Origin of the sequence: Variovorax sp. E3 (assembly GCF_016082275.1) — a bacterium.
GTDB lineage: Bacteria > Pseudomonadota > Gammaproteobacteria > Burkholderiales > Burkholderiaceae_C > Variovorax.
Genome location: NZ_MOWM01000012.1, coordinates 56,966 through 100,217, shown reverse-complemented (window position 1 = coordinate 100,217; position 43,252 = coordinate 56,966). Strand labels below are relative to the sequence as shown.

Genomic DNA, 43,252 nt, shown 5'->3' with positions numbered 1-43,252 from the left:
GCACCGGCCCCTCGGCGGCCGCCAGGCCCGCGGCCCCGGCGCCCTACGGCGCCAGCATCCGGCCCGAGCGGCTGTCGCCGCGCGAGTTCGAGGTGCTCGACCTGGTCTCTCGTGGTTTCACCTATGTCGAAGTCGGCACGCAGATGGGAGTCTCCGCATCCACGGTCCAAACCCATATCCGCAATATCTACGGCAAGCTGGATGTGCACAACAAATCGGAAGCGGTGTTCGAGGCCCGCAATCTCGGCTGGCTTCCCTAGCCTGATCGCCCGGAGGGTGCGCCGGTGGCTGCTGGCGCTGCTGTGGCTGCCGATGCTGGCCATGGGCCCCCTCGCGCATGCGGCGCCCGAGGCCATGGACGTGGCCTTCGCCGAAGCGACGCTGGAACCCGACGGCCTGCCGCCCGAGGTTCGCCGCGTGCAGTTGCCTTTTCGCTGGGACCACGAGTTTCCCGGCCGGGGCGGCAAGGCCAGCTACCGCATCGACCTGCCTGCGTCGGCGGTGCCGGCGGGCGCGCCTTCGGTGCTGCTGATGTCGGGCGTGGGCAACCAGGTCGCCGTGCTCTTCAACGACGCGCTGGTGGCCAGCTTCGGCACGCTGGGCGACTCCGGCTACGACGCCGCCAAGGGCAACGAGCTGGTGCATGTGGCGGCCGCGCTGCATCACGAAGGCCGGCCGCAGGTGCTGCTCGTGCGCACCACCATCCAGCGGCAGCGCGGGGCCGGGCTGGCGAGCGTGCAGTACGGCACCGAGGCCTCGCTGGCGCCCATCTACCGCTCGCAGCAGAACTGGCGCAACACCTCGGCCATCGTCTATGCCGTGAGCCTGCTGCTGATGGGCGGCATGGCCGGCGGTCTGTGGCTGCGGCAGCGCGACGCGCTCTACGGCTGCTTCGCGCTGGCCGCGCTTTCCGGCATTGCGCGCAACCTCGACCGCGTGTGGCCCGAGGTGCCGGTGCCCTGGCCGCTGTGGGGCGCGGTGGTGGCGGTCTGCTATGCGGGCCACATCGGGCTGATCGCGCGCTTCGTGCTGCTGGTGCTGGAGCGCAACCCGCCGTGGCTGGTGCGCTCGATCTACGCCGCGCTGGCGACGTCGGTCACGCTGGCCTGTGCCTCCTTCGCCTTCGCGCTGCCGAAGCTGTGGACCAGCGGACTCGTCATCCTGCAGTTCACGAGCATCATCTGCCTGCCTACGTGATCCACGGCGCGCTGGTGGCGCGCCGCCGCATCGCGGGGGTGCTGATGGCGGCGGGCACGCTCGCCATCCTGGCCGGCGCGCACGACCTGCTGCTGGTGCGCATGGGCCTGTTCGGCGGCGCCTACTACACGCTGACCGCGCACGCGATGTTCTTCTTCGTGATGATCCTGGCCGGCCTGGTGGTCGAGCGCTACAGCCGCACGGTGGCCGACTACAGCGCGCTCAACGCCAGCCTGGCGGCCCGCATCGACGAGCGCGAGACGCAACTGCGCGGCGCCTTCGAAACCGTGCGCCAGCAGCAGCAGGAACAGGCCGTGCTGCTGGAGCGCCAGCGCATCATGCGGGAGATTCACGACGGCGTGGGCTCGCAGCTGGTGGGCCTGCTCAACGTCGTGACCCAGCCCGCGCCCGACCGCGTCGTGGTCGAGGAACACGTGAAGCTCGCGCTCGACGAAATGCGCATGGCCGTCGATTCGCTGCAGCCCACGCACGACGACCTGCCCACCGTGCTGGCCACCTTGCGCTACCGGCTGCAGCCGCGCCTGGACGCGGCCGGCATCGAGCTGGTGTGGGACGTGGCCGTGATTCCGCCGATGGCGCCCTTCGCCGCGCAGGCGGCGCTGCAGTTGCAGCGCATCCTGCTCGAGGCCTTCACCAACGTGCTGAAGCACGCGTCGGCCACGCGCATCGTGATGCACGCGAACTGGCATGGCGAAGAGACGCCGCCGCTGGTGCGCATCGTGCTTACCGACAACGGCCGGGGACTGCCCGCCGTGCCCGACACGGCCCGACCGCCTGGACACGGCATTTCGAACATGCGGGCGCGCGCGCAATCGATCGGCGCGAAGCTGCGAATCGAAACCGCGAATGAACAAACAGGCGGCACGCGCGTGCTGCTCGACTGGCCCTGCGTGCTGGCCTGACGAAACGCGCCGCGCGGCTCAGCGCAGCGCGAACGCCAGCGTGACGGCGCCCAGCGCCAGCAGCGCCAGGCCGGCGATGAAGACCGCCTCGCCCCAGCGCTCCAGCCGCGCGCCCGACCGGCGTGAGCGCATCGAGATGAAAGACAGCAACGCGCTGGCCAGGAAGACCAGCGCGTCCACGGCCAGCAGGCGGTCGATGAGCAAGCGCATGTCGTCGCGCGGCCCGAGGTGCCCGATCGACATCACGGTCATGCACACGCCGATCATGGTGGCCGACGTGGGCAGGATGTGGGCCGAAAGGCCGCCGCCCGGCACGCGCTCCCGGCTCGGGTCTTGAGGCGACTGGCCGGGTTGCTTCATCCGGCTGCCGCCTCGTTCTTCGCCGGGTCGGTCAGCCGATGCGCACCGGCACGAAGATCTTGTCTTCGCCGCGCTGGATCAAGAGCGCCACCGACTTGTTGGTCGCCTTGGCCACCACCTCGCGCACCTGCTCCACGCTTTGCGCCGGCGTGCCGTTGATGGCCAGCAGCACGTCGCCGGCCTGCACACCCGCCTGGGCCGAGGGCCCCGCGGCGTCCTCGATCAAGAGCCCGGTGTCGATCGAGGTCTCGCGCTTTTCCTGCGGCTGCAGGGGGCGCAGCGCCAGGCCCAGCTTGCCCTGCCCTGCGTCGGCGTCGGCCTTGGCCACCTTGGCCGGCTTGTCGCTTGCGTCGCCGAGCTTGGCCTCCAGCTCCTGGCGCGCACCCTGGCGCCACACTTCGAGCGTGACCTTCTTGCCCGGCGCCTGCTGGCCGATCACCGCGGGCAGGTCGCCCGACGAAACGATCGGCTGGCCGTCGACCTTGCGGATCACGTCGCCCGCCTTCAGGCCGGCCTTGTCGCCGGGGCCGCCCTTCTCGATGTTCGAGACCAGCGCGCCTTCGGGCTTGTCGAGCTTGAACGACTCGGCAAAGGCCTGGTTCACCTCCTGCACCGCCACGCCCAGCCGGCCGTGCGTGGCCTTGCCGGTGGCGACGATCTGGTCCTTCACCTGGATCGCCACGTCGATCGGGATCGCGAACGACAGGCCCTGGTAGCCGCCGCTGCGGCTGTAGATCTGCGAGTTGATGCCCACCACCTCGCCGCGCGTGTTGAGCAGCGGGCCGCCGGAGTTGCCGGGGTTCACGGCCACGTCGGTCTGGATGAACGGCACGTAGCTGTCGTCGGGCAGCGAGCGGCCCTTGGCGCTCACCACGCCGGCCGTCACGGTGTTCTCGAAGCCGAAGGGCGAGCCGATGGCCAGCACCCATTCGCCGACCTTCAGGTCCTTGGTGCTGCCCAGCGCGAGCACGGGCAGGTTCTTCGCGTCGATCTTCAGCACCGCAATGTCGGTCTTGGCGTCGGCGCCCAGCACCTTGGCGCGGAACTCGCGGCGGTCGGTCAGCTTGACGGTGACTTCCTTGGCGTCCTTCACGACGTGGGCGTTGGTGATGATGATGCCGCTCGGGTCGACGATGAAGCCCGAGCCCTGGGCGCGCACCGGCACGTCGCGCGGCTGCTGGTGCTGGCCGCGCGGGTTCATCTGGCCCTGGAAGCGGCGGAAGAACTGGAACATCGGGTCGTCGGGGTCGATGCCCTGGACCTCGGCGGCGGCCTCGTCGTCCGACGCCTTCATGGTGCCGGTGACGCTGATGTTGACCACGGCCGCGCCGTCGCGCTGGGTGATGGTCGAGAAGTCGGGCAGCGTGACCATGGCCGCGGGCGCGGAGCTGGTCACGTTGGTGGTCGGCGCACCCACGGCACGGGCACTGGTGTAGGCACCGGCACCGACGGCACCGATCACACCCGCGCTCGCCAGGGCAATCACCAGGGCGCGGGGCGAAGTCAGACGGGAGTTCATTTGTCGGTTCCTTTCAAGGCGTATGGACGCAAACACGATGAAAGGAATGTCGTCTCGCTGACTTAAGCACCGCTTAAACGGCGCTGCCCCTGGCCAGGGGGCTCAGGCGCGGGCCGGAAAGCGCACGCGCACGCGCAGGCCGCCCAGGCTCGGCGAGGCATCGAGCGCCAGCGTGGCACCGTGCAGATCGGCGATCGACTTCACGATGGCCAGGCCCAGGCCGCTGCCGGGCGCCTGGGTTTCGCCCGAGCGGTAGAAGCGGTCGAGCACGCGCTCGCGCTCTGCTTCAGGCAGGCCGGGGCCGCTGTCGTCGACGCTGAGCTCGACCGCGTCGTCGCGCTTGTCGATGGCGATGTCGACGCGGCCCTCGACGGGCGTGTACTTCACCGCGTTCTCGAGCAGGTTGCGCAGCAGCATGCGCAGCGCCTCCGACTGACCGCTGACGATCGCCGCGTCGGCGTGCGTGATGCCGATGTCGATGCCGCGCGCCTGCGCCGCGGCCACCGCGTCGGACACCGCGAGCCGCGCCACCTCCGACAGGTCGACCGGCTCGGGCGTGGCGCCCGCGGCCATGCTGGCCTCGTGGCGGGCCAGCGCGAGCATCTGCTCGACGAGGCGCGTGGCGCGGTCGATGCCCGCGACCAGCCGGCCCACGGCGATGTCGCGCGAGGCATCGTCGGGCGCTCGCTGCAGGCCCTGCACCTGCAGCTTCAACGCGGCCAGCGGCGAGCGCAGTTCGTGCGCGGCATCGGCGACGAAGTGCCTTTGCGCGTCGAAGGCATGGCGCACCCGGTCGAACAGCAGGTTGAGTTCCTGTACCAGCGGGCGCACTTCTTCCGGCAGGTTTTCTTCGCTCACCGGCGACAGGTCGTCGGCCTGCCGCGACGCCACCTGCTTGCGCACGCGCGCCACCGGCGCGAGCGAGCGGCTCACGACCCACCACACGACCAGCATCAGCAGCGGCGCCATCAGCGCCACCGGTGCAATGGTGCGCAGCGCCAGCGTGCCGGCCATGTGGCGCCGCGCCGCCATGTCCTGCGCGACCTGGATCACGAGGCCGCGCGTCTGCATCGAGAACACGCGGTAGGTGGTGCCGCGCGCATGCACGTCGGCAAAGCCCAGCACGGCCAGTTGGGGTAGCGCCGCCTCTTCGGCCGATTCGAAGATGCGCACGCCGTCGGCAGTCCACACCTGCACGACGAAATCGAAGTTCTGCTCGCCGGTGCCGATGCCGCCCACCGCCGCGCTCGGCGGCAGGCCGGCGCGCAGCGACAGCGCCATCTGCTGCATGTGGTAGTCGAAGATGTCGTCGGCCTCGGCGAGCACGGTGCGGTAGGCCACGAGCGCCTGCGCACCGGCGGCCAGCACGATGGCCGCGAGCAGAAACCACAGCAGCCGGGCGCGCAGCGACCCGGTCAGGCTGTTGCGCCTCATACCTTCGGCACCATGTAGCCGACGCCGCGCACGTTGCGGATCAGCTCGGCGCCGAGCTTCTTGCGCAGGCCGTGCACGTAGACCTCGACGGCGTTGCTGCTGATTTCGTCTTTCCAGCTGTAGAGCTTTTCCTCGAGCTGGGCGCGCGACAGCACCATGCCGGGCCGCGCGAGCAAAGGCTCCAGCACGGCCCATTCGCGCGCCGACAGCACCACGGGCTGGCCGGCCACCGAGACTTCGCGCGTGGCGGGGTTGATGCTCACGCCCATGTGTTCGTACACCGGCTCGGCGCGCCCGGCCGCGCGGCGCAGCAAGGCGCGGATGCGGGCGAGCAGTTCGTCGAGGTCGTAGGGCTTGAGCATGTAGTCGTCGGCGCCGGCATCGAGGCCTTCGATGCGCTGCTGCACGGAGTCGCGCGCGGTGGCGATGAGCACGGGCATGCGTTGCTTGCGCGCGCGCAAGTTGCGCAGCACTTCGAGGCCGTCGCGGCGCGGCACGCCCAGGTCGAGCATCACCAGGTCGTACTGCTGGGTACGCAGGGCCGACTCGGCGGCCTCGCCGTCTTTGACCCAGTCCACGGCGTACTGCTCGGCACGCAGCAGGTCGAGCACGGCCTCGCCGATCATCACGTCGTCTTCGAGAAGGAGGAGTCGCATGGTTGTGTCCGTTTCGGGGATTCGAGATGCGGGGCGGGGCTAAAGTTCAGCTGCGGCCGGCGGCGATTCGAAGAGCAGCCTTGCATTTCAGAGCAGCGAGCGCACTTCGCGCGCGGCCTCGAACAGGAGAGGCAGCATGTCGCGCTGCAACGCCTCTTCCTGGTAGCGCGTGCCCGACAGCACCACGTTGAGCGCGGCCACCGTGTGACCCTGCATGTCGCGCAACGGCACCGCCAGCGCCTGCACGCCCAACTCGTGTTCTTCGCTGGCAAAGCAGTAGTCGTCCTTGCGTGCGCGGGCAACCAGCTGCCGCAGGCCGCGCGCCTGCGTCACCGTTTGGGGCGTAAGGCGCGCCAGGTGACGGCCCTTGAGCCACTGCGTGAACGCAGTGGGCGCCATCGCGGCCAGCAGCACGCGACCGGTCGAGGTCGCATGCGCCGGCAGCCGCGCGCCGAGGTGCAGACCGTAGGCCAGCACGCGCGTGGGCGTGCCGTAGCTGCCGCTGCGCGCAACGATCACCACCTCTTCCCCGTCGAGCACCACCGCCGAGTACGACTCGCCGGTCTGCGCCGCCAGCCGGTTCAGCGTGGGCTGCAGCGCGCGCGGCAGGCGCGACGACGCCAGGTAGCTGCCCGAGAAGCGCAGCACCTTCGGCGCCATCCAGAAATAGCTGCCGTCGGTTTCCAGGTAGCCCAGGTGGGCCAGTGTCAGCAGGTGGCGGCGGGCCGCCGCGCGCGTGAGGCCGGCGCGCTCGGCGGCCAGGGTGGCGTTGAGCCGCTGGCGCTCGGTGTCGAAGCTTTCGAGCACCGCCATTCCCTTGGCGATGCCCTCGATGAAGTCGGCTTTGGCGATGGTCATTCGGTCGTCGGATCGTCGTTCGGGTCGAAGTGTTGCGCGATCATCGCGCACGCGTTCGCATGATCGCACAGAGCATCGCGCCCCGGCACCACAGACGGCCGGGCGCGCCCTACGCTCCACGAAACACCTCTCGGAGACATACGAACATGCGCACCCAGGTCGCGATCATCGGCGCCGGCCCCGCCGGACTTCTGCTCGGTCAACTGCTGCACAAGGCGGGCATCGACAACGTCATCGTCGAGCGCCAGAGCGGCGACTACGTGCTGGGACGCATCCGCGCCGGCGTGCTCGAACAGGTCACCATGGACCTGCTGGCACGCGCCGGCGTCGACGTGCGCGCCAAGGCCGAAGGGCTGCCGCACGAAGGCATCGAGCTGCTGTTCAAGGGCGCGCGCCACCGCATCGACATGCACAGCCTCACGGGCGGCAAGCAGGTCACGGTGTACGGCCAGACCGAAGTCACGCGCGACCTGATGGAAGCACGCGAAGCCGAAGGCCTGACCACGATCTACAGCGCGGCCAATGTCAGCCTGCACGACTTCGATTCGGCCAAGCCGCGCGTGCGCTATGAGAAGGACGGCCAGACGCACGAGATCGAATGCGACTTCATCGCCGGCTGCGACGGCTACCACGGCGTGAGCCGCGCGAGCGTGCCGGCCGACGCGATCCAGACCTACGAGAAGGTCTACCCCTTCGGCTGGCTCGGCGTGCTGGCCGACGTGCCGCCGGTGTCGCACGAACTCATCTACGCCAACACCGGGCGCGGCTTTGCGCTGTGCAGCATGCGCAGCGCCACGCGCAGCCGCTACTACGTGCAGGTGCCGACCGAGGAGCGCGTGGAGAACTGGAGCGACGAGGCCTTCTGGAACGAGCTGCGCGCGCGGCTCGACCCCGAGGCGCGCGAGCGGCTGGTGACGGGCCCGTCGATCGAGAAGAGCATTGCGCCGCTGCGCAGCTTCGTGGCCGAGCCGATGCGCTTCGGCTCGCTGTTCCTGGCGGGCGACGCGGCACACATCGTGCCGCCGACCGGCGCCAAGGGGCTGAACCTCGCAACCGCCGACGTGGGCTACCTCTCGCGCGCGTTCGAGATCTTCTACGGCGAGAAATCGGCCTCGGCGCTCGACCGCTATTCGGACCTGTGCCTGCGCCGCGTGTGGAAGGCCGAGCGCTTCTCGTGGTGGTTCACCTCGCTGATGCACCGCTTTCCGGAAACGGGCGCCTTCGGCCAGAAGATCCAGGAAGCCGAGCTCGACTACCTGGTGCACTCGCACGCGGCCTCGACCTCGCTGGCCGAGAACTACGTCGGCCTGCCGCTCGAAGACTTCTAGGCGGCGAATCTAGGCAGCCGGCACCGGGCGCCCTTCGAGCGCCGCCTTCATCGCCACGCCGCCCTGCACCATCATCGGCTCGATGTACGCAGCCATGGCGTCGGGCAGCACGTCGGTGATCCAGACGAAGCGCGAGCGGCCCGGCCCTTCGGCGAACACCTGCGCCGACGCATGATGGTGGCTGGCCTTGCCGCCGGTGACGGTGTAGGCCAGGCGGCGATGCGCGTCGTCGATGCCCACCAACGCCTCGCGCGCGACGAGGCCGTTGGCGAAGGTGAGCACGCGGCCGCCCTCGGCGTCGATCGTGCAGGCGGTGAGAAAGCCCGGTGCGAGCCGGGTGTGCACCGCGTTGAAATCGCGCAGCGCGTCCCACACGTGGGCGGCGTCCGCCTCGACGATGAATTCCTTGTAGATGGTGGCCATGGCGGTTCCTTGGCGTCAGAGGCAGACCGCATGGAAGCGGCGGCTCGCGGCGAGGTCTTCGGCTGTCAGTCCGGTGGGGGCGTACATGATGGTTTCCTGCTCGATGAATGGATCAGGCGGTCATCATGAAAGAGCGTGGCCAGGCGGTCTTGGAAAATCTTGCGATCGCCCCGGGCCGCCTTGCGGAAACCGCCGGGCGACACCCCGGCCGCGCGGTGGAAGGTGCGCACGAAGTTGCTGAGGTCGGCAAAGCCGACGTCGAGCGCGACCTCGGTCACGGGGCGGCTGTCGTCGTCGGCCAGCAGGCGCGCGGCATGGCGCAGGCGCGAGCGCACGAGGTACTGGTGCGGCGTGACGCCCAGCACCTGCGAGAACAAGCGCAAGAAATGAAAGGCGCTCAGGCCCGCCTCGGCGGCAGCGCCGTCGAGCCCGATGTCGTGCTGCGAGTGCGCGTCGATCCACATCGCGGCATCGACCGCGCGGCGGCGGTCGCGCGGCAAGGCGGCGGGCGCCGGCCTGGGCTTGGCGCGGCCGGACACGACGTCGACGAAGCGGCTCGCGAACCACATGCCCAGCTCGTCCAGGCCCGCGTCGCCCTGCCCGTCGGCCGCGGCCTGCGCGAGTTCGCCGATGACCACGAGCTCGGCCAGCGGCGGCAGGCCGCCAGTGCGCCAGGCCTTGCGGTCGCCGCCGATCAGCTCGACGAAGCCTGGCGACAGGTGGAACGCGAGGCACTCGTCGCCGCACACGTGGTTGTCGTGCGTGCAGACGTATTCGTCGCCGGGGCATCCCACGAGCACCGAGCCGGCCACGAGTTCATAGGCCCGGCCGCGCGTGCGGTAGCCGAAGCTGCCCTTGCGCACGTACGAGACCGAGTAGCCCTCGTGCAGCTCGGTGAAGGGCTGCGCATCGGGGCCCGCGTCGCAGCGGTAGCTGGCGACGCGGATGAGGTCGGTCTGGCGTTCGGTGGTGACGAGCATGGCGTGCCGCGCCTTTCGACGCCCGGTGCGTGGCGCTCAGTCGACCGTCTGCATCGCCTGCCACACGCGCGCGGGGCTCAGCGGCATGTGCAGTCGCGGCGCGCGCGTGGCAAGGCCGTTGCGCGCGAAGGCGTCGGCCACCGCGTTCACGATGGCCGGCGTGGCGCCGATGGTGCCGAGCTCGCCCACGCCCTTCACGCCCAGCGGGTTGTTCTTGCACGGCGTGGACTCGTCCATTTCCATGTTGAACATGGTGCTCACGATGTCGGCGCGCGGCGCGGCGTAGTCCATCAGGCTGCCGGTGACGGGCTGGCCGGTTTCGTGGTCGTACACCACCTGCTCGTACAGCGCCTGCCCGATGCCCTGCACGGCGCCGCCCTCGAGCTGGCCGCGCACGATCATCGGATTGATCACGCGGCCCACGTCGTTGACGGAGCTGTAGGCGACCACGCTGATTTCGCCGGTGGGCGGGTCGATCTCGATCTCGCAGATGTGGCAGCCGTTGGGCCAGGTCGGGCCGGCCACGGTGCTGGTCGAGTCGACGAAGATCTCGCGCTCGGGCTGCTTGCCCGCGAGCGTGAACAGGTCGAGCTCGAGGTCGGTGCCGGCCACCGAGAAGACGCCGCGCGTGTAGGTGATGTCGTCGACGGCGGCCTCGAATTCTTGCGCCGCGAGTTCGCGCGCCTTGTCGATGGTGCGTTCCGCGCCGATGCGCACGGCCGAGCCGCCGGTGAACAGCGAACGCGAACCGGCGCTGCCGAAGCCGTCGCCGCGGTCGGTGTCGCCGAGCACCACGCGCACCTTGTCGATGGGCACGCCGAAAGCGTCCACGGCCAGTTGCGCGAGCGAGGTGGCAATGCCCTGCCCCATGGCGTTGACGGCCGAGAACACCTCGATCACGCCGTCGGCCTGCACCGAGACCGTGACGCGCTCCTCGAACACGTTGCCGCCCGTCCATTCGAGGAACGTGGCGATGCCCAGGCCGCGGTGCCTGCCCTGGCTGGCCGATTCGGCGGCGCGGCCCTCGAAGCCCTGCCAGTCGGCCAGCGCCAGCGCCTGGTCCATGACCGACTCGAAGTTGCCCGTGTCGTAGGTCTGCGCCATCGGGTTCTTGTACGGCATCTGCTCGGGGCGGATGAAGTTGCGCCGGCGCAGCACGATGCGGTCGATGCCGGTTTGCCGCGCGGCCTCGTCCATCAAGCGCTCGATGGTGAAGATGGCCTCGGCCGGCCCGCGCCACGGTAGGCGCCGGTGGGGGCGGTGTTGGTCAGCACCGCCTTGAAATGGAAGTCGATGGTCTGGATGTCGTAGACGCTGGTCTGCACCCAGGGGCCGATCAGCAGCTGGATCGCCACGCCGGTGCCGGTGGCGTAGGCGCCGACGTTGGCCAGCGTCTTGATGCGCAGTGCAAGGATCTTGCCGTTGGCGTCGAGCGCCATTTCAGCGCGGGCCTCGATGTCGCGCCCGTGCGCGCTCGACAGGAATTCCTCGCTGCGGTCGGCCACCCACTTGACCGGGCGATGCACCTGCAGCGCCGCGAAGGCGACCGCGATGTCTTCGGGATAAGCGCCTGTCTTCATGCCGAAGCCGCCGCCGACATCGCCCACCACCACGCGCACTTTTTCTTTCGGCAGGCCGATGGCCGCGCACACGGAATCGCGCACGCCCGAAGGCATCTGCGTACTCATGCGGATCGTGAGGCGGCCGCTCTCGGCGTCTTGCACCGCGAGCACCGAACGCGGCTCGATGGTGAGCGCGACCACGCGCTGGTTGTTCACGTCGAGCGCCACCACGTGGCTGGCCTTGGCGAAGGCGGCCGTGGCGGCCTCGCTGCTGCCGTGGCGCATTTCGGCGGCGATGTTGCCGGAGGCTCGTCGCACAGTTGCGGCGCGCCGTCGGCGGTGGCGCTGGGGAGGTCGACCACCATCGGCAGGTCGTCGTAGTCGACCATGATGGCTTCGCACGCATCGCGCGCCTGCTGCACCGTGTCGGCCACCACCGCCGCCACCGCTTCGCGACGAAGCGCGCGCGCTCGTGCGCCATGGCGTAGCGCGGCGGGCTGGCGCTGTCGCTGCCGTCCGCGCGCTTGAACCCGGCGGCGCCCGGCATGGGCTTGACGCCGGCCTCGGCCATTTCCGCCCCCGTGATCACGCGCAACACGCCGGGCATGGCGGCTGCCGTGCTGGTGTCGATCGAGCGGATCCGCGCGTGCGGATAGGAAGACCGGAGGAAAACAAGATGCGCCTGGTCGGGCAGCGTGACGTCGTCGGTATAGCGTCCGGCCCCTGCCAGCAGGCTCTCGTCCTCGAGGCGGCGTACCGCCTGGCCGCTGCCGAAGCGGGTGGGATTGGGTTCAGTGGTCAACGTGGTCCTCTTGTGCTGATCCCCGGCGCGAAATGCCTGCCTGCCGGGTCCGCTGTGGGTACTGCGAATGCGAGCTGAGCACTATATGGCCTTCGACGGGTCTTGTGGGTATGCCGTGCCAACGGATGCAACGCCAGAGCGGCTGCCTGATAGACAAGACAAGACCCCGGACGTACGCGATTTTCCCTCAACTGGATTCAGTTTTAGCGAAGCCGTGTATACCTACGGCCATGCAACAACTGCCCTGGCTCGAACCCGGAGACACCCTGCCCGACCCCGCGTCGGCATGGGGCATTGCCGACCCCGTGCCCGGCCTGCTCGCGGCCGGCGGCGCGCTCGATGTCGATACTCTGATGCAGGCCTACAGCAACTGCGTCTTCCCGTGGTTCAGCGAGGACCAGCCGATCCTGTGGTGGAGCCCCGACCCGCGCATGGTGCTGCAGGTGGCGGACTTCAAGCTGCACCGCTCGCTGCGCAAGACGCTGGCGCGCTTTGCCGAAACGCCCGGCTGCGAGGTGCGCATCGACCACGACTTTCCGGCCGTGATTTCCGCCTGCTCGCGCTCGCCGCGCGTGGGCCAGTCGGGTACGTGGATCGTGCCCGACATGGTGAAGGCCTATACGAATTTGCACAAAGCCGGCCACGCCCACAGCGTCGAGACCTGGATCGACGGCAAGCTGGCCGGCGGCCTCTACTGCGTGGCGCTGGGCCGCGCGGTGTTCGGCGAATCGATGTTCACGCGCCAGCCCGACGCCTCGAAGATCGCGCTGGCGGCGCTGGTGTCGCTGTGCCGGCACGCCGGCGTGCGCATGATCGACTGCCAGCAGAACACCGCCCACCTGGCCAGCCTGGGCGCCCACGAAATGCCGCGCAAGCGCTTCGTCGCCCATGTGGCCGAGGCCCGGCGGCAGGAGGGGCCACAGTGGCGATTCGAGCCCGTATACTGGAATGAACTCCTTTCCGCGCGACCTCCTCTTTCGACGTGACGCACCTCAAGGATCTTCCGCTTCACACGCTGCAGTTCTATGCGACGGCGCCCTATCCCTGCAGCTATCTGCCGGATCGCCAGGCACGGTCGCAGGTGGCCACGCCCAGCCACCTGATCCACAACGACGCCTACTCCGACCTGGTGCTCAGCGGCTTCCGGCGCAGCGGCATGTTCACCTACCGGCCCTACTGCGACGGCTGCCGCGCGTGCATTCCGCTGCGGGTGCTGGCCAACAGCTTCCAGCCGACGCGCAGCCAGCGGCGCGCGATGAAACAACATTCCGATCTGCAGGCGCGGGTGCTCAAGCTGTGCTTCGTGCCGGAGCACTACCAGCTCTACCTGCGCTACCAGAACGGCCGCCACGCCGGCGGCGGCATGGACCACGACAGCATCGACCAATACACCCAGTTCCTGCTGCAAAGCCGGGTCAACTCACGGCTGGTGGAGTTTCGCGAGACCCTGCCCGACGGCAGCGCGGGCGCGCTGAAGATGGTGTCGATCCTCGACGTGCTGAACGACGGCATCTCGGCCGTCTACACCTTCTACGAGCCCGATACCAGCGCCGGCTATGGCACTTACAGCGTGCTCTGGCAGATCGAGCAGGCGCGCAAGCTGGGCCTGCCGCACGTCTACCTGGGCTACTGGATCGAGCACAGCCCGAAGATGAACTACAAGGCGCGCTTTTCCCCGCACGAAGTGCTGGTCGACGGACGGTGGCAAGCGCCTGACGATTTCACAAGGTAAAATGGCGCTGGGTCATCACCGCAGAGCGCCATGAGAAAAAACCAATCAGACATTCCCGCTGTTCCCGTGATCCAGGTGATCGAGCGCATGTTCGCGCTGATCGATGTCCTGGCATCGCGCGAAGAGGCGATTTCGCTGAAGGAGATCAGCGAAAAGACCGGGCTTCACCCGTCGACCACGCACCGCATCCTCAACGACCTGGCCGTCGGCCGCTTCGTCGACCGGCCCGAAGCGGGCAGCTACCGCCTGGGCATGCGCCTGCTGGAGCTGGGCAACCTGGTCAAGGGCCGGCTCAACGTGCGCGACGCGGCGCTGGGCCCGATGCGCGAACTGCACAAGCTGACGCAGCAGCCGGTCAACCTGAGCATGCGCCAGGGCGACGAGATCGTGTACATCGAGCGCTCCTACAGCGAGCGCTCGGGCATGCAGGTGGTGCGCGCCATCGGCGGCCGCGCCGCCCTGCACCTGACCTCGACCGGCAAGCTGTTCCTGGCGGCCGACGACCCGCAGCGCGTGCGCAGCTACGCCACGCGCACCGGCCTGGCCGGCCACACGCGCAACAGCATCACCCAGCTGCCCGCGCTCGAGCGCGAGCTGTCGAAGGCGCGCCAGTACGGCATTGCCCGCGACAACGAAGAGCTGGAACTGGGCGTGCGCTGCATGGCCGCCGGCATCTACGACGACCAGGGCAAGCTGGTGGCGGGTTTGTCGATCTCGGCGCCGGCCGACCGCCTCGACGAAGGCTGGCTGCCCAAGCTGCAGGCCACGGCCAATGAAATCTCGGGCGCGCTGGGCTTCAAGGACGGCATGGCCGCCACGCCAGCCGCTGCTGCTGCGGCGAACGCCGGCCCCTCCACGGGCGCCTGACGGCACTCCACGGCACTCCCAGAGTGCCTGCAGCGCCCTGCAACGCCCAAAAGCAAACAGGCCCTGAAAAGGGCCTGTTTTCGTTGGGGACCGGGGAATCAGCCCGCGACCTGGAAGCCCACGTTGCGCGAAGACGCGGCGGGCGAACCCGAGATCGAATGCGTGGCCTCGACCCAGCGGCGAACGCGCTCGGCGTCGGCGATACGGCTGAACTTGCCGGCCGAATCCAGGAACACCATGATCAGCTTGCGCCCTGCTACCTTGGCCTGCATCACGAGGCACTGGCCGGCTTCGGAGATGTAACCGGTCTTCTGCACGCCGATTTCCCAATCGGGGCTCTTCACGAGGCGGTTGGTGGTGTTGAACTGCAGCACGCGGTTGCCGACTTCGACCTGGTATTCAGGCGAGGTCGACAGCGAGCGCACGGTGGCGTCGGAATAGGCTGCATTGACCAGCAGCGCCAGGTCTTGCGCGCTCGACTGGTTGCGGCTGGACAGGCCCGTGGGCTCGACGTAGCGCGTGTCCTTCATGCCGAGCATCTTGGCCTTTGCATTCATGATGCTCACGAAGGTCGACAGGCCACCCGGGTAGGTGCGGCCCAGCGCGTGCGCGGCGCGGTTTTCGCTGGACATCAGCGCCAGGTGCAGCAGTTCGCCGCGCGACAGCGTGGTGCCGACCGTCAGGCGCGAGCTGCTGCGCTTTTCGGTGTCGACGTCGTCCTGCGTGATGGTGATCAGCTCTTCATTGGGCAGGTGCGCCTCGCTGATGAGCAGGCCGGTCATGAGCTTGGTGAGCGACGCGATCGGCAGCACGGCGTGGTCGTTCTTGCTGAACAGCACTTCGTGGGTGTCCTGGTCGATCACCAGCGCCACGCTCGACTTCAGGTCGAGCACGTCTTCGGTACCGTGCAGGCCGGCCATCTGGCCGAAGGACTGGCGCGCGGGCGCTTCGACGCGGACCACCGAGCGGCGCTGGACGGCCACCACGGTCTTGCCGTTCTTCTTGTGGATGGTGGCAACGACATTGCGGCCTCCACGAACGACCTTTTCTGCTTTTTCGGCCCGGGCGCCGCGCGCCGCTGTCTTGGACGACGCGGTGCGCTTCACCTCGACAGGCACCGGCCCCTTCGCCTTCTTGGCGACGGCGGTCTTGGCTGCGGTGGGCTTTTCTTTCTTCGCGGCCTGGGCGCCAGGCAGCAAAAACGCCGTGGCGCAGAACGCGACGGCGATGAATTTGAGTGCGGGTAGAAACCGCTGGCTGGAAACTCGGCGGAGACGGGCTTCAGGCATTAATAAATCTCCAGCGGCGACAAACGAGGACCGCAGTGTATCGAAATCAAAAAAAGGCACGCAATATCAGTTACTTGCATCCTCTTCTTCAATCGAATACCAAGGAACGCCTGAAAACCTAACCTTGTGCCGCAACTCTCTCAGCTTGGCTCTGTAACTTGTTGAGCGCACTCAAATAAGCCTTTGCCGAAGCGACCACGATGTCCGGGTCTGCACCCACACCGTTGACCACCCGCCCTGCGTTTTGTAACCGGACTGTAACTTCCCCCTGGCTTTCCGTCGAGCCGCTGATGGCGTTTACAGAGTAAAGAACCATCTCGGCGCCGCTCTTGACGTGGGACTCGATGGCCTTCAGAGAAGCATCCACCGGGCCGTTGCCATCGGATTCGCCGGTGACTTCCTTGCCCTGGACGGTAAAGACGACCTTGGCCTGGGGGCGCTCGCCGGTTTCGCTGTGCTGGGAGAGAGAAACGAAAGCAAACTGCTCACCAACGTTCGACACCTCTTCCGCGCTGACGAGCGCCAGGATGTCTTCGTCGAAAATTTCGGACTTGCGGTCGGCCAGCTCCTTGAAGCGCAGGAAGGCGGCGTTGATGTCGCCCTCGCTGGCCATGGTCACGCCCAGTTCCTGCAGGCGCTGCTTGAAGGCATTGCGGCCGCTGAGCTTGCCCAGCACGATCTTGTTGGCGGTCCAGCCCACGTCTTCGGCGCGCATGATCTCGTAGGTGTCGCGGGCCTTGAGCACGCCGTCCTGGTGAATGCCGGAGGCATGCGCGAAGGCATTGGCGCCCACCACGGCCTTGTTCGGCTGCACCACGAAACCGGTGGTCTGGCTGACCATGCGGCTCGCGGCCACGATGTGCTGGGTGTCGATGCGCAGGTCCAGCCCGAAATAGTCCTTGCGGGTCTTCACCGCCATGACCACTTCCTCGAGCGAGCAGTTGCCCGCGCGCTCGCCCAGGCCGTTGATGGTGCATTCGACCTGGCGCGCGCCGCCGATCTTCACGCCGGCCAGCGAGTTGGCCACGGCCATGCCCAGGTCGTTGTGGCAGTGCACCGACCAGATCGCCTTGTCGCTGTTGGGAATGCGCTCGCGCAGCATCTTGATGAAGTTGCCGTAGAGCTCGGGGATGGCGTAGCCGACGGTGTCGGGCACGTTGATGGTGGTGGCGCCTTCGTTGATGACGGTTTCGAGCACGCGGCACAGGAAGTCCGGGTCGCTGCGGTAGCCGTCTTCAGGGCTGAACTCGACGTCGCCGATCTGGTTGCGCGCAAAACGCACGGCCAGCTTGGCCTGCTCGTGCACTTCGTCGGGCGACATGCGCAGCTTCTTTTCCATGTGAAGCGGCGAGGTCGCGATGAAGGTGTGGATGCGTCCGCGGGCCGCGCCCTTCAGGGCCTCTGCGGCGCGGGCGATGTCGCGGTCGTTGGCGCGCGAGAGGCCGCACACCGTCGCGTCCTTGATCGCGTTGGCAATGGCCTTCACGGCCTCGAAATCGCCGTTCGAGCTGGCGGGAAAGCCCGCTTCGATGACATCGACCTTCAGCCGCTCCAGCAGCTTGGCGATGCGCATCTTCTCGTCGCGCGTCATCGAGGCGCCGGGCGACTGCTCGCCGTCGCGCAAGGTGGTGTCGAAAATTATGAGTTGGTCGGTCATCGTGGAGCTCCTTTGTTCGTTCCCACCTTGCGCATGCGGCGCGGTATCAGCGCGTTGGCAGCGTCAGGCGACTTCAACCGCCGATTGTGCGCTGTGCGCGCCCTTGCCCCGTGCGCGCTGCACGCCCGAGACGATCGCCTTGAGCGACGCCGAGATCACGTTGGCGTCGATGCCCACGCCGAACAGCGTCTGGCTTTCGTCGACGCGCAGTTCCAGGTAGGCCACCGACTTGGCATCGGCACCGGCGCCGATGGCGTGCTGGTGGTAGTCCATCACGCGCACCGTGTGGCCGGTGGCCTTGCTCAGCGCCTGCGTGAACGCGTCGATGGGGCCGTTGCCTCGGCCTTCGATGGCGCGGACTTCGCCGTCCCACGGCAGGTCGCCGCGCAGCACCACGGAGGCGCTGGCGCCCTCGCCTTCTTCCTCGATCACGCGGTGCTGCAGCGACTGCGCGGTCTCCACGCCGTACTCGCGCACGAACAGGTCCCAGAGGTCGCTGGCGGTGAGTTCCTTGCCGGCCACGTCCATCACGCGCTGCACGACCTGCATGAACTCCATCTGCAGGCGGCGCGGCATCTCGATGCCGTACTCGCTCTCGAGCAGGTAGGCCATGCCGCCCTTGCCCGACTGGCTGTTGACGCGGATCACGGCCTCGTAGCTGCGGCCCACGTCCTTCGGGTCGATCGGGAGGTAGGGCATGTCCCAGATGTCGCCTTCCTTGCGCGCGGCGAAAGCTTCTTGATCGCGTCCTGGTGCGAGCCCGAGAACGAGGTGTAGACGAGGTCGCCGACATACGGGTGGCGCGGGTGCACGGGAATCTGGTTGCAGTGCTCGACCGTGGCGCGGATCTCGTCGATGTTCGAGAAGTCGAGTTCGGGCGAAACGCCTTGCGTGTAGAGGTTGAGCGCCACGTTCACGAGGTCGAGGTTGCCGGTGCGCTCGCCGTTGCCGAACAGGCAGCCTTCGATGCGCTCGGCGCCGGCCATCAACGCCAGTTCGCCGGCGGCGGTGCCGGTGCCGCGGTCGTTGTGCGGGTGCACGCACAGCACGATCGAATCGCGGCGCGCGAGGTTGCGGTGCATCCACTCGATCATGTCCGCGAAGATGTTGGGCGTCGAATGCTCCACCGTGGTGGGCAGGTTGACGATGCACTTGCGCTGCGGCGTCGGCGCCCAGACCTCGGTCACCGCATCGACCACGCGCTTGGAAAACGCGACGTCGGTGCCCGAGAACATTTCGGGCGAGTACTGGAAGGTCCACTGCGTTGCGGGCTGCTTCGCGGCGAAGTCGTTGAACATGCGCGCATGGGTGCTGGCGAGTTCGACGATCTGGTCTTCGTCCATGCCGAGCACCACGCGGCGCATCACGGGGGCTACGGCGTTGTAGAGGTGCACGATGGCGCGCGGCGCGCCTTGCAAGGCCTCGAAGGTGCGTGCGATGAGGTGGTCGCGTGCCTGCGTCAGCACCTGGATCGTCACGTCGTCGGGAATGCGGTCTTCCTCGATGAGCTTGCGCACGAAGTCGAACTCCACCTGCGACGCCGAGGGAAGCCGACTTCGATTTCCTTGAAGCCGATGGCCACGAGGGTTTCGAACATGCGCATCTTGCGCGCGATGTCCATGGGCTCGACCAGCGCCTGGTTGCCATCACGCAGGTCCGTCGACAGCCAGATGGGCGCCTTGGTCAGCACGGCATCGGGCCAGGTACGGTCCTTGAGGCCGATCGGGGCGAATGCGCGGTATTTGCTTTGAGGTTGCTTGAGCATGTCGATTTCTCTGTGATGGTTGGGAATCAACCAGCAACCCCAAAACAAACGGCCCGTTGCTGGTGCGAACGGGCCGTGGTGAGGGATTAGCGCGTGCGCTACCGTCTCCGCCCGTGAGGGAGAGCTAGTAGGGCCAGCAGCGAAATCTTGGTCATGAGGGTTTCGAATGTAGCACAGCCTTCGCGGGCCTGTGAAGACCCGGTGTACCGCTCAGTTGTGCAATCCCCGCTCGTCGGGCTCTTCGGTCGAGGTGCTGATCACGCTCACCGGCTGGCCCTTGGCCTTGCGCCATCCGTAGACCACGTAGCCGCTCAGGCCGTAAATGACGAACAGGCCGAACAGCACGGTGGGCGGATGGATGTTGATGACCGCGATGCCCAGCGCGATCAGCACGATCGCGGCAAAGGGCACGCTCTTCTTCATCTGGATGTCCTTGAAGCTGTAGAACGGCGCGTTCGTGACCATGGTGAGGCCCGCATACAGCGTGAAGGCGAAGGTGACCCAGGTGATCTGCGTCCACGAGAGGTACAGCACCTCGCCGCCGCGCTTGCCCCATTCGTCCACCAGCCAGATGAAGCCCGCCACGAGTGCCGCTGCGGCCGGCGACGGCAGCCCCTGGAACCAGCGCTTGTCGACCACGCCGGTGTTCACGTTGAAGCGCGCAAGGCGCAGTGCCGCGCAGGCGCAGTACACGAAGGCCGCGATCCAGCCCCAGCGGCCCAGGCCCTTGAGCGACCACTCGTACGCGATGAGCGCCGGCGCGGCGCCGAAAGACACCATGTCGGACAGCGAATCCATCTGCTCGCCGAACGCGCTCTGCGTGTTGGTCATGCGGGCCACGCGCCCGTCGAGGCTGTCCAGGATCATCGCGGCGAACACGCCGAGCGCCGCGAGGTCGAAGCGCGCGTTCATGGCCATCACGACCGAGTAGAAACCGCCGAACAACGCCGCCAGCGTGAACAGGTTCGGCAGGATGTAGATGCCCTTGCGGCGTTTGCGCGGTTGCACCTCGTCGGGAACCGTATCGTCATGCATTGAAATTGCCTCCGTCCCTCGTGGGCACAGCACGTGCAGCTATCCAATCGATAGCATCTTGATCTGTGAGTCGCATGGCCTGCAGTGTAGTTCAGGGCACATCTTCGACCCCTTCAAACAAAAGGGCCACCGCGACGGGTGGCCCTTGGGAAAAGGCGCCGCAGCGCCTTCGAGCGGAAGATCAGTTGCGGGTCTGGTCGACCAGCTTGTTCTTCTTGATCCAGGGCATCATCGCGCGCAGCTTTTCGCCCACGACTTCGATCTGGTGCTCTGCGTTCAGGCGGCGGCGGCTGATGAGGGCCGGCTGGCCCGCGGCGGCTTCGAGCACGAAGCTCTTGGCGTATTCGCCGGTCTGGATGTCGCGCAGCACTTGCTTCATGACCTTCTTGGTCTCGTCGGTCACGATGCGCGGGCCCGTGACGTACTCGCCGTATTCGGCGTTGTTCGAGATCGAGTAGTTCATGTTGGCGATGCCGCCTTCATAGATCAGGTCGACGATCAGCTTCAGCTCGTGCAGGCATTCGAAGTACGCCATTTCGGGCGCGTAGCCGGCTTCCACCAGCGTTTCGAAACCGGCCTTGATCAGCTCGACCGTGCCGCCGCACAGAACCGCTTGTTCGCCGAACAGGTCGGTCTCGGTTTCTTCGCGGAAGTTGGTCTCGATGATGCCGGCCTTGCCGCCGCCGTTGGCGGTGGCGTAGCTCAGCGCGAGGTCACGCGCCTTGCCGGTCTTGTCCTGGTGCACGGCCACGAGGTGGGGCACGCCGCCGCCCTGGGTGTACGTGCTGCGCACGGTGTGGCCCGGGGCCTTGGGAGCGACCATCCACACGTCGAGGTCGGCGCGCGGCTGCACGAAGCCGTAGTGCACGTTGAAGCCGTGCGCGAAGACCAGCGAAGCGCCTTCCTTGATGTGCGGAGCCACGTCGTTCTTGTAGACGTTGGCGATCTGCTCGTCGGGCAGCAGGATCATGACCACGTCGGCCGACTTCACGGCGTCGGCCACTTCGGCGACCTGCAGGCCGGCCTTGCCGACCTTGTCCCACGAAGCGCCGCCCTTGCGCAGGCCGACCACGACCTTGACGCCGCTGTCGTTCAGGTTCTGCGCGTGCGCATGGCCTTGCGAGCCGTAACCGATGATGGCGACCGTCTTGCCCTTGATGAGGCTGAGGTCCGCGTCCTTGTCGTAATAAACCTTCATATGCGTCTTTCCTATTTAATCTCGGGCATCCCCACGGGCGGGGATGCGTTCACTCACAGTGGGCCGGAAGAATTCCGGGCCTTCATTTGCTGATTGATGGACACGAGGTTGTCGTGAATGCGGAACAGCAGGATCAGCAATTCGCTGTAGACGCGAACAATGATCGCGCCGAAAACCAGGACCCCGATGGCAACCAGGATGCGCCCCTGGAACAGTGCCGTGGCGGTCATCGCGAGCACGGCCAGCAGCCCCAGGAAGTACAGGATCCGGATGATGATGGGCGTCACCATCTTGTCGAAGCCCAGCAAGTCTTGCATCACGCTCTCCTCATGTGTCGATGAAACGATGAAACTGAGGGGATCTGCACCCCCTACACGCGCAGGATGCGCTCACCGCGCCCGATGCCGCTGGCACCGGTGCGGACAGTTTCAAGGATAGCGCTACGTTCGATCGCTTCCAGGAAAGCGTCGTTCTTGCCGTGGTCGCCGGTGAGTTCAATGGTGTAGCTCTTGTCGGTCACGTCGATGATGCGGCCGCGGAAAATTTCCGCCATGCGCATCATTTCCTCGCGCTCCTTGCCGACCGCGCGCACCTTCACCATCATGAGCTCGCGCTCGGTGTAGGCACCTTCGGTCAGGTCGACGACCTTGACCACTTCGATCAGGCGATTCAGGTGCTTGGTGATCTGCTCGATCACGTCGTCCGAACCGGTGGTGACGATGGTCATGCGCGAGAGGCTCGGGTCCTCGGTCGGCGCGACGGTCAGCGATTCGATGTTGTAGCCCCGGGCCGAGAACAGGCCCACCACGCGGGAAAGAGCACCCGGCTCGTTTTCCAGCAGCACTGCAATGATGTGTTTCATGTTTGCGTGACTCCTCTTTTCGCCGCCCTCCCCCGCGCACGGTAATGCGCGGGCTCGGCGGGCAATAGATTCGTCAGTAAAGAGTTGAGCGAATGTCCCGAGGATCAGAGATCTTCGGAACCCAACAGCATTTCGGTGATGCCCATGCCGGCCTTCACCATCGGGAACACGTTTTCAGTGGGGTCGGTGCGGAAGTCCATGAACACCGTGCGGTCCTTGAGCTTGCGTGCTTCGCGCAGCGCGGGCTCCACGTCTTGTGGACGCTCGATCAGCATGCCGACGTGGCCGTAGGCCTCGGCGAGCTTCACGAAGTTGGGCAGTGCATCCATGTAGCTGTGGCTGTAGCGGCCGGAGTATTCGATCTCCTGCCACTGGCGCACCATGCCCAGGTAGCGGTTGTTGAGCGAGCAGATCTTGATCGGCGTGTTGTATTGCAGGCAGGTGGAGAGTTCCTGGATGCACATCTGCACCGAGCCTTCGCCGGTGATGGTGAACACTTCCGAATCGGGCTTGGCCAGCTTGATGCCCATGGCGTAGGGAATGCCCACGCCCATGGTGCCCAGGCCGCCCGAGTTGATCCAGCGGCGCGGCTCGTCGAAGCGGTAGTACTGGGCGGCCCACATCTGGTGCTGGCCCACGTCCGACGTGATGTACGCGTCGGCGTCCTTGGTCATGTTCCAGAGGGTTTCGACCACGAACTGCGGCTTGATGACGTCGGTGTTGCCGCGGTCGTACTTGAGGCAGTCGCGCGAGCGCCAGGCCTCGATGGTCTTCCACCAGTCGGACAGCGCGCCGGCGTCGGGCTTGGCGGTGCTCTCGCGGATCATCGAGATCAGCTCGGTGAGCACGTCCTTCACGTCGCCGACGATCGGGATGTCGACCTTCACGCGCTTGGAGATGCTCGACGGGTCGATGTCGATGTGGATGATCTTGCGTTCGTTCTGCGCGAAGTGCTTCGGGTTGCCGATCACGCGGTCGTCGAAGCGCGCGCCCACGGCCAGCAGCACGTCGCAGTTCTGCATCGCGTTGTTGGCTTCGATGGTGCCGTGCATGCCCAGCATGCCCAGGAACTTGCGGTCGCTCGCCGGGTAGGCGCCCAGGCCCATCAGCGTGTTGGTGACCGGGTAGCCGAGCATGTCGACCAGCGTGCGCAGCTCGTTGGTGGCATTGCCCAGCAGCACGCCGCCGCCGGTGTAGATGTAGGGGCGCTTGGCCGCCAGCAGCAACTGCAGCGCCTTGCGGATCTGGCCGCCGTGGCCCTTGCGCACCGGGTTGTACGAGCGCATCTCGACCTTGTCGGGATAGCCGGCGTAGGGCGTCTTCTTGAACGAAACGTCCTTGGGCACGTCCACCACCACGGGGCCGGGACGGCCGCTGCGTGCGATGTGGAAGGCCTTTTTCATCGTCATGGCCAGATCCTTGGGATCCTTGACGAGGAAGTTGTGCTTGACGATGGGGCGGGTGATGCCGACCGTGTCGCATTCCTGGAAGGCGTCCAGGCCGATGGCTGCCGTTGGCACCTGGCCCGAGATGATCACCATCGGGATCGAGTCCATGTACGCGGTGGCAATACCTGTAACAGCATTGGTCAGGCCGGGGCCGGAAGTGACCAGCGCCACGCCGACTTCGCCGGTGGCGCGCGCATAGCCGTCGGCCGCATGGACGGCTGCCTGCTCGTGGCGCACCAGCACGTGCTGGATGGTGTCCTGCTTGTAGAACGCGTCGTAGATGTACAGAACCGCGCCGCCCGGGTAGCCCCAGATGTACTGGACGCCTTCGGCCTGCAGTGCCTTGACCAGCACTTCAGCGCCCATGAGTTCTTGCGTGGGGTGGCCGGCGTTCGAGGACGCAGCAGCCGCGGAGATGATTTCCGCCTTCGAGATTTCCATGATCAACCTTTGTCTATTTCGGGAACGAAATACCTTGGGTGCCCCTTGCCAACCCTTGTGAGGTCGCGCCAGGACTTGAGGCCAAAGCCATGAGCGGACTGATGTTCCGCCGGACCGTGACCCGTTTGCCTTTTGACTTGCAGCTCGGATTATGGCATTTCCCGGCGTTCAGATTCGCTTCAGCTCTTCTGTAAAGCGACAAAGGCATAATCCGCGGCGGTAAACATACGCGATCGCTAGACACCTTTTCCCCACGCGGCGCTCCCTGCGCGCCCCCTCTCGCTTGGCCACTGAACTAGAACTCTCCGACTTCCTGAAAAGCGTCGAACGGCGCGCTTTCAAGCGCTCGGTCTACCACGTGCGGGACGAAGAAGCGGCGCTCGATATCGTGCAGGACAGCATGATGAAGCTCGCGCAGCACTACGGCGACAAGCCGGCGGCCGAGCTGCCGATGCTGTTCCAGCGCATCCTGTCGAACTGCACGCTCGACTGGTTCCGCCGCCAGAAGACCCGCCGGGCCCTGTTCTCGAACCTCAGCGACTTCGATTCGGTCGACGACGACGGCGATTTCGACCTGCTGGAGAACTTCGTCTCGCCGACCGACTCTAGGGAATCGGAGAGCGCCGAAGACACCACCCGCCGCGCCCAGGTCTTCCACGAGATCGAGGAACAGATCGCTGCACTGCCGGGCCGTCAACGCGAGGCTTTCCTGATGCGTTACTGGGAGGAAATGGACGTCGCAGAGACGGCCGCCGCGATGGGCTGCTCCGAAGGCAGCGTCAAAACCCATTGCTCGCGAGCCGTTCACGCTCTGAGCAAGGCGCTCAAGGCCAAGGGAATATCGCTATGAACACTAAGGTTCCAAACTCTTCAACCGCCGCCGAAGACCAGTTCGGCCAGCGTCTCGTTGCCCGCCTCTCGGCCGGCAACAAGGAGCTGCCGCACGACATCGGCGAACGACTCCGCGTGGCCCGCGCCCAGGCCGTGGCCGCGCGCAAGCTGCCGCCGCAATTGCGCACGCGCCCGTGGTGGTCCAGTCGGGCCACACGGCCACGCTGGGCGGCAGCTGGTGGACGCGCATCGGCTCCGTGGTGCCGCTGATCGCGCTCGTGGCCGGCCTCATCACCATCAGCGTGATGCAGGACGACGACCGCGCCAGCGAACTGGCCGAAGTGGATTCCGCGCTCCTGACCGGCGACCTGCCGCCCGCCGCCTACACCGACCCCGGTTTTGCCCAATTCCTGAGGCCGACAGCGCCTCTGACTGAACTTTCCACCGACCGAATGCGACGCCGCTCCTCCTCCAGCGCGAACACGCCTCGCCCGCTGCGCCCGCTCCCGGCGGGCGCAGTCGTTTGGGCGAGCGCGTTTGCAGTCGCAGCCTTCGGCCTGACGGTCGCCGGCGCCCATGCCCAGCCGCACGCCGAAACCGCCGCCAAGTCCGCCGTGGGCAGCGCCGCATCGCCCGGCGCCTCGGCCGCCAGCAGCCCCAAGGCGGTGTCCACCACCAAGCCGCTGTGGAGCGAGCTCACCAGCGGGCAGCAGCAGGCCCTGGCGCCGCTGAGCCCCCACTGGAACTCCCTGAACACCGGGCAAAAGCGCAAATGGCTGGCGCTGTCGCGCAACTTCGCCGAAATGTCGAGCGAAGACAAGGTGACCCTGCACAGCCGCATGATCGAGTGGGCCGCACTGAGCAACCAGCAGCGCACCCAGGCCCGCCTGAACTTCGCCGAGGTCAAGCGCATCCCGGCCGACGAGCGCAAGGCCAAGTGGGAGCAGTACCAGGCCCTGAGCGAAGAAGAAAAGCGCAAGCTCGCCGAACGCGCCCCGACCAAGCCGCGCGGTGCGGCCATCCCGGTGCGCCCGGTCTCCGCCCAGAAGCTGGTGCCGGTGCCCGCCGTCACGCCCGGCGGCCTGCACACGCCAAGAATCCTGCTGACTCCGCCACCCGCCCCGACCTCCGCGCCAGCCACCGTGCTGGTGGCCACGCCGCCCGAGCGCCCGAGCGCGACCACGCCGGCCGTGGCCATCGTGCCCGCGGCACCCTCGCCGGCCAGCGCGTCGTCCCCGCCGGTTCCGGCGGAAGCCCAGGTGCCGGCCCCTTCGGTGACGGCCGACCCGCCCGCTTCCACCGCCCCCTGACCGCAAGGCCTCGATGGTTTCCAGTTCTCCCGAAAGTTCGGGATCCGATCACCCGGCCTCGTCCGACTCTTCCGCCTCTTCCGCAAGCAGCGCCCCCGTCTCGACAGTGCCCGGCCTGTGGCCCCGCATGGCCTGCTGGCTCTACGAAGGCATGCTGCTGTTCGCGGTGGTGTTCGTCTCGGGCTGGCTCTTCAGCACGCTGGGCCAGATGCGCGACGCCATGGATTCGCGGCGCCACCTGTTCCAGGCTTTCCTCTTCATCGTTTTTGGCGTGTACTTCGTCTGGTTCTGGACCAAGGGCCAGACCCTCGCCATGAAAACCTGGAACATCCGCATCGTCGACCTGCACGACCAGCCCGTGAGCCAGCGCCGCGCCCTGGCGCGCTACCTGCTCAGCTGGATCTGGTTCCTGCCGCCGCTGGCCGCCCTGGCGCCCTTCAAGCTCTCGGGCGGTGAATCGGCCGTCCTGATCTTCGGCTGGGTCGCCATCTGGGCCCTGCTCGCACGTTTTCACCCCGACCGCCAGTTCTGGCACGACGCCTGGGCCGGTACGCGGCTCATCACCTCCAAGCCGATGAGCCGCCGATGAGTGCCTTGCCCAATCTTCCCGATCCCGCCGTCAACCCGCAAAAGGCCCGCAAGGGTTTCGAGCGCGTCTGGCATGCCACGCTGATTTCGCTGCACGGCCTGCGCGCCGGCTGGAGCGAGCCCGCCTTCCGCCAGGAAGCCATCATCTCGATCGTGATGATCCCGGCCGCCTTCTGGCTCGGGCGCAGCTGGGTCGAGGTGGCCCTGCTCGCGGGCAGCGCGATCCTCGTGATGATCGTGGAGCTGCTCAACACCGCCGTGGAAGCCGCCATCGACCGCATCGGCCCCGAATGGCACGACCTGTCCAAGCGCGCCAAGGACATGGGCAGCGCGGCCGTGCTGCTGTCGCTCACACTGTGCGGCGGCATCTGGGTCGCCGCGCTGTGGCAACGCTTCCTGTCATGAGAGGGCCTGCCGGCTGCGGCATGATGGCAGGATGAATCCTGAATTTTCGATCTGTGTGTATTGCGGCTCGCGCCCCGGCGAGCGCCCTGAGTTTTCCCAGGCCGCGCAAGCGGTCGGCCAGTGGATCGGCCAGCATGGCGGCCAACTGGTGTACGGCGGTGGCCGCACCGGCCTGATGGGCACGGTGGCCGAGGCCACCCGCCTGGCCGGCGGCCGCGTGGTCGGCATCATCCCCAAGGCGCTGGTCGACAAGGAACTGGCCAACCCGCTGTGCGACGAACTGCACGTGGTCGACACCATGCACGAGCGCAAGGCCATGATGGGCGAGCGCGCCGACGCCTTCGTGGCACTGCCGGGCGGCATCGGCACGTTTGAAGAACTGTTCGAGATCTGGACCTGGCGCCAGCTCGGCTACCACGACAAGCCCATCGGCATCCTCAACACCGCCGGCTACTACGACGGCCTGCTGGGCTTCCTGGCGCACAGCGTGCGCGAGGGCTTCATGGGCGAGTGGCAGATGGACCTGATTTGCACCGGCACCGAAGTGAGCGAACTGCTCACGGCGCTGCGCGCCGAAGTGCCGCTCCACCCGCGCGAGGACAGGCTGTCGGAAAACCTCTGACGCCCGCCTCTAAAAAAGCCCCGGTCTCCGGGGCTTTTTATTTTTCAGACTGCGTTTTCGTTCTCTTCACCCGTACGGATGCGCACGATGCGTTCCACGGCAGTGACGAAAATCTTGCCGTCGCCGATCTTCCCGGTGCGCGCGGAACTGACGATGGCTTCGATGCAGCGCTCCACATCGGCCTCGTTGACGACCACTTCGACCTTCATCTTGGGCAGGAAGTCGACCACGTATTCGGCGCCGCGGTAGAGCTCCGTGTGCCCCTTCTGGCGGCCGAAGCCCTTGACCTCGGTGACGGTCAGGCCGGTGACGCCCACTTCGGCCAAGGCCTCGCGCACGTCCTCGAGCTTGAAGGGTTTGACGATGGCGGTGATCTGCTTCATGGTTTTCGTGCTCCGGCGGTTTCGTTGAATTTGCTGGTGATAGGGTAACGCCAATCCTTGCCGAAGCTTCGATGGGTGACCCGGATGCCTACCGGCGCCTGGCGCCGCTTGTATTCGTTGATCCTGATGAGCCGCGCAACCCGCTCGACCACCGCGCGTTCGTAGCCTGCGGCGATGATCTCGTCGATGCCCTCGTCGTCCTGCATGTAGCGTGCCAGGATGCCGTCGAGGATGTCGTAGGGCGGCAGGCTGTCCTGGTCGGTCTGGTCGGGCCGCAGCTCGGCGCTGGGCGGCCGCGTGATGATGCGCTCGGGAATCGGCTCGGCGCCCGTGCCGTACGGGTCGTGGGCATTGCGCCAGCGCGCCAGCGCGAACACCGTGGTCTTCAGCAGGTCCTTGATGACCGCGAAGCCGCCCGCCATGTCGCCGTAGAGCGTGCAGTAGCCGGTGGCCATCTCGCTTTTGTTGCCGGTGGTCAGCACGATGGCGCCGAACTTGTTCGACAGCCCCATCAGCAGCGTGCCGCGAATGCGCGCCTGGATGTTTTCTTCGGCCGTGTCTTCGGGCCGGCCCTTGAACTCTTCGGCCAGCGCTCCCTTGAAGGACTCGAAGGTGTGCCTGATCGAGATTTCGTCGTAGCGCACGCCCAGCCGCCCGGCCATGTCGCGCGCGTCGATCCAGCTGATGTCGGCCGTGTAGGGCGAAGGCATCATCACCGCGCGCACCTTGTCCTTGCCCAGCGCGTCGACGGCGATGGCCAGCACCAAGGCGGAATCGATGCCGCCCGAGAGCCCCAGGATGCGCCCGGAAAACCGTTCTTGCCGATGTAGTCGCGCACGCCGAGCACCAGCGCGTCCCACAGCTGCGCCTCGGCGTCGCGCGCAGCGGCGATGGCGCCCGGCTCGGCCGCGAAGCCCACGCCGCCTTGCGACGCGCGCTCCAGCTGCGCGAACACCAGCTTTTCCTTGAAGCTCTCGGCCTGCATGGCAACCGCGCCGTCGGCCTGCAGCGCGAACGAGGCGCCGTCGAACACCACCTCGTCCTGCCCGCCCACCAGGTGCGCATAGACCAGCGGCAGCCCCACGGCGCGCGCCCGGTCGGCCATGCGCGCCACGCGTTCGCCTTCCTTGCCCACATGGTAGGGCGAGGCGTTGATCACCGCCAGCACCTCGGCGCCGCCTTCGCGGGCCAGTTCGGCCGGCTGGTCGAACCAGGCGTCCTCGCAGATCAGCAGGCCGACCGAGACGCCGCCCGCCTCGAACACGCAGGTGCCCTGCCCCGGCGTGAAGTAGCGGCGTTCGTCGAACACCTGGTAGTTCGGCAGCTCGCGCTTGGCGTAGGTCTCGAGAATGCGGCCTTCCTTGATGACGCTGGCCGCGTTGTGCCGCAGCTGCACCGCCACCGAGCGGCTGCGCAGGCTGCCGCCGGTGGGATGCCCCACCACCACGACCATGTCTTTGAGGTCGGCCAAAGCGGCGGCAATGCCTTTCACGGCATCATCACAGGCTTCGGTGAAGGCGGGACGTAGGAAGAGGTCTTCCGCCGCGTAGCCGGCAATCGAGAGTTCGGGCGTCAGCAGCAGGCGCGCGCCTTGCGAATAGGCATCGCGCGCGGCATCGACGATCTTTTTCGCGTTGCCGGCGAGGTCGCCCACCACAAAATTGAGTTGCGCGATGGCGAGCTTGAGCGTCATACAAAAGGAAGAAAAAGGCTTGAACGATTATGTCATTCGGGTTCTGTCGTCGCCGTCGGACGTGAGCCCGGACGCATGGAACGCACTGCTTGCCGCGCAGGCCGAGCCCTCGCCTTTCATGCGCCATGAATACCTCTCGGCGCTGCATGAAAGCCGCAGCGCCACGCCCGAAAGCGGATGGATGCCGCAGTTCGTCACGCTGTGGCGCGGCAAGCAGTTGCAGGCCGCGTGCCCGCTCTACATCAAGGACCATTCGTACGGCGAGTACGTCTTCGACTGGGCCTGGGCCAATGCCTATGAGCAACACGGGCTGGCCTACTACCCCAAGGCCGTGGTCGCGGTGCCGTTCACGCCCGTGCCCGGCACCCGGCTGCTGGCACGCGACGCGCAAAGCCGCACATTGCTGGTGCAAGGGCTGGTCGCGCTGTGCAAGCAGGAAGACCTGTCGTCGCTGCACCTGCTGTTCGGCGCCGACCAAGACATTGCCGCCTGCACCGAAGCCGGGCTGATGCTGCGCAACACCGTGCAGTTCCACTGGACCAACGCGCGGTACGCCGACTTCGACGCCTTCCTCGCCAGCCTTGCCCACGACAAGCGCAAGAAGATCCGCCAGGAACGCCGCAAGGTGGCCGATGCCGGCGTGAGCTTTCGCTGGTCGCGCGGCGCCGACATCTCGAAGGCCGACTGGGATTTTTTCTACCGCTGCTACGAGCGCACCTACCGCGAGCACGGCAACCCGCCCTACCTCACGCGCGACTTCTTCCAGCGCATGGCTGACACACTGCCCGAGGCCTGGCTGCTGTTCGTCGCCGAGCGCAACGGCAAGCCCATGGCCACGAGCCTGATCGCGCTGTCGACGCAGCCTGACGAACCGCTGGTGGCCTACGGCCGCTACTGGGGGGCGCTGGAGCGCGTGGATTGCCTGCACTTCGAGGCCTGCTACTACCAGCCGCTGGCCTGGTGCATCGCGCACGGCGCCAAGCGCTTCGAGGGCGGCGCGCAGGGTGAGCACAAGATGGCCCGCGCCCTGATGCCGGTGAAGACCACCAGCGCGCACTGGCTGGCGCACCCGTCGTTCGCCGATGCCGTCGAGCGCTTCCTCGAGCGCGAGGGCGCGGGCATCGAGAACTACATGGACCACCTGGGCGAGCGCAGCCCGTTCAAGACGGCCTGAGGGGCGGCGCGCGCTCCACGCGCCGCGCGCCCTCCTCGCCCGGAAAAATTACTTCTTGTAAGCGGCGATGCCGTCCAGGACTTCCTTCTTGGCGGAGTCGATGCCTTCCCAGCCCAACACCTTGACCCACTTACCGGCTTCCAGGTCCTTGTAGTGCTCGAAGAAGTGGCTGATGGCCTTCAGGCGCATCGGGTTCACGTCGTCGACCGACTTCCAGTGGCTGTAGATCGGCAGCACCTTGTCGGTGGGCACGGCCAGCACCTTGCCGTCGACGCCGGCTTCGTCTTCCATCATCAGGATGCCCAGGGGGCGGCACGGCACCACCACGCCCGGCAGCAGCGGGTACGGGGCGATCACCAGCACGTCGACCGGGTCGCCGTCGCCCGACAGGGTCTGCGGCACGTAGCCGTAGTTCGCGGGGTAGTACATGGCCGTCGTCATGAAGCGGTCGACGAAGATCGCGCCCGACTCCTTGTCGACTTCGTACTTGATCGGGTCGGCATTCATCGGGATTTCGATCACGACGTTGAAGGCATCGGGGACGTTCTTGCCGGGGGAAACTTTGTCGAAGGACATGACGTTTTTCGAGTAGTTGAAAAGTATGAGAAGGATGGGGACAAACCCGGAGTTTACTTTCCGTGTCACCGCACGGTCGCACACGCATCCGTTTTTGCCTGTAAATTGCAACCGTTGGCCAATCGGCTCCGCACCCCAGGTGCTGTGAGCTTCGAGGAAGCAACGCGACGGAAAACATGCCCCCGTACGCGTTGCACGCAGGGTTCATGGTGTCCGTCTCCACTAGTCGCAACGAACGAATGGAGAAGCAAAGCATGATCGGCAACACCCCCCTGATACTGGCAATCGTCTGCGGCCTCGTGGCCGTGGGCTACGGCTTCTGGGCCCGAAGTTGGATCCTCGCCAAGGACCCCGGCAACGCGCGCATGCAGGAGATCGCGGCCGCCATCCAGGCCGGCGCATCGGCCTACCTCGCCAAGCAGTACACGACCATCGCGGTGGTCGGCGTCGTGCTGGCGGTCCTGATCGCCCTCTTCCTCGACCTGACCACCGCCGTCGGCTTCCTGGTGGGCGCGGTGCTCTCGGGCGCTGCGGCTTCATCGGCATGAACGTGTCGGTGCGCGCCAACGTGCGCACCGCGCAGGCGGCCACGCACGGCATCGGCCCGGCGCTGGACGTGGCGTTTCGCGGCGGCGCCATCACCGGCATGCTGGTGGTGGGCCTGGGCCTGCTGGGCGTGTCGGCCTTCTACTGGTTCCTGGCCAGCAAGGTGCCGGCCGCGGGCCAGACCCTCTCGGCCATCCTCAACCCGCTGATCGGCTTTGCCTTCGGCTCGTCGCTGATCTCGATCTTCGCGCGGCTGGGCGGCGGCATCTTCACCAAGGGCGCCGACGTCGGCGCCGACCTGGTGGGAAAGGTCGAGGCCGGCATTCCGGAAGACGACCCGCGCAACCCCGCGGTGATCGCCGACAACGTGGGCGACAACGTCGGCGACTGCGCCGGCATGGCGGCCGACCTGTTCGAGACCTACGCGGTGACGCTGATCGCCACCATGGTGCTCGGCGCGCTGATGGTCACGGCGGCGCCGACCAACGCGGTGCTGTACCCGCTGGCGCTGGGCGGCGTGTCGATCATCGCGTCGATCATCGGCTGCTTCTTCGTCAAGGCCTCGCCGGGCATGACCAACGTGATGCCGGCGCTCTACAAGGGCCTGGCGGTGGCGGGCATCCTGTCGCTGATCGCGTTCTGGTTCGTCACGAGCTGGCTCATTCCCGACAACGCCATTGCCCCCAGCGGCAGCCAGCTGAAGCTGTTCGGCGCCTGCTTCGTGGGCCTGGCGCTCACGGCCGCGCTGGTGTGGGTCACCGAGTACTACACCGGCACGCAGTACAAGCCGGTGCAGCACATCGCGCAAGCCTCGACCACGGGCCACGGCACCAACATCATCGCGGGCCTGGGCGTGTCGATGCGCTCCACGGCGTGGCCGGTGATCTTCGTGTGCATCGCCATCCTGGCGTCGTACTCGCTGGCGGGCCTGTTCGGCATTGCCGTGGCCGCCACCTCCATGCTGAGCATGGCCGGCATCGTGGTGGCGCTCGACGCCTACGGCCCCATCACCGACAACGCCGGCGGCATCGCCGAAATGAGCGAGCTGCCCGACAGCGTGCGCGCCGTCACCGACCCGCTCGACGCGGTCGGCAACACCACCAAGGCCGTGACCAAGGGCTACGCCATCGGCTCGGCCGGCCTCGCGTCGCTGGTGCTCTTTGCCGACTACACCCACAAGCTGGAAAGCTTCGGGCTGGCCATCAGCTTCAACCTGAGCGACCCGATGGTGATCGTCGGCCTGTTCATCGGCGGGCTGATTCCCTACCTGTTCGGCGCCATGGCCATGGAAGCCGTGGGCCGCGCGGCCGGCGCGGTGGTCGAGGAAGTGCGCCGCCAGTTCCGCGACATCCCCGGCATCATGGAAGGCACCGGCAAGCCCGAATACGGCAAGGCCGTGGGCATGCTGACCGGCGCGGCCATCAAGGAAATGATGATCCCGTCGCTGCTGCCGGTGGTGGTGCCGATCGTGGTCGGCCTGCTGCTCGGGCCGAAGGCGCTAGGCGGGCTGCTGATGGGGACCATCGTCACGGGCCTGTTCGTCGCCATCTCGATGTGCACGGGCGGCGGCGCATGGGACAACGCCAAGAAGTACATCGAAGACGGCCACCACGGCGGCAAGGGCTCCGAGGCGCACAAGGCGGCCGTCACCGGCGACACCGTGGGCGACCCCTACAAGGACACCGCCGGCCCGGCCGTGAACCCGCTGATCAAGATCATCAACATCGTGGCGCTGCTCATCGTGCCCCTGGTGGTGAAGTTCCACGCCGGCGATGCGGCAGCGGCCGTGCCGACGAAGATCGAGACACCGCCGGCCGCGATGGCCCCCGCGGCCATGGCCCCGTCGGCGCCCGCCGCCGTGGTGGCCGCCGGCGCCGTCACGGCCGTCGAGACCGCCGCGGTGAAGGTCGAGAACGGCGTGGTCAAGTTCTACTTCGCGAGCGCCAGCGCCGAGGTGGCGCCCAACGCCAAGGAGGCCCTGGCCGACGTCATCAAGGCGGTGCAAAGCGGCAGTACAGTGCTCGTGAGCGGCTACCACGATGCCAGCGGCGACCCGGCCAAGAATGCCGAGCTCGCCAAGCAGCGCGCCATGGCCGTGAGCGATGCGCTCAAGGCGGCAGGCGCGCCCGAGGACAAGATCGAGCTGGCCAAGCCAGAGCAATCGCAAGCCGACGGGCCGCCTTCCGAGGCCCGCCGCGTTGAAGTCAAAGTAAAGTCCTGACATGCCCACACCCGCCCGACTCGAATCGTTCATTGCCGCCGTCGAAGGCGGCGCGCACGCCAAGGCCATCGAAGACTTCTATACCGAAGATGCGACCATGCGCGAGAACCAGGCCGAGCCGAGGCGGGGCCGCAGCACGCTGGTGGCGCAGGAAAGCGCCGTGCTGGAGCGCACCGAGTCGGTGATCTCCAACTGCGTGCGGCCGGTGCTGGTGAACGGCGACCACGTCGCCATCCACTGGATCTTCGAGTTCGCCTTCAAGGGCGGCGCAAAGATGCGCATGGAAGAAATCGCCTGGCAGCGCTGGGAGGGCGAGCGCATCGCCGAAGAACAGTTCTTCTACGACCCCGCGCAGAAGAAGCCGGCCTGAGCTTTTTTCTCGCGCACCGCCCCGCCATGGCGCTGAAGACCTCCTAGCCCCATGCGATACCTGCGCGCCCTGATCGCCGGCACCCTGGCCATTGCGCGGGCCGAGCTGGCGGTCGTGCAGCGCTTTCCGCGCATCCTGCTGGCCATCGTGGCGGTCGGCGTGGTGCCTGCGATCTACGCGCTGATCTACCTCACGAGCGTCTGGGACCCGGCCGGCCACACGGCCGACCTCCCCGCCGCCATCGTGAACCAGGACCGCGGCGTGACCTACATGTCGCACTCGGTCAACGTGGGCGAGCAGCTCACGGGCACCCTGCTCGCCAAGCGCGCCTTCGGCTTTCGCGTGATGACCGACGAGGCCGCGGCGCGCGCCGAAGTGCGGCGCGGCACGCTCGCCTTCGCCTTGCTGATTCCCCAGGACTTCAGCGCCAACGCGGTGCCGGGCACGCAGCGCGGCGCGGGCCAGTTGGTGGTCTACACCTCGGAGGGCAACAACTACAGCTCGGCCGGACTGGCCCGCCGCTTTGCCGGCGAGTTGGGGCACCAGGTCAACGAAATGCTCAACGAGCAGCGCTGGGAACTGGTGCTGAACGCGGCGGCGGGCTCGCAGCAGCGGCTCGAACAGCTCAAGCAGGCCCTGCTGGCCCTGCGCGACGGCAGCCAGGCGCTGGCCACCGGCACCACCCAGTACAGCGCCGCCGCGCAACAGGTGGGCAGCGGCTTCAAGCAGGTCAACGGCGGCATCCGCACCATCCAGTCGAAGCTGCCGGCCGACACCGACCTGCGCGCGCTCAAGAGCGGCGCGCAGCAGCTCGCGGCGGGCCAGCACGAACTCGGCAGCGGCCTGGCCCAGATCGGCGACGGGCTCGACCAGCTCCACGGCGGCGCCGGGCAGCTCGGCGACGGCGCGCGCCGGTTGCAGAAGGAGTCGGCCGACATTCCCTTCGTGGGCGAGCGCATCGCCCGCGGCGCCGGCGAGCTCGCGGGCGGCGCCGACAAGCTGCGCGGCGGCCTCGAGCAGGCGCAGTCCGCCATGGCCAAGGCACAGGACGGCAACCAGAAGCTCGACGCCGGCGCCACGGCGCTCGAAGGCGGCGTGGGCAAGCTCACCGACGGCATGGGCGCGCTGTCCGCCGGCATCCGCACCATGGCCGGCAAGCTGCCCGAAGACCGCAAGCTCGACGAGTTCGTGCAGGGCGGCGCGCAGCTCGCGCAAGGCGCGCAGCGCCTGCTGACCGGCGTGCGCACCATCGAGGCCGCGCTGCCCGCGTCGATCACCCGCATCCAGGGCAGTGCCTCGGGCCTGGCCGATTCGGTCGAGCCCAAGGTCGAGGTGGTGGCGCCCGTGGACAACAACGGCAGCGCCTTCGTGCCCAACATGGTGTCGGTGGCGCTGTGGATCGGCGCGGTGATGGCGGGCTACCTGTTCAACATCCGCATCGTGCTGTCGGAGCACACGCACTACCCGAAGCTGGCGAAGACGCTGGGCAAGATCACCATGCCCGCGCTCATCGTGCTGCTGCAGGTGGCGCTGGTGCTGGCCACGCTGCTCGGCGTGCTGGACGTGCAAGCGCCGCACGTGGCGGCGCTGGCGCTCACGATGGCGCTGGCCTCGCTGGTGTTCCTGGTGGTGCTGTTCGCCATCCTGCATGTGTTCGGCGATTTCGGCCGCATCCTGACCGTGCTGCTGCTCACGCTGCAGCTGTCGGCGGGCGGCGGCGTGCTGCCGGTGGAACTGTCGGCCGGCTTCTTTCGCACGGTGCACAGCTGGCTGCCGTTCAGCTGGGTGGTGCAGGCCTTTCGCGCCGTGATGTTCGGCGCCTTCGACGGCGGCTGGGCGCACGCGTGCGGCGTGGTGGTGCTGTCGGGCGCGGTGGCGGTCGGACTGATGGCGCTCTTCGGCAAATGGAAGGAAGTGCTTCCCGCCGAGTACAAGCCGACGATCCAGGTCTGAGCCCGGCCCGATCAATGCAACACTTTCGATGTAACATAGAATCTGTCGCATGAATGCACCCGCCGTGGCCGACACCGACGACCTCTCCATCGAGGCGCTCGCCACGCGCACCGGCGTCACGGTGCGCAACATCCGGGCCTACACCACCGCCGGGCTGCTGCCGCCGCCCCGGCTGCGCGGGCGCCTCGGCCTCTACGACGACGACCACGCACAGCGCCTGGCGCTGATCCGTGAACTGCGCGAGCAGGGCTTCGGCATCGAGGCGATCCGCCGCATCTTCGGGCGCGCGCCCGCTTCGGTGTGGGGCGACCTGGTGGCGGTTGCACGATCGATGTCGGGCAGCCTGTTCGCCTCGGAAACGCCCGTGGTCGTGCCCGCCAAAGCCATCGCCGCCAAGTGGAAGGGCCAGATGACGCCCGCCCTGCTCGCCCGCGCCACCAAGGCCGGCCTGATGCGCGAGCTGCCCGACGGCCAGGTGCAGATGCTGAGCCCCGCGCTCGGGCAGGTGGCCGAAGAGCTCGCCGCGCTGGGCCTGCCGCTGGAGCAGGTGATCGGCATGCAGGAAACCATGGCCCGCACCCTGCGCACCGTGGCGCGCCACTGGTTGCGCACGCTGGCCGACAGCCTGCTGGCCGGCGATGCCATCGACGCCGAACGCACGGCCCAACTCCTCGAGAAGGCGCGCCCGCTCGCCACCGGCGCGGTGCAGGCCGCGTTCCCCGTGATCCTGCAGCAGGAGCTCGACACCCTGCTGCGCAAGGCCGCCTGAACCGATGACAAGCCCTCGCCCCGCCCTTCGCTCTTCCCTGTTCTTGTTGCCGGCGCTGCTGGTGCTGGGCACCCCTGCCTTCGCGCAAGCACAAGCGCAGGCCCGCAGCGACGGCCCCCTGTCGCTGAGCTTCGACGCGGCCCGCGCCCGCATGGTCGATCGCTCCGACAAGCTGGCCGCCGCCCGCGCGGCCGTCGACGCGAAAGAACTGCAGAGCCAGGGCCTCAAGGGCCTGGGCGGCCCGACCGTCAGCATCTCGGGGCTGGCCTATGCCTACAACGCGAACCTGAACCTCGACCTCGATCCGCTCAACCAGAAGCTCGGCCAACTCGGCTCGGCCCTGCCGTCGTCGATCCAGAGCGTGATCTCCCGCGTGCCGATTCCGCAGCTGCCCAACAGCTACACGCTCAACCGGCACGACACCGGCGCCAACACCTCGATCTCGGCCGTGTGGCCGCTCTACGTCGGCGGCGCGACCGATGCGGTGCGCGGCTTCGTGTCGGCGCAACGCGCGAGGCGCAGGCCGACGCCGAACAGGCCGGCCACGAGGTCGACACGCTGCTGGTGCAGCGCTACTTCGGCGCCCAGCTCGCGCAGCGCGCGGCCACGCTGCGCGCGCAGGCCGAGCGCACCATCGCCCAACACGACGCGGCCGCGCAGAAGATGCTCGCGGCCGGCGTCATTTCGCGCGTCGAGCGGCTGCAGGCCGGCGCCGCCTACGAAGAAGCCCGACGCAACGCCCGCAAGGCCGAGGACGACGCGGCGCTGGCCGCCATCGCGCTCGCCCGCACCGTGCGCGCCGAAGGCAGCGTGGCGCCGCAAACGCCGCTGTTCCTCATCAGCACACCGGTCGAGCCGCTGGGCTACTTCATCGATTCGGCGCTCACGCGGCACCCGGGCCTGGGCAAGGTCGCGGCCAAGAAATCGCAGGCCGAGCAGCTGCACGAAGGCGAAGAGGCACTGCGCCGTCCGCAGGTCATTGCCTTCGGCACGCGCGAGATCAAGAGCGGCAACGCCGACTGGGTGGCCGGCATCGGCGTGCGCTGGACGCTGTACGACTCGATCGACCGCGACGCCCTTTCCGCCTCCTCGCTCAAGCAGGTCGAGCAGGCCGAGCGCACCGACGCGCAGGCGCGCAGCGACATCTCGCTGCTGGTCGAACGCAACTGGCGCGCGCTGGAGAACGCGCGGCGCCAGTACTTCGAGATGAAGGTCTCCATCGAGCTGGCGCAAGAGGTCGTCAAGCTGCGCACCTCGGGGCTGCGCGAAGGCACGAGCACCACGCTCGACCTGATCGACGCCGAGACCAACCAGGCCAAGGTGCTGACCGACGCGCGCAAGCCGCCAACGACTACGTGCAGGCGCTTGCGCAACTGCTCGAAAGCGCGGGCCTTTCCGACAGGTTTTCCGACTACATCGCACGTGCCGACGTGAAGGTGAATTGATGATGAGTGCCAAGACCCGAAAACTGATCGCCATACTCGCCGCCCTGCTCGTGCTGGCGGTGCTCGTCTGGGGTTTCTGGCGCGCGTCGCAGCCTGCGCCCGAGGTGTTCCAGGGGCAGATGGAGGCGCGCGAGACCGACGTCGCCGGCAAGGTCACGGCGCGCATCGCCGAAGTGGCGGTGAAGGAAGGCGACCGCATCCAGGCCGGCGCCGTGCTGGTGCGCATGGACAGCCCCGAGGTGCGCGCCAAGCTCGCGCAGGCCACCGCCGCCGAGCAAGCCGCGCAGGCCGTGGCCGAGAAGGCGCAGAACGGCGCGCGTCCGCAAGAAGTCGAGATGGCGCGCATGCAGTGGCAGCGCGCCGAAACCGCCGCGCAACTGGCGCAGACCTCGTTCCGCCGCGTCGACGGACTGGCGCGCGAAGGCCTGGTGGCCGACCAGAAGCGCGACGAGGCCGAAGCCAACTGGAAGGCCTCGCGCGACGCCGCCATCGCGGCCAAGGCGCAGTACGACATGGCACGCAGCGCGCCCGCCCCGAGGACAAGGCCGCCGCCAGCGCACAAGCGCGCCAGGTTGCCGGCGTGGTGGCCGAAGCCGAAGCCGCCAAGGCCGAGACCGAACTGCGCAGCCCGGTCGGCGGCGAGGTGGCCAAGGTGCTGGCCAAGGTCGGCGAGCTGTCGCCGCAGGGCGTGGCGGTCGCCACCGTGGTCGACCTGAACGACCAATGGGTGGTGCTCAACGTGCGCGAAGACCGGCTCGCCCGCTTCGCGCTCGGCAACGAATTCGACGCCCGCCTGCCCGCGCTGCCCGAGGGCAAGCGCACGGCCCGCTTCAAGGTCTACTACAGCGCCGTGCTGCCCGACTTCGCGACGTGGCGCGCCACCCGCGGCGGCGCCGGCTTCGACGTGCGCACCTTCGAGGTCCGCGCGCGTCCGCTCCAGCCCATCGACGGCGCGCGGCCCGGCATGAGCGTGCTGGTCGACTGAGCCCGCGCGGGACGAATCACCCGATGCGCCTCCGGGGCTTTTCCGCAGCCAGCGCACGGCGCGAGTTCGCGCTGCTGCGCACGCGCCCGTGGGACCTGGCTATGGTCTCGTGGGTGCCGATGCTCGCGGTGCTGCTGATCTGGTGGATTTTTCGGCCGGCCTGCCCGAGCGACTGCCCATCGGCGTGCTCGACCAGGACCACTCCTCTCTTTCTCGCCTGCTCGTGCGCTTTCTCGATGCCACGCCGGGCCTGCGCGTGGTGCAGCAGTACAGCGACGAAGGCGAGATGGCGCGCGCGCTGACCAGCGGCGCGGTCGATGCCGCCGTGCAGTTGCCGCGCGACCTGAGCCGCGACGTGAAGCAAGGGCGCGTCGGCCAGGTCGTGCTGCTGCACAACGCGCAGCTGGGCACGCATTCGAGCCTGATCCAGCGCGACGTGCGCACGGCCGTGGCCACGGTGTCGGCCGGGGTCGAGCTCACGGTGCGCAACAAGCGCGGCGAGTCGATGCGGGCCGCGCGCGTGAGCATGGAGCCGATCAAGGCGAGCATGGTCGCGCTGTTCAACACCTCGACCGACTACGAGCAGTTCCTCGGCGCGGCGCTGATTCCGGCGCTGCTGCACATCCTCGCGATGACGGCTGGCGCATGGGCCGTGGGCCGCGAACTGCGCGACCGCAGCATCGGCGAATGGCTGGGCGCCGCGCCGCGCTGGCACGAGGCACTGGCCGCGCTGGCGGGCAAGCTCGCGCTGCCGTTCGCGAGCCTTTCCGTCGTCGCGGTCGCGGCCATGGTGTGGATCACGGCAGGACGCGGCTGGCATCCGGTCGGCTCGCTCGGCTGGACGCTGTTCGCGCTGGTGGTGTTCCTGGCGCTGTCGATCGCGCTCGGCGCCTTCGTGGCCGGCCTCACGCGCTCGCTGCGCACCGCGCTGTCGGCCACGGGCTTCATCACCGCGCCGGCGTTCGCGTTCGGCGGCGTGGGTTTTCCGCTGGTCGCGATGCCGTTCTTCGCGCGCATGTGGGCCAACCTGCTGCCCTACACGCACTACATCCGCGTGCAGATGGAGCAGTTGCAGATGGGCGCGCCGGTGCTCTATTCGGTGGCCACGCCGCTGTGGATGGTGCTGGGCACCGCCGTGCTGCTTGCCGCGTCGGCCGCCGCGCTGGTGCGCACGGCCCGGGCACCCGACACCTGGGGTGGACGCTGATGACGACCGACGAACGCACCCACCTGGGCGCCGCGTGGCGCGACACCGCCCTCGCCGTGCTGCGCGACAAGGGCGTGCTGCTGATCATGCTGCTCGCGCCCATCATCTACGGCTTCTTCTATCCGTGGCCCTACGGCACGCAGGCCGTCACGCGCGTGCCGGTGGCGCTGGTCGACCAGGACCACAGCGCGCTGTCGCGGCAGATCGCGCGCTTCGCGATGGCCAATCCGCGGCTCGACGTGCGCATGGTCACGGCCGACGTGCACGAGGCGCAGCAGGCGCTCTGGCGCGGCGAGATCGAGGGCTACGCGTTGCTGCCGGCCGACCTCAAGCGCGACGTGCTGCGCGGCACGTCGGCGGTCGTCACCATCGAGGGCAACGGGGCCTATGCACTGCTGAACAAGGCGGTGCTGTACGGCTTCTCGGAAGCTGTCGGCACGGTCTCGGCGGGTGTGGAAATCCGCAAGCTGCAGGCCAGCGGCCAGAGCGCGGTGCAGGCCGCGCGCAGCCGCAGCCCGCTCAACACGCAGCTGGTCGCGCTGTTCAACCCGACCGAGGGCTACGGCAGCTACGTGGTGCCGGCGGTGGCCTTGCTGATCCTGCAGCAGACGCTGCTGATGGGCGTGGCGATGCTGGCCGGCACCTGGGCCGAGGCCGGGCGGTTGCGGGCCTCCATGGGCGCATGGCTCGGCCGGCTGGGGGCGCTCTCGGGCTTCGGCGTCCTAAGCGGGATGTTCTATTTCGGGTGGGTGTTCTTCCTGCAGGACTATCCGCGCGGCGGCAATCCGTGGGGGGCGCTCTTGCTGCTGGTGTTCTACGTGCCCGCCATCTGCACGCTGGGCCTGCTGCTGGGCTGCTGGTTCCGCGACCGCGAGCGGGCCTTGCAGGTGCTGCTGTTCACCGCCCTGCCCATGGCTTTTCTGTCGGGGTTCTCGTGGCCCGTGGAAGCCCTGCCGGGGCCGCTGCAGGCGCTGCGCTGGGTGTTCCCGAGCACGTCGGGCATCCAGGCCTCGCTGCGCCTGAACCAGATGGGCGCGCCGCTGCATGACGTGCTGCCCCATCTGGCCGTCCTGCTGGCGTTGACGATCGCGGGGCTGCTGGCCCTGTGGGCAATGGCCACCCCGCGCGACCCGGAAGCCCGGCGCACCCGGGCTTAGCGCAGGCTTTCGGCCGCCACGGCGCGCACCAGCCGCGTCGAGGGCACCACCAGTTCGCGCAGGTCGCCCGCGCGGTCCTGCTCGATGGCTTGCAGCACCAGCTCGTTGATGCCGCCGACCACCATCATCGCCATCTCGCTCGTGAGGTGGGCCGCGGGTTCGTCGGCACTGCCGGCACTGTTGATGGCGACCTGGATGAAGTTGGCGATCTCGTCGTTCACGCGGCGCCGCACCACCAGCCCCGGCATGCCCAGCCCGAGGATCTCGACGAAGAGCGTGCGCAGCAGCACCGGGTCTTGGGCGAGGTAATCGAAATATGCGGTCATGGCCTGCTCGACCTGCGCGTGCCAGGGCTGCACCGGGTCGAAGGCCTCGCTCACCGCCTGCAGGGCGAGCCGGCTCGCGGTTTCGTACAGCGCGATCAGGCACTCGGTCTTGGTGCTGAAGTGCTCGTAGAAGGTGCGGCGCGACACGGCCGCCTCGCGCACGATGTCCGCGATGGTCGTCTCGGCGTAGCCCTTGGCCGCCACGGCCTGCGCCATGCCCTGGAGCAGGCGGTTGTAGTGCTCGCTCGCCGGGCCGTCGGAAGACTTCGGCGTGACTGCTTTTTCGATGGTTTCGGTCATGGATGGCACATTTTCCTACGTCTTGGTACTTGACAGTACCAAACGACAATTGCAC

Annotated in this window: 37 protein-coding genes and 6 pseudogenes; 23 read left to right on the top strand and 20 right to left on the bottom strand. The window is 67.7% G+C overall.

Annotated elements, in window-relative coordinates:
• From BMG07_RS07345 to BMG07_RS41700, 3 genes are all read left to right on the top strand, one after another.
• On the top strand, positions 1 to 260 hold a 260-nt coding region (locus BMG07_RS07345), incomplete at its 5' end, for a response regulator transcription factor (protein ID WP_198083997.1).
• 16 nt (positions 261 to 276) lie between these two features.
• Complete coding sequence (locus BMG07_RS41705) at positions 277 to 1,197, top strand: hypothetical protein (protein ID WP_269758740.1); 921 nt, start codon at positions 277 to 279, stop codon at positions 1,195 to 1,197.
• Positions 1,194 to 2,120: a sensor histidine kinase gene (locus tag BMG07_RS41700; protein WP_269758739.1), complete on the top strand. Its 927-nt coding sequence runs from the start codon at positions 1,194 to 1,196 to the stop codon at positions 2,118 to 2,120. The genes BMG07_RS41705 and BMG07_RS41700 overlap by 4 nt, the downstream gene beginning before the upstream one ends.
• Positions 2,121 to 2,138: 18 nt before the next feature.
• On the opposite strand, the gene BMG07_RS07335 is transcribed toward BMG07_RS41700, so the two are convergent.
• The 5 genes from BMG07_RS07335 to BMG07_RS07315 form a co-directional block, all read right to left on the bottom strand.
• Entirely contained in the window at positions 2,139 to 2,480 is a 342-nt protein-coding gene (locus tag BMG07_RS07335; protein WP_198083996.1) for a hypothetical protein, read from the bottom strand.
• Between the two features lie 31 nt (positions 2,481 to 2,511).
• Entirely contained in the window at positions 2,512 to 3,999 is a 1,488-nt protein-coding gene (locus tag BMG07_RS07330) for a DegQ family serine endoprotease (protein ID WP_198083995.1), read from the bottom strand.
• A 102-nt stretch (positions 4,000 to 4,101) separates the two neighbouring features.
• Complete coding sequence (locus BMG07_RS07325; protein WP_198083994.1) at positions 4,102 to 5,433, bottom strand: ATP-binding protein; 1,332 nt, start codon at positions 5,431 to 5,433, stop codon at positions 4,102 to 4,104.
• Complete coding sequence (locus BMG07_RS07320; RefSeq protein WP_198083993.1) at positions 5,430 to 6,089, bottom strand: response regulator; 660 nt, start codon at positions 6,087 to 6,089, stop codon at positions 5,430 to 5,432. Before BMG07_RS07320 ends, BMG07_RS07325 begins: the two co-directional genes overlap by 4 nt.
• Before the next feature lie 87 nt (positions 6,090 to 6,176).
• Positions 6,177 to 6,947 (bottom strand): IclR family transcriptional regulator C-terminal domain-containing protein, encoded by a 771-nt coding sequence (locus BMG07_RS07315; protein ID WP_198083992.1) that lies wholly within the window; start codon positions 6,945 to 6,947, stop codon positions 6,177 to 6,179.
• A 146-nt stretch (positions 6,948 to 7,093) separates the two neighbouring features.
• Here BMG07_RS07315 and pobA point away from each other — a divergent pair, with 146 nt between their 5' ends.
• Positions 7,094 to 8,275 (top strand): 4-hydroxybenzoate 3-monooxygenase, encoded by a 1,182-nt coding sequence (pobA, locus tag BMG07_RS07310; protein ID WP_198083991.1) that lies wholly within the window; start codon positions 7,094 to 7,096, stop codon positions 8,273 to 8,275.
• A 9-nt stretch (positions 8,276 to 8,284) separates the two neighbouring features.
• On the opposite strand, the gene BMG07_RS07305 is transcribed toward pobA, so the two are convergent.
• The 3 genes and pseudogenes from BMG07_RS07305 to BMG07_RS07295 all read right to left on the bottom strand — a co-directional run bounded on the left by BMG07_RS07305 (position 8,285) and on the right by BMG07_RS07295 (position 12,042).
• The gene (locus BMG07_RS07305; protein WP_198083990.1) at positions 8,285 to 8,698 is read right to left on the bottom strand and encodes an SRPBCC family protein; all 414 of its coding nucleotides are present in this window, start codon (positions 8,696 to 8,698) and stop codon (positions 8,285 to 8,287) included.
• 65 nt (positions 8,699 to 8,763) lie between these two features.
• Positions 8,764 to 9,678 carry a helix-turn-helix domain-containing protein gene (locus BMG07_RS07300; protein WP_198083989.1) on the bottom strand — a complete coding sequence of 305 codons (915 nt, stop codon included), beginning with the start codon at positions 9,676 to 9,678 and terminating at the stop codon, positions 8,764 to 8,766.
• A gap of 36 nt (positions 9,679 to 9,714) precedes the next feature.
• Positions 9,715 to 12,042 (bottom strand): annotated as a pseudogene (locus tag BMG07_RS07295) (xanthine dehydrogenase family protein molybdopterin-binding subunit).
• 230 nt (positions 12,043 to 12,272) lie between these two features.
• Here BMG07_RS07295 and aat point away from each other — a divergent pair.
• From aat to BMG07_RS07280, 3 genes are read left to right on the top strand one after another with little or no spacing between them, the layout of a single operon-like run.
• On the top strand, positions 12,273 to 13,028 hold the full coding sequence (gene aat / locus BMG07_RS07290) for a leucyl/phenylalanyl-tRNA--protein transferase (protein ID WP_198083988.1): 756 nt from the start codon (positions 12,273 to 12,275) through the stop codon (positions 13,026 to 13,028).
• The gene (locus BMG07_RS07285; protein WP_198083987.1) at positions 13,025 to 13,774 is read left to right on the top strand and encodes an arginyltransferase; all 750 of its coding nucleotides are present in this window, start codon (positions 13,025 to 13,027) and stop codon (positions 13,772 to 13,774) included. Before aat ends, BMG07_RS07285 begins: the two co-directional genes overlap by 4 nt.
• Before the next feature lie 30 nt (positions 13,775 to 13,804).
• Positions 13,805 to 14,641, top strand: a complete 837-nt coding sequence (locus BMG07_RS07280) for an IclR family transcriptional regulator (protein ID WP_198083986.1) — start codon at positions 13,805 to 13,807, stop codon at positions 14,639 to 14,641.
• Positions 14,642 to 14,739: 98 nt separating this feature from the next.
• Here BMG07_RS07280 and BMG07_RS07275 read toward each other — a convergent pair whose 3' ends face one another.
• Positions 14,740 to 15,759, bottom strand: coding sequence for a serine hydrolase (locus BMG07_RS07275; protein ID WP_374221245.1), 1,020 nt, complete (start codon positions 15,757 to 15,759; stop codon positions 14,740 to 14,742).
• On the opposite strand from BMG07_RS07275, the gene BMG07_RS44030 reads away from it, so the two are divergent.
• Positions 15,737 to 16,087, top strand: a complete 351-nt coding sequence (locus BMG07_RS44030; protein WP_307866892.1) for a hypothetical protein — start codon at positions 15,737 to 15,739, stop codon at positions 16,085 to 16,087. The two genes, BMG07_RS07275 and BMG07_RS44030, sit on opposite strands and share 23 nt — an antisense overlap.
• Here BMG07_RS44030 and BMG07_RS07270 read toward each other — a convergent pair.
• From BMG07_RS07270 to BMG07_RS07240, 7 genes and pseudogenes are all read right to left on the bottom strand, one after another.
• Positions 16,049 to 17,587, bottom strand: coding sequence for a 2-isopropylmalate synthase (locus BMG07_RS07270; RefSeq protein WP_198083984.1), 1,539 nt, complete (start codon positions 17,585 to 17,587; stop codon positions 16,049 to 16,051). The genes BMG07_RS44030 and BMG07_RS07270 overlap by 39 nt on opposite strands.
• A 63-nt stretch (positions 17,588 to 17,650) precedes the next feature.
• Positions 17,651 to 19,352, bottom strand: a pseudogene (gene leuA / locus BMG07_RS07265) (2-isopropylmalate synthase).
• A gap of 210 nt (positions 19,353 to 19,562) precedes the next feature.
• Positions 19,563 to 20,387 (bottom strand): CDP-diacylglycerol--serine O-phosphatidyltransferase, encoded by an 825-nt coding sequence (gene pssA / locus BMG07_RS07260; protein ID WP_198083983.1) that lies wholly within the window; start codon positions 20,385 to 20,387, stop codon positions 19,563 to 19,565.
• Positions 20,388 to 20,568: 181 nt separating this feature from the next.
• The gene (gene ilvC, locus BMG07_RS07255; RefSeq protein ID WP_042579952.1) at positions 20,569 to 21,585 is read right to left on the bottom strand and encodes a ketol-acid reductoisomerase; all 1,017 of its coding nucleotides are present in this window, start codon (positions 21,583 to 21,585) and stop codon (positions 20,569 to 20,571) included.
• A gap of 53 nt (positions 21,586 to 21,638) precedes the next feature.
• Complete coding sequence (locus tag BMG07_RS07250; RefSeq protein ID WP_198083982.1) at positions 21,639 to 21,902, bottom strand: DUF4282 domain-containing protein; 264 nt, start codon at positions 21,900 to 21,902, stop codon at positions 21,639 to 21,641.
• Positions 21,903 to 21,955: 53 nt separating this feature from the next.
• Positions 21,956 to 22,447 carry an acetolactate synthase small subunit gene (gene ilvN / locus BMG07_RS07245; RefSeq protein ID WP_056518077.1) on the bottom strand — a complete coding sequence of 164 codons (492 nt, stop codon included), beginning with the start codon at positions 22,445 to 22,447 and terminating at the stop codon, positions 21,956 to 21,958.
• A gap of 104 nt (positions 22,448 to 22,551) precedes the next feature.
• Positions 22,552 to 24,336, bottom strand: coding sequence for an acetolactate synthase 3 catalytic subunit (locus BMG07_RS07240; RefSeq protein ID WP_198083981.1), 1,785 nt, complete (start codon positions 24,334 to 24,336; stop codon positions 22,552 to 22,554).
• Positions 24,337 to 24,619: 283 nt separating this feature from the next.
• Here BMG07_RS07240 and BMG07_RS07235 point away from each other — a divergent pair, with 283 nt between their 5' ends.
• The 6 genes and pseudogenes from BMG07_RS07235 (at position 24,620) to BMG07_RS07210 (ending at position 28,092) form a co-directional block, all read left to right on the top strand.
• A complete protein-coding gene (locus BMG07_RS07235; RefSeq protein ID WP_198083980.1) occupies positions 24,620 to 25,186 on the top strand; it encodes an RNA polymerase sigma factor in 567 nt (188 codons plus the stop codon).
• A pseudogene (locus BMG07_RS07230) lies at positions 25,183 to 25,523 on the top strand (DUF3619 family protein); the annotation flags it as partial. The gene BMG07_RS07235 and the pseudogene BMG07_RS07230, both read left to right, overlap by 4 nt.
• A 96-nt stretch (positions 25,524 to 25,619) precedes the next feature.
• Positions 25,620 to 26,477, top strand: a complete 858-nt coding sequence (locus tag BMG07_RS07225) for a DUF3106 domain-containing protein (RefSeq protein ID WP_198084002.1) — start codon at positions 25,620 to 25,622, stop codon at positions 26,475 to 26,477.
• Positions 26,478 to 26,490: 13 nt separating this feature from the next.
• Positions 26,491 to 27,066, top strand: a complete 576-nt coding sequence (locus tag BMG07_RS07220; RefSeq protein WP_198083979.1) for an RDD family protein — start codon at positions 26,491 to 26,493, stop codon at positions 27,064 to 27,066.
• A complete protein-coding gene (locus BMG07_RS07215) occupies positions 27,063 to 27,470 on the top strand; it encodes a diacylglycerol kinase (protein WP_198083978.1) in 408 nt (135 codons plus the stop codon). The genes BMG07_RS07220 and BMG07_RS07215 overlap by 4 nt, the downstream gene beginning before the upstream one ends.
• Before the next feature lie 31 nt (positions 27,471 to 27,501).
• A complete protein-coding gene (locus tag BMG07_RS07210; RefSeq protein ID WP_198083977.1) occupies positions 27,502 to 28,092 on the top strand; it encodes a TIGR00730 family Rossman fold protein in 591 nt (196 codons plus the stop codon).
• Between the two features lie 44 nt (positions 28,093 to 28,136).
• Here BMG07_RS07210 and BMG07_RS07205 read toward each other — a convergent pair whose 3' ends face one another.
• On the bottom strand, positions 28,137 to 28,475 hold the full coding sequence (locus tag BMG07_RS07205) for a P-II family nitrogen regulator (protein WP_198083976.1): 339 nt from the start codon (positions 28,473 to 28,475) through the stop codon (positions 28,137 to 28,139).
• Positions 28,472 to 30,168 (bottom strand): annotated as a pseudogene (locus BMG07_RS07200) (NAD+ synthase). Before BMG07_RS07200 ends, BMG07_RS07205 begins: the two are co-directional and overlap by 4 nt.
• A 19-nt stretch (positions 30,169 to 30,187) precedes the next feature.
• Between BMG07_RS07200 and BMG07_RS07195 the strand changes: the two are divergent.
• A complete protein-coding gene (locus BMG07_RS07195) occupies positions 30,188 to 31,342 on the top strand; it encodes a GNAT family N-acetyltransferase (RefSeq protein ID WP_198083975.1) in 1,155 nt (384 codons plus the stop codon).
• A gap of 48 nt (positions 31,343 to 31,390) precedes the next feature.
• Here BMG07_RS07195 and ppa read toward each other — a convergent pair whose 3' ends face one another.
• On the bottom strand, positions 31,391 to 31,918 hold the full coding sequence (ppa, locus tag BMG07_RS07190) for an inorganic diphosphatase (RefSeq protein ID WP_198083974.1): 528 nt from the start codon (positions 31,916 to 31,918) through the stop codon (positions 31,391 to 31,393).
• A gap of 254 nt (positions 31,919 to 32,172) precedes the next feature.
• Between ppa and BMG07_RS07185 the strand changes: the two are divergent.
• The 8 genes and pseudogenes from BMG07_RS07185 to BMG07_RS07150 all read left to right on the top strand — a co-directional run bounded on the left by BMG07_RS07185 (position 32,173) and on the right by BMG07_RS07150 (position 42,571).
• Positions 32,173 to 34,685 (top strand): annotated as a pseudogene (locus BMG07_RS07185) (sodium-translocating pyrophosphatase).
• Position 34,686: 1 nt separating this feature from the next.
• Complete coding sequence (locus BMG07_RS07180) at positions 34,687 to 35,055, top strand: nuclear transport factor 2 family protein (RefSeq protein WP_198083973.1); 369 nt, start codon at positions 34,687 to 34,689, stop codon at positions 35,053 to 35,055.
• Positions 35,056 to 35,106: 51 nt separating this feature from the next.
• Positions 35,107 to 37,008 (top strand): YhgE/Pip domain-containing protein, encoded by a 1,902-nt coding sequence (locus BMG07_RS07175; RefSeq protein WP_198083972.1) that lies wholly within the window; start codon positions 35,107 to 35,109, stop codon positions 37,006 to 37,008.
• A 49-nt stretch (positions 37,009 to 37,057) separates the two neighbouring features.
• A complete protein-coding gene (locus BMG07_RS07170) occupies positions 37,058 to 37,777 on the top strand; it encodes a MerR family transcriptional regulator (RefSeq protein WP_198083971.1) in 720 nt (239 codons plus the stop codon).
• 450 nt (positions 37,778 to 38,227) lie between these two features.
• Positions 38,228 to 39,211, top strand: coding sequence for a TolC family protein (locus BMG07_RS41695; RefSeq protein ID WP_307866891.1), 984 nt, complete (start codon positions 38,228 to 38,230; stop codon positions 39,209 to 39,211).
• 10 nt (positions 39,212 to 39,221) lie between these two features.
• A pseudogene (locus BMG07_RS07160) lies at positions 39,222 to 40,207 on the top strand (HlyD family secretion protein).
• A 142-nt stretch (positions 40,208 to 40,349) separates the two neighbouring features.
• Entirely contained in the window at positions 40,350 to 41,414 is a 1,065-nt protein-coding gene (locus BMG07_RS07155) for an ABC transporter permease (protein ID WP_307866890.1), read from the top strand.
• A complete protein-coding gene (locus BMG07_RS07150; RefSeq protein WP_198083970.1) occupies positions 41,414 to 42,571 on the top strand; it encodes an ABC transporter permease in 1,158 nt (385 codons plus the stop codon). Before BMG07_RS07155 ends, BMG07_RS07150 begins: the two co-directional genes overlap by 1 nt.
• On the opposite strand, the gene BMG07_RS07145 is transcribed toward BMG07_RS07150, so the two are convergent.
• Positions 42,568 to 43,197: a TetR/AcrR family transcriptional regulator gene (locus BMG07_RS07145; protein WP_198083969.1), complete on the bottom strand. Its 630-nt coding sequence runs from the start codon at positions 43,195 to 43,197 to the stop codon at positions 42,568 to 42,570. The genes BMG07_RS07150 and BMG07_RS07145 overlap by 4 nt on opposite strands.
• Between the last annotated feature and the right edge of the window lie 55 nt (positions 43,198 to 43,252).

Bases quoted from the DNA above. Each gene is read 5' to 3' on its own strand.
- BMG07_RS07335 (WP_198083996.1), bottom strand. From the start codon at position 2,480: ATGAAGCAACCCGGCCAGTCGCCTCAAGACCCGAGCCGGGAGCGCGTG.
- BMG07_RS07330 (WP_198083995.1), bottom strand. From the start codon at position 3,999: ATGAACTCCCGTCTGACTTCGCCCCGCGCCCTGGTGATTGCCCTGGCG.
- BMG07_RS07325 (WP_198083994.1), bottom strand. From the start codon at position 5,433: ATGAGGCGCAACAGCCTGACCGGGTCGCTGCGCGCCCGGCTGCTGTGG.
- BMG07_RS07320 (WP_198083993.1), bottom strand. From the start codon at position 6,089: ATGCGACTCCTCCTTCTCGAAGACGACGTGATGATCGGCGAGGCCGTG.
- BMG07_RS07315 (WP_198083992.1), bottom strand. From the start codon at position 6,947: ATGACCATCGCCAAAGCCGACTTCATCGAGGGCATCGCCAAGGGAATG.
- pobA (WP_198083991.1), top strand. From the start codon at position 7,094: ATGCGCACCCAGGTCGCGATCATCGGCGCCGGCCCCGCCGGACTTCTG.
- BMG07_RS07305 (WP_198083990.1), bottom strand. From the start codon at position 8,698: ATGGCCACCATCTACAAGGAATTCATCGTCGAGGCGGACGCCGCCCAC.
- BMG07_RS07300 (WP_198083989.1), bottom strand. From the start codon at position 9,678: ATGCTCGTCACCACCGAACGCCAGACCGACCTCATCCGCGTCGCCAGC.
- aat (WP_198083988.1), top strand. From the start codon at position 12,273: ATGCAACAACTGCCCTGGCTCGAACCCGGAGACACCCTGCCCGACCCC.
- BMG07_RS07280 (WP_198083986.1), top strand. From the start codon at position 13,805: ATGAGAAAAAACCAATCAGACATTCCCGCTGTTCCCGTGATCCAGGTG.
- BMG07_RS07270 (WP_198083984.1), bottom strand. From the start codon at position 17,587: ATGACCGACCAACTCATAATTTTCGACACCACCTTGCGCGACGGCGAG.
- pssA (WP_198083983.1), bottom strand. From the start codon at position 20,387: ATGCATGACGATACGGTTCCCGACGAGGTGCAACCGCGCAAACGCCGC.
- ilvC (WP_042579952.1), bottom strand. From the start codon at position 21,585: ATGAAGGTTTATTACGACAAGGACGCGGACCTCAGCCTCATCAAGGGC.
- BMG07_RS07250 (WP_198083982.1), bottom strand. From the start codon at position 21,902: ATGCAAGACTTGCTGGGCTTCGACAAGATGGTGACGCCCATCATCATC.
- ilvN (WP_056518077.1), bottom strand. From the start codon at position 22,447: ATGAAACACATCATTGCAGTGCTGCTGGAAAACGAGCCGGGTGCTCTT.
- BMG07_RS07240 (WP_198083981.1), bottom strand. From the start codon at position 24,336: ATGGAAATCTCGAAGGCGGAAATCATCTCCGCGGCTGCTGCGTCCTCG.
- BMG07_RS07225 (WP_198084002.1), top strand. From the start codon at position 25,620: ATGCGACGCCGCTCCTCCTCCAGCGCGAACACGCCTCGCCCGCTGCGC.
- BMG07_RS07220 (WP_198083979.1), top strand. From the start codon at position 26,491: ATGGTTTCCAGTTCTCCCGAAAGTTCGGGATCCGATCACCCGGCCTCG.
- BMG07_RS07215 (WP_198083978.1), top strand. From the start codon at position 27,063: ATGAGTGCCTTGCCCAATCTTCCCGATCCCGCCGTCAACCCGCAAAAG.
- BMG07_RS07210 (WP_198083977.1), top strand. From the start codon at position 27,502: ATGAATCCTGAATTTTCGATCTGTGTGTATTGCGGCTCGCGCCCCGGC.
- BMG07_RS07205 (WP_198083976.1), bottom strand. From the start codon at position 28,475: ATGAAGCAGATCACCGCCATCGTCAAACCCTTCAAGCTCGAGGACGTG.
- ppa (WP_198083974.1), bottom strand. From the start codon at position 31,918: ATGTCCTTCGACAAAGTTTCCCCCGGCAAGAACGTCCCCGATGCCTTC.
- BMG07_RS07180 (WP_198083973.1), top strand. From the start codon at position 34,687: ATGCCCACACCCGCCCGACTCGAATCGTTCATTGCCGCCGTCGAAGGC.
- BMG07_RS07175 (WP_198083972.1), top strand. From the start codon at position 35,107: ATGCGATACCTGCGCGCCCTGATCGCCGGCACCCTGGCCATTGCGCGG.
- BMG07_RS07170 (WP_198083971.1), top strand. From the start codon at position 37,058: ATGAATGCACCCGCCGTGGCCGACACCGACGACCTCTCCATCGAGGCG.
- BMG07_RS07150 (WP_198083970.1), top strand. From the start codon at position 41,414: ATGACGACCGACGAACGCACCCACCTGGGCGCCGCGTGGCGCGACACC.
- BMG07_RS07145 (WP_198083969.1), bottom strand. From the start codon at position 43,197: ATGACCGAAACCATCGAAAAAGCAGTCACGCCGAAGTCTTCCGACGGC.